The organism is Mesorhizobium shangrilense, assembly GCF_040537815.1.
In the GTDB taxonomy this organism is placed as follows: domain Bacteria; phylum Pseudomonadota; class Alphaproteobacteria; order Rhizobiales; family Rhizobiaceae; genus Mesorhizobium; species Mesorhizobium shangrilense.
On sequence record NZ_JBEWSZ010000002.1, the window covers coordinates 55163 to 111588 of the forward strand.

55 protein-coding genes and 1 pseudogene (2 of these 56 running past the window's edge) are annotated in these 56426 nt (G+C 63.1%); 36 read left to right on the forward strand and 20 right to left on the reverse strand.

Translation table 11 applies throughout. The features are described 5' to 3' along the window. Window positions 1-1103, forward strand: the 3' portion of a protein-coding gene (gene gnd, locus ABVQ20_RS24925; RefSeq protein WP_354462326.1) for an NADP-dependent phosphogluconate dehydrogenase. Its footprint begins 325 nt before the window's first position; only the last 1103 of its 1428 coding nucleotides appear in the window; its start codon lies off the left edge, out of view; the stop codon is at window positions 1101-1103. On the opposite strand, the gene ABVQ20_RS24930 is transcribed toward gnd, so the two are convergent. Then, the gene (locus ABVQ20_RS24930) at window positions 1100-2149 is read right to left on the reverse strand and encodes a LacI family DNA-binding transcriptional regulator (protein WP_354462327.1); all 1050 of its coding nucleotides are present in this window, start codon (window positions 2147-2149) and stop codon (window positions 1100-1102) included. The two genes, gnd and ABVQ20_RS24930, sit on opposite strands and share 4 nt — an antisense overlap. A gap of 421 nt (window positions 2150-2570) precedes the next feature. Here ABVQ20_RS24930 and ABVQ20_RS24935 point away from each other — a divergent pair, with 421 nt between their 5' ends. From ABVQ20_RS24935 to ABVQ20_RS24970, 8 genes are all read left to right on the forward strand, one after another. Next, window positions 2571-3809, forward strand: a complete 1239-nt coding sequence (locus tag ABVQ20_RS24935) for an ABC transporter substrate-binding protein (RefSeq protein ID WP_354462328.1) — start codon at window positions 2571-2573, stop codon at window positions 3807-3809. Between the two features lie 84 nt (window positions 3810-3893). Further along, window positions 3894-4787 carry a carbohydrate ABC transporter permease gene (locus tag ABVQ20_RS24940; protein WP_354462329.1) on the forward strand — a complete coding sequence of 298 codons (894 nt, stop codon included), beginning with the start codon at window positions 3894-3896 and terminating at the stop codon, window positions 4785-4787. Continuing rightward, entirely contained in the window at window positions 4784-5704 is a 921-nt protein-coding gene (locus ABVQ20_RS24945; RefSeq protein WP_354462330.1) for a carbohydrate ABC transporter permease, read from the forward strand. Before ABVQ20_RS24940 ends, ABVQ20_RS24945 begins: the two co-directional genes overlap by 4 nt. Before the next feature lie 4 nt (window positions 5705-5708). Next, a complete protein-coding gene (locus tag ABVQ20_RS24950; protein ID WP_354462331.1) occupies window positions 5709-6800 on the forward strand; it encodes an ABC transporter ATP-binding protein in 1092 nt (363 codons plus the stop codon). Between the two features lie 41 nt (window positions 6801-6841). After that, entirely contained in the window at window positions 6842-7588 is a 747-nt protein-coding gene (locus ABVQ20_RS24955; protein ID WP_354462332.1) for a sugar phosphate isomerase/epimerase family protein, read from the forward strand. Between the two features lie 11 nt (window positions 7589-7599). Then, the gene (locus tag ABVQ20_RS24960; RefSeq protein ID WP_354462333.1) at window positions 7600-8742 is read left to right on the forward strand and encodes a Gfo/Idh/MocA family protein; all 1143 of its coding nucleotides are present in this window, start codon (window positions 7600-7602) and stop codon (window positions 8740-8742) included. Between the two features lie 120 nt (window positions 8743-8862). Next, on the forward strand, window positions 8863-9909 hold the full coding sequence (gene mgrA / locus ABVQ20_RS24965) for an L-glyceraldehyde 3-phosphate reductase (protein WP_354462334.1): 1047 nt from the start codon (window positions 8863-8865) through the stop codon (window positions 9907-9909). Between the two features lie 187 nt (window positions 9910-10096). Next, complete coding sequence (locus ABVQ20_RS24970) at window positions 10097-10501, forward strand: Fur family transcriptional regulator (protein ID WP_354462335.1); 405 nt, start codon at window positions 10097-10099, stop codon at window positions 10499-10501. 137 nt (window positions 10502-10638) lie between these two features. Here the strand turns inward: ABVQ20_RS24970 and ABVQ20_RS24975 are convergent, their stop codons facing one another. Next, on the reverse strand, window positions 10639-11259 hold the full coding sequence (locus ABVQ20_RS24975) for a LysE family translocator (RefSeq protein WP_354463134.1): 621 nt from the start codon (window positions 11257-11259) through the stop codon (window positions 10639-10641). Between the two features lie 5 nt (window positions 11260-11264). Then, complete coding sequence (polA, locus tag ABVQ20_RS24980; RefSeq protein ID WP_354463135.1) at window positions 11265-14225, reverse strand: DNA polymerase I; 2961 nt, start codon at window positions 14223-14225, stop codon at window positions 11265-11267. A gap of 433 nt (window positions 14226-14658) precedes the next feature. Between polA and ABVQ20_RS24985 the strand changes: the two genes are divergently transcribed. The 10 genes from ABVQ20_RS24985 (at window position 14659) to ABVQ20_RS25030 (ending at window position 25062) form a co-directional block, all read left to right on the forward strand. Then, complete coding sequence (locus ABVQ20_RS24985) at window positions 14659-16044, forward strand: M20/M25/M40 family metallo-hydrolase (RefSeq protein WP_354462336.1); 1386 nt, start codon at window positions 14659-14661, stop codon at window positions 16042-16044. 191 nt (window positions 16045-16235) lie between these two features. Further along, complete coding sequence (locus ABVQ20_RS24990) at window positions 16236-16856, forward strand: ribonuclease D (RefSeq protein WP_354462337.1); 621 nt, start codon at window positions 16236-16238, stop codon at window positions 16854-16856. 88 nt (window positions 16857-16944) lie between these two features. Then, entirely contained in the window at window positions 16945-17145 is a 201-nt protein-coding gene (locus ABVQ20_RS24995) for a hypothetical protein (protein WP_354462338.1), read from the forward strand. 110 nt (window positions 17146-17255) lie between these two features. Beyond that, window positions 17256-17510 (forward strand): GlsB/YeaQ/YmgE family stress response membrane protein, encoded by a 255-nt coding sequence (locus tag ABVQ20_RS25000; RefSeq protein WP_354462339.1) that lies wholly within the window; start codon window positions 17256-17258, stop codon window positions 17508-17510. Window positions 17511-17539: 29 nt separating this feature from the next. Next, window positions 17540-17686, forward strand: coding sequence for a hypothetical protein (locus ABVQ20_RS25005; protein ID WP_354462340.1), 147 nt, complete (start codon window positions 17540-17542; stop codon window positions 17684-17686). A 176-nt stretch (window positions 17687-17862) separates the two neighbouring features. After that, a complete protein-coding gene (locus tag ABVQ20_RS25010) occupies window positions 17863-19815 on the forward strand; it encodes an acyltransferase family protein (protein ID WP_354462341.1) in 1953 nt (650 codons plus the stop codon). 184 nt (window positions 19816-19999) lie between these two features. Next, window positions 20000-20971, forward strand: a complete 972-nt coding sequence (locus tag ABVQ20_RS25015; protein ID WP_354462342.1) for a YncE family protein — start codon at window positions 20000-20002, stop codon at window positions 20969-20971. 221 nt (window positions 20972-21192) lie between these two features. Further along, window positions 21193-21621: a hypothetical protein gene (locus ABVQ20_RS25020; protein ID WP_354462343.1), complete on the forward strand. Its 429-nt coding sequence runs from the start codon at window positions 21193-21195 to the stop codon at window positions 21619-21621. Between the two features lie 265 nt (window positions 21622-21886). Beyond that, a complete protein-coding gene (locus ABVQ20_RS25025; protein ID WP_354462344.1) occupies window positions 21887-24160 on the forward strand; it encodes a transglycosylase domain-containing protein in 2274 nt (757 codons plus the stop codon). 149 nt (window positions 24161-24309) lie between these two features. Beyond that, complete coding sequence (locus ABVQ20_RS25030) at window positions 24310-25062, forward strand: SDR family NAD(P)-dependent oxidoreductase (RefSeq protein WP_227345244.1); 753 nt, start codon at window positions 24310-24312, stop codon at window positions 25060-25062. Window positions 25063-25188: 126 nt separating this feature from the next. Here ABVQ20_RS25030 and ABVQ20_RS25035 read toward each other — a convergent pair whose 3' ends face one another. Beyond that, the gene (locus ABVQ20_RS25035; RefSeq protein ID WP_354462345.1) at window positions 25189-26109 is read right to left on the reverse strand and encodes a zinc-binding dehydrogenase; all 921 of its coding nucleotides are present in this window, start codon (window positions 26107-26109) and stop codon (window positions 25189-25191) included. Window positions 26110-26330: 221 nt separating this feature from the next. Here ABVQ20_RS25035 and ABVQ20_RS25040 point away from each other — a divergent pair, with 221 nt between their 5' ends. After that, the gene (locus tag ABVQ20_RS25040) at window positions 26331-27146 is read left to right on the forward strand and encodes an AraC family transcriptional regulator (RefSeq protein WP_354462346.1); all 816 of its coding nucleotides are present in this window, start codon (window positions 26331-26333) and stop codon (window positions 27144-27146) included. A 98-nt stretch (window positions 27147-27244) separates the two neighbouring features. Here the strand turns inward: ABVQ20_RS25040 and ABVQ20_RS25045 are convergent, their stop codons facing one another. Together ABVQ20_RS25045 and ABVQ20_RS25050 are read right to left on the reverse strand one after the other, a co-directional pair. After that, entirely contained in the window at window positions 27245-29023 is a 1779-nt protein-coding gene (locus ABVQ20_RS25045; protein WP_354462347.1) for a cation:proton antiporter domain-containing protein, read from the reverse strand. 239 nt (window positions 29024-29262) lie between these two features. Next, on the reverse strand, window positions 29263-29712 hold the full coding sequence (locus ABVQ20_RS25050) for a baeRF12 domain-containing protein (protein WP_354462348.1): 450 nt from the start codon (window positions 29710-29712) through the stop codon (window positions 29263-29265). A gap of 436 nt (window positions 29713-30148) precedes the next feature. On the opposite strand from ABVQ20_RS25050, the gene cysG reads away from it, so the two are divergent. From cysG to ABVQ20_RS25085, 7 genes and pseudogenes are all read left to right on the forward strand, one after another. Then, window positions 30149-31600, forward strand: coding sequence for a siroheme synthase CysG (cysG, locus tag ABVQ20_RS25055; RefSeq protein ID WP_354462349.1), 1452 nt, complete (start codon window positions 30149-30151; stop codon window positions 31598-31600). Further along, window positions 31597-31893, forward strand: a complete 297-nt coding sequence (locus ABVQ20_RS25060) for a DUF2849 domain-containing protein (protein WP_227345250.1) — start codon at window positions 31597-31599, stop codon at window positions 31891-31893. Before cysG ends, ABVQ20_RS25060 begins: the two co-directional genes overlap by 4 nt. 39 nt (window positions 31894-31932) lie before the next feature. Next, window positions 31933-33603 (forward strand): nitrite/sulfite reductase, encoded by a 1671-nt coding sequence (locus ABVQ20_RS25065; protein WP_354462350.1) that lies wholly within the window; start codon window positions 31933-31935, stop codon window positions 33601-33603. Further along, entirely contained in the window at window positions 33578-34342 is a 765-nt protein-coding gene (locus ABVQ20_RS25070) for a phosphoadenylyl-sulfate reductase (RefSeq protein WP_354462351.1), read from the forward strand. Before ABVQ20_RS25065 ends, ABVQ20_RS25070 begins: the two co-directional genes overlap by 26 nt. 112 nt (window positions 34343-34454) lie before the next feature. Beyond that, on the forward strand, window positions 34455-34988 hold the full coding sequence (locus ABVQ20_RS25075) for a DUF934 domain-containing protein (protein ID WP_354462352.1): 534 nt from the start codon (window positions 34455-34457) through the stop codon (window positions 34986-34988). A 96-nt stretch (window positions 34989-35084) separates the two neighbouring features. Next, window positions 35085-36692 carry a GMC family oxidoreductase gene (locus ABVQ20_RS25080; RefSeq protein WP_354462353.1) on the forward strand — a complete coding sequence of 536 codons (1608 nt, stop codon included), beginning with the start codon at window positions 35085-35087 and terminating at the stop codon, window positions 36690-36692. Between the two features lie 4 nt (window positions 36693-36696). After that, window positions 36697-36993: pseudogene (locus tag ABVQ20_RS25085) on the forward strand (DJ-1/PfpI family protein); the annotation flags it as partial. 48 nt (window positions 36994-37041) lie between these two features. Here ABVQ20_RS25085 and ABVQ20_RS25090 read toward each other — a convergent pair. From ABVQ20_RS25090 to ABVQ20_RS25100, 3 genes are all read right to left on the reverse strand, one after another. Next, window positions 37042-37992, reverse strand: coding sequence for a phosphoribosylaminoimidazolesuccinocarboxamide synthase (locus tag ABVQ20_RS25090; protein WP_354462354.1), 951 nt, complete (start codon window positions 37990-37992; stop codon window positions 37042-37044). Window positions 37993-38169: 177 nt separating this feature from the next. Further along, window positions 38170-39192: a fatty acid desaturase gene (locus tag ABVQ20_RS25095; RefSeq protein ID WP_354462355.1), complete on the reverse strand. Its 1023-nt coding sequence runs from the start codon at window positions 39190-39192 to the stop codon at window positions 38170-38172. Window positions 39193-39366: 174 nt separating this feature from the next. Further along, window positions 39367-39567, reverse strand: coding sequence for a hypothetical protein (locus ABVQ20_RS25100; RefSeq protein WP_354462356.1), 201 nt, complete (start codon window positions 39565-39567; stop codon window positions 39367-39369). Between the two features lie 236 nt (window positions 39568-39803). Here ABVQ20_RS25100 and grpE point away from each other — a divergent pair, with 236 nt between their 5' ends. Further along, the gene (grpE, locus tag ABVQ20_RS25105) at window positions 39804-40439 is read left to right on the forward strand and encodes a nucleotide exchange factor GrpE (protein WP_354462357.1); all 636 of its coding nucleotides are present in this window, start codon (window positions 39804-39806) and stop codon (window positions 40437-40439) included. Between the two features lie 126 nt (window positions 40440-40565). Beyond that, on the forward strand, window positions 40566-41198 hold the full coding sequence (locus tag ABVQ20_RS25110; RefSeq protein WP_354462358.1) for a trimeric intracellular cation channel family protein: 633 nt from the start codon (window positions 40566-40568) through the stop codon (window positions 41196-41198). Window positions 41199-41223: 25 nt separating this feature from the next. Here ABVQ20_RS25110 and ABVQ20_RS25115 read toward each other — a convergent pair whose 3' ends face one another. The 7 genes from ABVQ20_RS25115 to ABVQ20_RS25145 form a co-directional block, all read right to left on the reverse strand. Continuing rightward, entirely contained in the window at window positions 41224-41580 is a 357-nt protein-coding gene (locus tag ABVQ20_RS25115) for an MmcQ/YjbR family DNA-binding protein (protein WP_354462359.1), read from the reverse strand. A gap of 6 nt (window positions 41581-41586) precedes the next feature. Then, complete coding sequence (gene olsB, locus ABVQ20_RS25120; RefSeq protein ID WP_354463136.1) at window positions 41587-42462, reverse strand: l-ornithine N(alpha)-acyltransferase; 876 nt, start codon at window positions 42460-42462, stop codon at window positions 41587-41589. Between the two features lie 193 nt (window positions 42463-42655). Further along, entirely contained in the window at window positions 42656-44944 is a 2289-nt protein-coding gene (locus ABVQ20_RS25125) for a response regulator (protein WP_354462360.1), read from the reverse strand. 136 nt (window positions 44945-45080) lie between these two features. After that, complete coding sequence (gene acuI, locus ABVQ20_RS25130) at window positions 45081-46070, reverse strand: acrylyl-CoA reductase (NADPH) (protein WP_354462361.1); 990 nt, start codon at window positions 46068-46070, stop codon at window positions 45081-45083. A 61-nt stretch (window positions 46071-46131) separates the two neighbouring features. Further along, window positions 46132-46620 (reverse strand): signal peptidase II, encoded by a 489-nt coding sequence (lspA, locus tag ABVQ20_RS25135; protein ID WP_354462362.1) that lies wholly within the window; start codon window positions 46618-46620, stop codon window positions 46132-46134. Window positions 46621-46636: 16 nt separating this feature from the next. Next, entirely contained in the window at window positions 46637-47491 is an 855-nt protein-coding gene (locus ABVQ20_RS25140) for a TrmH family RNA methyltransferase (RefSeq protein WP_354462363.1), read from the reverse strand. After that, on the reverse strand, window positions 47492-48580 hold the full coding sequence (locus ABVQ20_RS25145; protein WP_354462364.1) for an RsmD family RNA methyltransferase: 1089 nt from the start codon (window positions 48578-48580) through the stop codon (window positions 47492-47494). A gap of 149 nt (window positions 48581-48729) precedes the next feature. Here ABVQ20_RS25145 and ABVQ20_RS25150 point away from each other — a divergent pair, with 149 nt between their 5' ends. The 3 genes from ABVQ20_RS25150 (at window position 48730) to ABVQ20_RS25160 (ending at window position 50317) form a co-directional block, all read left to right on the forward strand. Then, window positions 48730-49419 (forward strand): helix-turn-helix transcriptional regulator, encoded by a 690-nt coding sequence (locus ABVQ20_RS25150; protein WP_354462365.1) that lies wholly within the window; start codon window positions 48730-48732, stop codon window positions 49417-49419. A gap of 77 nt (window positions 49420-49496) precedes the next feature. Further along, complete coding sequence (locus ABVQ20_RS25155) at window positions 49497-49880, forward strand: VOC family protein (RefSeq protein ID WP_354462366.1); 384 nt, start codon at window positions 49497-49499, stop codon at window positions 49878-49880. Then, window positions 49877-50317, forward strand: coding sequence for an EVE domain-containing protein (locus ABVQ20_RS25160; protein ID WP_354462367.1), 441 nt, complete (start codon window positions 49877-49879; stop codon window positions 50315-50317). Before ABVQ20_RS25155 ends, ABVQ20_RS25160 begins: the two co-directional genes overlap by 4 nt. On the opposite strand, the gene lhpI is transcribed toward ABVQ20_RS25160, so the two are convergent. From lhpI to sppA, 4 genes are all read right to left on the reverse strand, one after another. Further along, window positions 50307-51272: a bifunctional Delta(1)-pyrroline-2-carboxylate/Delta(1)-piperideine-2-carboxylate reductase gene (lhpI, locus tag ABVQ20_RS25165; protein ID WP_354462368.1), complete on the reverse strand. Its 966-nt coding sequence runs from the start codon at window positions 51270-51272 to the stop codon at window positions 50307-50309. The two genes, ABVQ20_RS25160 and lhpI, sit on opposite strands and share 11 nt — an antisense overlap. Window positions 51273-51306: 34 nt before the next feature. Then, window positions 51307-51639 (reverse strand): DUF1049 domain-containing protein, encoded by a 333-nt coding sequence (locus ABVQ20_RS25170; protein WP_354462369.1) that lies wholly within the window; start codon window positions 51637-51639, stop codon window positions 51307-51309. Window positions 51640-51683: 44 nt separating this feature from the next. Beyond that, window positions 51684-51968 carry an integration host factor subunit beta gene (locus ABVQ20_RS25175; RefSeq protein WP_056111776.1) on the reverse strand — a complete coding sequence of 95 codons (285 nt, stop codon included), beginning with the start codon at window positions 51966-51968 and terminating at the stop codon, window positions 51684-51686. Window positions 51969-52050: 82 nt separating this feature from the next. Continuing rightward, window positions 52051-53007 carry a signal peptide peptidase SppA gene (sppA, locus tag ABVQ20_RS25180; RefSeq protein WP_354462370.1) on the reverse strand — a complete coding sequence of 319 codons (957 nt, stop codon included), beginning with the start codon at window positions 53005-53007 and terminating at the stop codon, window positions 52051-52053. Between the two features lie 302 nt (window positions 53008-53309). Between sppA and lptC the strand changes: the two genes are divergently transcribed. The 4 genes from lptC to rpoN all read left to right on the forward strand — a co-directional run. Further along, window positions 53310-54020 carry an LPS export ABC transporter periplasmic protein LptC gene (lptC, locus tag ABVQ20_RS25185; RefSeq protein WP_354462371.1) on the forward strand — a complete coding sequence of 237 codons (711 nt, stop codon included), beginning with the start codon at window positions 53310-53312 and terminating at the stop codon, window positions 54018-54020. After that, the gene (locus ABVQ20_RS25190; protein ID WP_354462372.1) at window positions 54007-54594 is read left to right on the forward strand and encodes an LptA/OstA family protein; all 588 of its coding nucleotides are present in this window, start codon (window positions 54007-54009) and stop codon (window positions 54592-54594) included. The genes lptC and ABVQ20_RS25190 overlap by 14 nt, the downstream gene beginning before the upstream one ends. Beyond that, window positions 54594-55412: an LPS export ABC transporter ATP-binding protein gene (lptB, locus tag ABVQ20_RS25195; RefSeq protein ID WP_354462373.1), complete on the forward strand. Its 819-nt coding sequence runs from the start codon at window positions 54594-54596 to the stop codon at window positions 55410-55412. The genes ABVQ20_RS25190 and lptB overlap by 1 nt, the downstream gene beginning before the upstream one ends. A 298-nt stretch (window positions 55413-55710) precedes the next feature. Further along, on the forward strand, window positions 55711-56426 hold the beginning of the coding sequence (gene rpoN / locus ABVQ20_RS25200; protein WP_354462374.1) for an RNA polymerase factor sigma-54. Its footprint extends 811 nt past the window's final position; the window shows 716 of its 1527 coding nt (coding positions 1-716); the start codon lies at window positions 55711-55713; its stop codon lies beyond the right edge, outside the window.

The following is a 56426-nucleotide window of genomic DNA, read 5'->3' on the forward strand; positions in this document are numbered from 1 at the left end:
ACACGATGCGGCGCTTCTCCGAGCTCTCCGGCTCCGGCCTGACCTTCATAGGCATGGGCGTGTCCGGCGGCGAGGAGGGCGCGCGCCACGGGCCGTCGATCATGGTTGGTGGCACGGAAGACTCCTGGAAACGCGTCGAGAAGGTGCTGACCGCCATCTCCGCCAAGTTCAAGGACGAGCCCTGCGCGGCCTGGCTCGGCACCGACGGCGCCGGCCATTTCGTCAAGACCATCCACAACGGTATCGAATACGCCGACATGCAGATGATCGCCGAGATCTACGGCATTTTGCGCGACGGGCTTGGCATGGGGCCGAAGGAGATTGGCACGGTGTTCGCCAAATGGAACAAGGGCCGGCTCAATTCCTACCTGATCGAGATCACCGCCAAGGTGCTGGCCGCCGATGATCCGAAAACCGGCAAGCCGGTGGTCGACATCATCCTCGACCGCGCCGGCCAGAAGGGCACCGGCAAATGGTCGGTCATCGAGGCGCAGCAGCTTGGTATTCCCGCCACCGCGATCGAGGCGGCAGTGGCCGCGCGCGTGCTGTCGTCGATCAGGGACGAGCGGCTGGCGGCCGAGAAAGCCTACGGCAATATCGGCGTGACGAAGATTTCCGGTGACAAGGATACGTTGCTGCACGATCTCGAACTGGCACTGTTTGCCGGCAAGATCGCCGCCTATGCGCAAGGTTTCGCTGTGATGAGCGGCGCGTCGAAGGAGTTCAACTGGAACCTGCCGATGCCGACCATCGCCAAGATCTGGCGCGCCGGCTGCATCATCCGCTCGCAGATGCTCGATACGATGGCCGAAGCCTTCGGCAAGGGCGGTGCTTCCACCAATCTGCTGATGGCGCCGGCTTTCATCACCATGATGCAGGAAGCGCATCCGTCGCTGCGGCGCGTGGTGGCCAAGGCATCGGAGGCCGGTGCGCCGGTGCCGGCGCTGTCGTCGGCACTCGCCTATTTCGACAGCTATCGCCAGGGTCGCGGCACCTCGAACCTGATCCAGGCGCAGCGCGATTTCTTCGGCGCGCATGGCTTCGAGCGCATTGGCGAACAGGGCGCGTTCCATGGTCCGTGGGGGAGCGGCGCGGCTGGTTAATCCGAGCGGCGAGAGGCGAGGACTTCGCTCGGCACGCTCAGGCTTTGCAGCGTGCCGGGCTCGGCGCCGCCGATCCAGCCCAGCACCGAGCGGGCAAGTTCGGCGCCAGCCAGCCGAAAATCCTCGTTGACGACCAGCAATTCCCTGCGGAACAGGTGCAGCAGGTCCGACGACTGCTTGGATACGACATCAATGTCACGGCCAAGTTTCAGGCCCGCATCCTCGATGCCGGCGACGATGGCGAGCGTCGCGGCGGCGCCGCTGCTGATAAAACCGTCGGGCCGGTTCTCACGGCGCATGACCTGCGCGGTCCGCATCCTGATCTGATCGATGGAATGGTCGATCGAAACCGTGTTGAACGGGATTTCGCTGGCGCCGACCTCGTTCAATGCGTCGGCAAAGCCGTTCACCGTGTGGCCGTGATAGGTCAGCCCGACCGGTGGCGCCAGCAGAGCGAGCCTGCGGCGGCCCATGCCGGCCAGGCAGCGCACCGCCTCGGTCGCGAAGGCGTAGTTGTCGAAATCATGATAGGGGTGGATGAGCCCCATATCGGTGCGGCCATGCGTGGCAAAGGGAATGCCCCGCTCCAGCAAATAGCGCGCCCTGGGGTCATTTGGCTGCGTGCGTGAGATGATGATGCCGTCGGCGGATCCGGTCTCCACCAGATAGCGTATGGGGTCCAGCGGATCCTGCGAGCGCGAATAGGGCGTGACGATCAGGTGATAGGGCGTGTCGGCAATGACTTCCGAGACGCCATAGATGATGTCCGAAACGAAGCTCATGATCTCATGCTCGGTGTTGAGCACAAGACTGATGACGTTGGTCTTGCCGGTGCGCAGGCGCACGCCGGCGCGGTTGGGCCTATAGCCGATCTGCCTGGCGACGAGCTGGACGCGCCGTTTGGTCTCGGCGCCGATCTCAGGCGCGTCCTTCAAGGCGCGCGACACGGTGGTGACGGCGAGCCCTGTCATGAAGGCGAGCGTCTTCAGCGTCGGCCGGTTCTGCGCCGCCGCTTCGTCATCCTTGTCCGCCTGGTGCCTGTCCATCCATCCCGCCTCGTCACGCGCATTAGCAGCCGGCGCGCGGACCGGCAATCGCCGGCATCGCCGCAGGGACGCGACTCCCCGCCTGACAAGGCGCTAATATACTGAAACGTTACAGGTTGTCACCGCCGTCCAGTAAAGGATCGCGGCGGGAGACAAAATCGGCCACGAAAGCCGCAACGGAAAAACCGTTGGGAATCAGCGGGGAACCGCACCTCCTTATCGCTTTTTGCCGGATTTCGTGCATCGCAGCATCATTTTGCAGTACAGTCTGGCATATTGCTGCGTGTCGGGTGGAAGCCAGTCGAATGGATTTGTTCGTGCCTCGAAAAAATATCGAGCCGGTTTCAGGCCGAGGGTTGCACAGCCAAAACAATTACCGTATCAAAAATCTGTAACGTTTCAGATTCTGGGAGGAACCGAAATGCGATACAAACTCACGACTGCCGTGCTGGCAGCGACGGCCGCGCTGCAGTTCGTCGGTCCGGCGGCGGCGACGGATCTGGAAGTCACCCATTGGTGGACCTCCGGTGGCGAAGCGGCGGCGGTCGCGGAATTTGCCAAGGCGTTCGACGCCACCGGCAATCATTGGGTGGATGGGGCCATCGCAGGCTCGGGCGATACGGCGCGGCCGATCATGATCAGCCGCATCACCGGCGGCGACCCGATGGGTGCCACGCAATTCAACCATGGCCGTCAGGCAGAGGAACTGGTGAAGGCCGGCCTGATGCGCGACCTGACCGATCTCGCCAACAAGGAACATTGGAAGGACGTCATCCGTCCGGCCAGCCTGCTCACCGAATGCACGGTCGACGGCAAGGTCTACTGCATTCCGGTCAACATCCATTCCTGGCAATGGCTGTGGCTCTCCAGCAAGGCCTTCGCCGATGCCGGCGTGCCGGTGCCGAAGAACTGGAATGAATTCGTCGCGGCCGCACCCGCGCTCGAGAAGGCCGGCAAGGTGCCGCTCGCCGTCGGCCAGCAGGCCTGGCAAACGTCAGGCGCCTTCCAGGTGCTGATGGTGGCGATCGGCGGACCCGACATCTACAAGAAGGTCTATGGCGACAAGGACGCCAAGGTTGCCGGCGGGCCGGAGGTCGCCAAGGTGTTCAAGGCGGCCGACGACGCGCGCAAGATGTCGGCCAAGTCCAAGGTGCAGGACTGGAACCAGGCGACCAATCTGGTCATCACCGGCCAGGCCGGCGGCCAGATCATGGGTGACTGGGCGCAAGGCGAATTCCAACTGGCCGGCCAGGTCGCTGGCAAGGACTACAACTGCTTGCCGGGTCTCGGCGTCAATGCCGTCATCCAGACCGGTGGCGATTCCTTCTACTTCCCGGTGCTGAAGGATCCGGAAAAGTCCAAGGCGCAGGAAGTGCTGGCCTCGACCATGCTGTCGCCAAAGACCCAGGTTGCCTTCAACCTGAAGAAAGGCTCGCTGCCGGTGCGCGGCGACGTCGATCTCAATGCCGCCAATGACTGCATGAAGAAGGGACTCGATATCCTGGCCAAGGGCAACACCATTCCCGACACCAACCAGTTGATGACCGAGGACTCGCTGACCCAGGTCAACGATCTGTTCGCCGAGTTCTTCGCGACGCCGACGATGACGCCCGAAGATGCGCAGAAGCGCTTTGCCGACATCGTCGCCAAGGCTGACTGACGGGCAACCCGCATCGACACTCCGGTCCTCTCAGGGGGGCCGGAGGGAAGCCGCAACGCGATCCGATCCGGTGAGGCGCATCCCATGACCGAACAGACTGCCAGGCGGCCCAGCCGTTTGTTTCGCAATCTCAACGCCAAGATCGCGTCGATCCCGATGATCCTCAACGCGCTGGTCATCTTCCTCGGCGGCACGATCTGGACGATCGTCTATTCCTTCACCGATTCCAGGTTGCTGCCACGGCTGAACTTCGTTGGTTTCGACCAGTACACAAGGCTGTGGGTGACGCCGCGCTGGCTGGTCGCGGTCGAGAACCTCGCCATCTACGGCGCCTGCATGCTGGTCTTCTCGCTCATCATCGGTTTCCTGCTGGCGGCGCTGCTCGACCAGAAGATCCGCTTCGAGGACACGTTCCGCACCATCTTCCTCTATCCGTTCGCATTGTCCTTCATCGTCACCGGGCTGGTCTGGCAATGGATGCTCAATCCGAATTTCGGCGTCCAGCATGTGGTGCGCGAGCTCGGCTGGACGAATTTCGCTTTCGACCCGCTCTATGATTCCAGCATCGTCATCTACGGCATCCTGATCGCCGCGCTCTGGCAGGGAACGGGGCTAGTCATGTGCCTGATGCTGGCCGGCCTGCGCGGCATCGATGAGGACATCTGGAAGGCGGCGCGGGTGGACGGGATACCCACCTGGAAGACCTATCTGTTCATCATCATCCCGATGATGCGGCCGGTGCTGATCACCACGCTGGTCATCATCGCCGCCAGTATCGTCAAGGTCTACGACCTCGTCGTCGCCCAGACCAGCGGCGGTCCCGGCATCTCGTCGGAAGTGCCGGCGAAATATGTCTATGAATACATGTTCCACGCCCAGAACCTTGGCCAGGGTTTTGCCGCCTCGACCATGATGCTCTTGTCGGTGATCATCGTCATCGTGCCATGGGCCTATCTCGAATTCGGGCGGCGCAAATGAGCGTGGCAAACACCACTGCCGGCCTGCCCCGGGATATCGCCGGCCCCTACGGACCGAAGCCGCGGCGTATATTCTCGCGCCGCAACATCTTTCTCTACGGCACGCTTTTCGTCGTTGCGGCCTACTATCTTCTGCCGCTCTATGTGATGGTCGTCACCTCGCTCAAGGGCATGCCGGAGATCCGGCTCGGCAACATCTTCTCGCCGCCGCTCGAGATCACCTTCGAGCCGTGGGTCAAGGCCTGGTCGACCGCTTGCACCGGCCTCAACTGCGACGGACTTTCACGCGGCTTCTGGAATTCGGTGCGCATCACTGTGCCGTCGGTGTTCCTGTCGATCGCCATCGCCTCGGTCAATGGCTATGCGCTCGCCAACTGGCGCTTCAAGGGCGCGGATTTCTTCTTCACCATCCTGATCGTCGGCGCCTTCATCCCCTATCAGGTGATGATCTATCCCATCGTTATCGTGCTGCGCGAGATCGGGCTCTACGGCTCCATCTGGGGCCTGGTGCTGGTGCACTCGATCTTCGGCATGCCGATCCTGACGCTGTTGTTCCGCAACTATTTTTCGTCGATGCCGGAGGAACTGTTCCGGGCCGCGCGCGTCGATGGCGCCGGCTTCTGGGGCATCTATTTCCGCATCATGCTGCCGATGTCGCTGCCGATCTTCGTCGTCGCCGTCATCCTGCAGGTGACCGGCATCTGGAACGATTTCCTGTTCGGCGTCATCTACACCAAGCCCGACACCTACCCAATGACGGTGCAGCTCAACAACATCGTCAATTCGGTGCAGGGCGTGAAGGAATACAATGTCAACATGGCCGCGACCCTGATCACCGGCCTGGTGCCGCTGATCGTCTATTTCGTGTCCGGGAAATTGTTCGTGCGCGGCATCGCCGCCGGTGCGGTGAAGGGGTAGCGCGATGGGCACCAGCGTTTCGATCCAGGACCTGTCGCTGAGCTTCGGCGCGGTGACGGTGCTGCAGACACTCAATCTCGATGTCGCCGACGGCGAGTTCATCGTGCTGCTCGGTCCGTCCGGCTGCGGCAAGTCGACCTTGCTCAACTGCATTGCCGGCCTGCTTGATGTCTCGCAAGGACGGATCTTCATCAAGGGCAAGAACGTCACCTGGGAGGAGCCGAAGGACCGCGGCATCGGCATGGTGTTCCAGTCCTATGCGCTCTACCCGCAGATGACGGTGGAGAAGAACCTGTCCTTCGGCCTGCGCGTCGCCGGAACGCCCAGGGAGGAGATCGCCAAACGCATCGCGCGCGCGGCCGAAATCCTGCAGATCGAGCCGCTCTTGCAGCGCAAGCCGGCCGCACTTTCCGGCGGCCAGCGCCAGCGCGTGGCGATCGGGCGGGCGCTGGTGCGCGACGTCGACGTCTTCCTGTTCGACGAGCCGCTCTCCAATCTCGACGCCAAGCTGCGGGCGGAGCTGCGTGTCGAGATCAAGCTGCTGCACCGCAAACTGCAGAACACCATGATCTACGTCACCCATGACCAGATCGAGGCGATGACGTTGGCCGATCGCATCGCGGTGATGAAGGGCGGCGTCATCCAGCAGCTCGACGCGCCACAGACGATCTACAACCGCCCGGTCAACCGCTTCGTCGCCGGTTTCCTCGGCTCGCCCGCGATGAATTTCCTCGACGGTCAACTGAACGGGGTCAGCAGTCCAGTCTTCAAGACCGGCAATGTCTCGGTGCCGCTCGACCGCTATGCCTTCGAAGGCAATGGCGGCAGCCGCGTCGGCCCTTGCGTGTTCGGCATAAGGCCAGAGCACATCGCCTTCGGTGACGCGGCAAATACCATGCCCTTCGCCACCGACGCCGAGGTCGAGATCGTCGAGCCGATGGGCTCCGACACGCTGGTCTGGACGAAGCTCGGCGGCCACAACTTCTCCTTCCGCGTCGAGGCGGAAAAGACGCTGCGCAACGGCGATCCGATCAGGATCGGCTTCGATCCCGCGCGCGCTTCGCTGTTCGAGACCCAATCCGGCAACCGCATGTAGCTCCCAAACATCATTCATCCCCAGCAGAACGGACAGACACGATGAACTGGTCATTCCAACTCTACAGCGCCCGTAACTTCCAGCCCTGGGAAGGCGTGCTCAAGACACTCGGCAAGCTCGGCTATACCCAGGTCGAAGGGTTCGGCGGCGTCTATGATGATCCCAAGGCCTTCCGCGCCGAACTCGACAAGAACGGCCTGACCATGCCGACCGGGCATTTCTCGATCGACGCTCTGGAGAACGATTTCGACGGTGTGCGCAGAACCGCCGATGCGCTCGGCATCACGCTGCTGATCTGCCCCTATCTGGTTGCCGAGGCAAGGCCATCTGACGCTGCCGGCTGGCGCGGTTTCGGTGAACGCCTGGCCAAAGTCGGCGAGGTCGCAAGCAAGGCCGGCTACGGCTTTGCCTGGCACAACCATGATTTCGAGTTCAGGAAACTCGCCGACGGGTCGGTGCCGCAGGATCTCATCCTCGCCGCCGCGCCCGACATTGGCTGGGAGATGGACGTCGCCTGGGTGGTGCGCGGCGGCGATGATCCGCTGCCGTGGATCGGGAAGTACGGCAAGCGCATCAGCGCCGTGCATGTGAAGGACATCGCCAAGCCGGGCGAGAGGGCGGACGAGGATGGCTGGTCGGATGTCGGCCACGGCACGATCGACTGGGCCGGCCTGATCAAGGCGCTGCGGGCCAAGAGCGCCACAAGATATTACGTCATGGAACAGGACAACCCCAACGACATCGAGCGCTTCGCCCGCCGTTCGATCGCAGCCGTAAAAAACTACTAGGAACAATCACCATGGCAAAGAAACTTGGCATTGGCGTGATCGGCTGCGGCAACATCTCGAAAGCCTATTTTTCCCTCGCGCCGCTGTTTCGCGGTATCGAGATGCGGGCGTGCGCGGATATCAATATGGACGCGGCGAAGGCGCGGGCGAAGGAGTTCAAGCTGCGCGCCGAGACGGTCGAGGACTTGCTCAAGGCTGATGACATCGACATCGTCGTCAACCTGACCATTCCGGCCGTGCATTACGAGGTGTCGAAACAGATCCTCGACGCCGGCAAGCATGTCTACTCGGAAAAGCCTTTCGTGTTGTCGGTCAAGGAAGGGCTCGACCTGAAGAAACGCGCTGAGGCCAGGGGATTGCGCATCGGTTCGGCGCCCGACACATTCCTTGGCGGCGCGCATCAGCTGGTGCGCGAACTCATCGACACCGGCAAGCTCGGCAAGATCACCAGCGGTACCTGCTATGTGATGAGCCACGGCATGGAGCACTGGCACCCCAACCCCGACTTCTTCTTCCAGCCGGGGGCCGGTCCCGTGCTCGATGTCGGCCCCTACTACATTACCAACCTGATCCAGCTGATCGGGCCGGTGAAGCAGGTGGCGGCCTTCGCCTCGATCCCGGCGAAGGAACGAACGATTTCGTCCAAGCCGCGCGCGGGCGAAAAAGTTCCGGTCAACACGCCAACGACGATCCACGGCGTGATGGAATTCGAGAATGGCGCTGTCGTCACGCTCAACGCCAGCTGGGACGTCTGGGCGCACGGTCACGCGCCGATGGAACTCTACGGCGAAGAGGGCACGGTGTTCGTCCCCGATCCGAATTTCTTCGGCGGCGATGTGCGCTTCACCGAAGCGGACAAGCCGGTCAAGAAACTGCCGAAATGGAAACATCCCCTCGGCGTGCCCAACGAGATGCATGGGCATGGCATGATGGCCAATTACCGCACAGCCGGCCTCGCCGACATGGCGCTGGCGATCGTCGAGGGCCGCCCGCACCGCTGCTCGATGGAACTGGCGCTGCACGCCGTCGATGTCATGACCGGTATCTTGCGCTCAGGCGAGACCGGCAAGTTCGTCGCCATGCAGACCACTTGCGAGCGGCCTGCCGCACTTGGCGTGAAGGCAGCCAAGGAACTGCTGGCGAAGAAGAAGTAGGCCACGTGCTTCAACCCTCTCCCCGTTCTCGCGGGGAGAGGGTAAGGGAGAGGTGCAGAGCCGACTCGCCGCGATGTTGTGGCGGCAGCCGACCGGCTCGTTTCCATTTGAGGATTTCCGATGCCATACGCCCCCGCCGAAAACCGCTACGAGAACATGATCTACAACCGCTGTGGCCGCTCCGGCCTGAAGCTGCCGGCGATCTCGCTGGGGTTGTGGCACAATTTCGGCGACGACACGCCGCACAAGACCAAGCAGGCGATCGCGCGCAAGGCCTTCGACCTCGGCATCACGCATTTCGACCTCGCCAACAATTACGGTCCGCCGCCCGGCTCGGCGGAGACGGCTTTCGGCGAGATCCTGCGTACCGATTTCGCCGGTTATCGCGACGAGCTGATCATCTCGACGAAGGCCGGCTACGAGATGTGGGCCGGTCCCTACGGCGAATGGGGCGGGCGCAAATACATGCTGGCCAGCCTCGACCAGAGCTTGAAGCGGATGGGGCTCGACTATGTCGACATCTTCTATTCGCACCGCTTCGATCCCGATACGCCGCTGGAAGAGACGATGGGCGCGCTCGACCATGCCGTGCGCTCGGGCAGGGCACTCTATGCCGGCATCTCCTCCTACAATTCGCAGCGCACACGCGAGGCCGCCGATATCCTGAAGCAGCTCGGCACGCCCTGCATCATCCACCAGCCGAGCTATTCCATGCTCAATCGCTGGGTCGAGGATGACGGCCTGCTCGACACGCTGGAAGGGCTCGGCGTCGGTTCCATCGTGTTCTCGCCGCTGGCGCAAGGCATGCTGACCGACAAGTATCTCGGCGGCATCCCGCAGGGCAGCCGCGCCACGCAAGGCAAGTCGCTGAAGACGGCCTTCATCAACGACAAGACCATCGCCAACATCAAGGCGCTGAACGCAATCGCGGGCAAGCGTGGCCAGACGCTGGCGCAGATGGCGCTGGCCTGGGTGCTGCGCAAGGGCCGGGTGACGTCGGCGCTGATCGGCGCCAGCCGGCCGGAGCAGGTCGAGGATTGTGTCGGTGCGCTGAAGGCGCTCGACTTCAGTGATGCCGAACTCGCTGACATCGACACCTATGCGCGCGAATCCGACATCAATCTGTGGGCGGCTTCCGCGGAGCGCGACGGACCGCCGAGGAAGTAAGCGAGACCGGCCGGTTAGCATTCAATAGGCTCGTCATGAAGCAAACGGCGCGCCGTGGGGACGACGATGTGGTCGTCCCAGCAGAAACAGTGGCAAAAAAGCCTGTTCGTCGCTATCTGATGTGAAAGGGATTTGCTTGCCTGCCGAAATGGCGCGCAAGCGGCTGACAACGGGCTGGAACAGAATCATGGCGGCAAGGAATGTGCTGACGAAGAACCAGGTGTGCGTGCTCGAGAAACTCGAGGCCGCCAGCGGGCCGCTCAGCGCCTACACCTTGCTCGACCAGCTTCGGGAGCAAGGGTTCCGCGCGCCGCTGCAGGTCTACCGCGCGCTCGACACGCTGGTGAAGTCGGGCTTCGTGCACAGGCTCGAGAGCCTGAATTCCTTCGTTGCCTGCGCCGAGCCGCACGACCACAGCCATTCGATGACGGCCTTTGCCATCTGCGACACGTGCGGCCAAGTGAGCGAATTCTCCGACCATGATGTCGGCCATAGGCTCGACGAATGGGTGCGGTCCACCGGATTCGCCGCCAAGAAGGCGGTTATCGAGTTCCGCGGCACCTGCGCCAAGTGCCTCGCCAAGGCTGCTTAGAGCAGTTCATCGTTTCATCGAAACGCTGAACTGTTCTGCTCTCTGTGTCGACTCTATTCCGGACGGAAAACCGTTTCACACTTAATGGAATTACTCTAGCAGGCCGGTGAGGCGCAATCACACCGTAAGGCTTCAAATCAACGCGCTGTCGACCAGGCGAACCACAGCGCAACCAGCGCCAGCAGGCCCGAAAGCGACCGCCGGGCGATGCGTTCGCGATGTGGATCGTTCAGAAACGGTTCCAGTGTTCCCGCCAGCACGACGATAATTCCATGCACGAGGGTCGCTACAACCACGTAGGCTCCGGTCAGCAGGAAGGTCTGCGCAAGTATCGGCCGTTCAAACTCGATGAATGTCGGCAGGACGGCCACGTAGAAGATCGCAGCCTTCGGGTTGAGGAGGTTGGTGACAAGACCTCGCGTAAAATATTTGCTGCCCGAATCTTCATGAGCTGAAAGCGTGCCTGTCTCGGTGGTCCATCCGTCCCAAGCCAGATAGAGCATGAACAGCACCCCCGCCCAGCGAAGACCCTCATAGAGCAAGGAGGACGCTTGGATGAGTTCGGCGACGCCCAGAGCGGCGATGCCGCCGATGACGGCGAGGCCGGTTGCGATGCCGGCCACCGTGGCGAAGCCGGCGCGGCGACCGTCGCTGGCCGAAACCAGCGCCAGATAGGTCATGTTTGGCCCCGGCGTCAGTTCGATCAGGAAGGACGCGAATACGAACGAGAGAAATGTCGAAGTCGACAGTGGCAGCATTTCGCTCAATGCGCCTCGTCCCAGTTGTTGGCGGCGCGGGCGTCGACATGCAGCGGCACCGACATCGACACCGCCGGCATTGCCGCGTTCTCCATGACATGGCGCACGACCGGGATCGTTGCTTCGACCTCCGCTTCGACGGTCTCGAAGATCAGTTCGTCGTGCACCTGCAGCAGCATGCGCGCTGAAAGGCCAGCCTTGTCCAGCGCTTCCTCCATGCGGATCATGGCGCGGCGGATGATGTCGGCGGCGGTGCCTTGCAGCCGGGCGTTGATCGAGGCGCGCTCGTTGAACGCGCGGAGCGAGGGATTGGACGATCTTATATCGGGGTAGTGGATGCGGCGGCCGAAGATGGTTTCGACGAAGCCATGCTCGCGGGCATAGGCCTTGGTTTCCTCGATATAGTCGCGGATGCCCGGAAAACGCTCGAAATACTTCTTGATGTAGTTGCTCGCCTCCTCGCGCGGGATCGACAGCTGGTTGGCGAGGCCAAAGGCCGAGATGCCGTAGATGATGCCGAAATTGATCGCCTTGGCGCGGCGGCGGATTTCCGAGGGCATGGCTTCGACCGGTACGTTGAACATTTCCGACGCGGTGATGGCGTGGATGTCGGCTCCATCCGCGAAGGCCTGCCGCAATTGCGGGATTTCGGCGACATGGGCGAGCACCCGCAATTCGATCTGGCTGTAATCGGCCGAGACCAGCCGGTGGCTCCTGTCGGTGATGAAGGCGGTCCTGATCTTGCGGCCTTCAGTCGTACGCACCGGAATGTTCTGCAGGTTCGGGTCGGAGGACGACAGCCGGCCTGTCGTCGTGGCCGCAAGCGCATAGGAGGTATGGACGCGCTTGGTATCCGGATGGATGAAACCGGGCAGGGCGTCGGTGTAGGTGGATTTCAGCTTGGTCAGCTGGCGCCAGTCGACGATCTTTCTCGGCAGCTCGTGGCCTTCGGCGGCGAGGTCTTCCAGAAGCTGCGCGGAGGTCGACCACTGGCCGGTCTTGGTCTTGGAACCGCCGGGCAGACCCATGCGCCCGAACAAGATGTCACCGAGCTGTTTCGGCGAGCCGATGTTGATGCGTTCGCCGATGAGCTGGTAGATTTCCTCTTCCAGCCGGGCAGCACCTTGCGCCAGTTCGCCGGAGAGCCGCGACAGGATCTGCCGGTCGACCGAGATGCCGCGCTGCTCCATGCGCGCCAGCACCGGCACCAGCGGCCGCTCCAGCCGCTCGTAGACGGATACCAGGCCCTTAGCGGCAAGCCGCGGCTTCAGCACCAGCCAGAGCCGCAGCGTCACATCGGCGTCCTCGGCCGCATGCGCGGTCGCCTTGTCGATATCGACCTGGTCGAAGCCGACGGAACTTTTGCCGGAGCCGGTCACGTCCTTGAGCTGGAGAGGGGTGTGTCCGAGCCACTTCTCGGCAAGCGCGTCCATGCCGTGACCATGATGCGTGCCGGCATCGAGCACGTAGGAGATCAGCATCGTGTCATCGAAGGGCGCGACATCGATGCCATAGCGGCTCATGATGACCAGATCGTATTTCAGGTTCTGCGCGATCTTGAGAACCGACTTGTCTTCGAGCAGCGGCTTCAGGAGCGCCAGCGCGTCGCGGAGCGGGATCTGGTTTTCAAGGACGCCGCCGCCGAGCAAGTCGCCATTGCCGCTCTTGTGGGCAAAGGGAATGTAGGCGGCGCGGCCTGGTGTCGTGGCGATTGCCAGGCCGATCAACTCGGCCTGCATCGGATCGGATGATGTCGCCCTGACGTCGAAGGCGGCAAGGCCGGCTTCCCTCGCCTCGGCGACCCAGGCCTTCAAGGCCGCGACGTCCCGGATGCAGTGATAGGCTGTCGTATCGATCTTGGCGGCGGTCGCGCGCTCAAGGCGAAACGCCGAGAGAAGCGAAGGTGTGTCGCCTACCTTTGTCGTGGCTGTACCGGACGCCGCCGTTTCGCCCGCCTCCGACGTCTGCGACCTGGAGACCGGTTGGACGATAGCCGCGCCTGAGCCGACATCCGGTCCATGCGCGGCATCGGCGCGCTCGACTGTCACCGCGACGGCCTGCACGTCGCCTACCTCGGTTCCGGTCGCTTCCGCCACGCGGCGGGTCAGCGAGGTGAATTCCATGGTCTTGAGGAAGCCGATGAGCTTGGGGCCATCCGGCGCGTGCAGCACGAAATCGTCCAGCCCCTCGCTGACCGGCACATCGTCCTTCAGCGTCACCAGTTGGCGCGAGATGCGTGCCTTTTCAGCGTTGGCGATGATCGATTCCCGGCGCTTGTCCTGCTTGATCTCTCCGGCGCGGGCCAGCAGCGTGTCGAGGTCGCCGAACTGTTCGAGCAACTGCGCCGCCGTCTTCGGGCCGATGCCGGGCACGCCTGGCACGTTGTCGACGGAGTCACCGGTCAGCGCCTGCAGGTCGACCATCTTTTCCGGCGGCACGCCCCATTTCTCGATGACTTCGGGGATGCCGATCTGGCGGTCTTTCATAGGGTCGTACATGCCGACCGTGGCGCCCACCAATTGCATAAGGTCCTTGTCGGACGAGATCACGGTGGTGTCGCCGCCCGCTTCACGGGCGAGCCTTGCATAGGTGGCAATCAGGTCATCGGCCTCGAACCCTTCCATCTCGACGCAGGGCAGGTTGAACGCCCTCGTCGCCTGGCGGATCAGGCCGAACTGCGGGATCAGGTCTTCCGGCGGCGCCGAACGGTTGGCCTTGTATTCGGGATAAAGTTCGTTGCGGAAGGTTTTCGACGAATAGTCGAAGATGACGGCGAAATGCGTGGGAACAATGCCAACATCGGTGTTGCGGGCGTCGAGCATCAGCTTCCACAGCATGTTGCAGAAGCCGGAGACCGCGCCCACCGGCAATCCGTCGGATTTGCGGGTCAGCGGGGGTAGCGCGTGATAGGCGCGGAAGATGTAGCCGGAGCCGTCGACAAGGAAGAGATGATCGCCTTTTTTCATGCCGGCAGGGATAGCGCGGCGCGGCGTCGCGGTCCATGCCAAAGGCGGCTTCAAATCGCGGTTCCGGCAACACCCTGACAGATCGATCCCAGCGCGCAGGCGGCCGTGATCCGCTCACGCCCATGTTACAAAAGTGTAATTTTCGTGCCCTTGAATCGCCACGTTCAAATACACAAATACACATCATCGGCAGTTTTCGCCGAAGTCCGGAGCAAGGCCCGTCCCCCGCCTATCCCGGACATTGCGGCAGCCTATCCCCCCTCTCCGGGCTGCCGCATCGTTTAGAGTAAAAAGCCGCCGTGGTTCCCCCTCCACCACGGCGGCACTTTTTTACTCTCCGATAGCTTTCCGGGGCGTGGTCCAATGATCACGGGCTTTTCGTTTTCCCGCTCTGCCTTTACGGTTCGGCCTCTGAATCGAAAGGCTATCAACAATGTCCGCAGTTTCCCCCGTCCTCGACCGTCTCGACAAGAATCTCGACCAGAGCCTGGAGCGCCTGTTCGGCCTGCTGAGAATCAAGTCGATCTCCACCGATCCGGCCTATGCCGCCGACTGCCGCAAGGCGGCGGAATGGCTGGTCACGGAACTCAAGCTGATCGGCTTCGATGCCAGCGTTCGCGACACGCCCGGCCACCCGATGGTGGTCGCGCATCATGAGGGCCCGGTGGGCGCGCCGCATGTGCTGTTTTATGGTCACTACGACGTCCAGCCGGTCGACCCGATCGAACTGTGGGAAAGCGACCCCTTCGCGCCCGCGGTCAAGGAAATCGAGCCCGGCCACACGGTGATCACCGGACGCGGCTCGGCCGATGACAAGGGCCAACTGATGACCTTCGTCGAGGCTTGCCGTGCCTGGAAACAGGTGCATGGCAACCTGCCTTGCCGTGTCACCATCCTGTTCGAGGGCGAAGAAGAATCCGGCTCGCCGTCGCTGAAGCCGTTCCTCGAAGCCAATGCGGAGGAACTCAAGGCCGACTTCGCCCTGGTCTGCGACACCGGCATGTGGGATCGCGATACGCCGTCGATCTGCGTGGGATTGCGCGGGCTGGTGGGCGAGGAGATCACGGTGAAGGCCGCCGATCGCGACCTGCATTCCGGGCTCTATGGCGGTGCGGCCGCCAACCCGATCCGCATCCTGGCCAAGATCCTGGCCGACATCCACGATGAGAATGGCCACATCACTATCCCCGGCTTCTATGATGGTGTCGAGGAAACGCCCACGCAGATCCTGAAGTCGTGGGAGACGCTCGGCGAAACGGCCGAGACCTTCCTGGGGCCGGTCGGCCTGTCGATCCCGTCGGGCGAGAAGGGCCGCTCGGTGCTGGAGCTGACCTGGGCGCGGCCGACGGCCGAGTTCAATGGCATCATCGGCGGCTACACCGGCAAGGGCTTCAAGACGGTGATCGCGGCGGAAGCCTCGGCAAAGGTGTCCTTCCGCCTCGTCCACAAGCAGGATCCGAAGAAGATCCGCGCCGCGTTCCAGAAATTCGTTAGGGAGCGCATTCCCGCCGACTGTTCGGTTGAGTTCCATCCTCATGGCGGCTCGCCGGCGATCCAGCTTTCCTATGACTCGCCGTTCCTGGCCAAGGCCAAGAACGCGCTGTCCGACGAATGGCCGAGGCCGGCGGTGACGACCGGCAGCGGCGGCTCCATTCCAGTGGTCGGCGATTTCCAGACCTATCTCGGTATGGAATCCCTGCTGGTCGGCTTCGGCCTGGACGATGACCGCATCCACTCGCCCAACGAGAAGTACGAGATGAGCTCCTTCCACAAGGGGCAGCGCTCGTGGGCGCGCATTCTGGAGGCTTTGACCCGCTAGCTCTCTGTTTGGCGCAATTCCGGACGGAAAACCGTTTCACACGTTTCCTGGAATTGCTCTAAGCGGCGGGAAGCCCACGTTTTCCTGTTGATTTTTCAGCGGATCGCGGCGAGGACGGACACGAATTCCAGTTCTGCAGCGCGCTCGCATGTTGATTGGCGGGCCGCTGCAGGCCGCGACCGGAGAAGATAATGGCCGACATCCGTTTCCACAAAAATGACCTGCCCGACCTCGAGCACTACAATGTCGGGGCGGTTGCCATCGACACCGAGACGCTGGGGCTCAACCCGCATCGCGATAGGCTCTGCGTGGTGCAGATTTCGCCGGGCGACGGCACCGCCGACGTCATCCAGATCGCGCCCGGCCAGAAGAAGGCGCCGAACCTCGTCAGCCTGCTTAGAAACCGCAATGTGACAAAGCTCTTCCATTACGGCCGTTTCGATATCGCCGTGCTCTATAACGCCTTCGGGGTGATGGCCGAACCGGTGTTCTGTACCAAGATCGCCTCCCGCTTGACCCGCACCTATACCGACCGGCACGGGCTGAAGGATATCTGCAACGAACTTCTGGGCGTCGGCCTGTCAAAGGCGCAGCAATCATCGGACTGGGCGGCGGAGACGCTGTCGCCCGAACAGCTCGAATATGCGGCTTCGGACGTGCTCTATCTGCATCGGCTGCGCGACGTTCTGGCCGGGCGGCTGGCGCGCGAAAACCGCACCAGGGAAGCCGAAGCCTGCTTCCGCTTCCTGCCAACGCGTGCCAAACTCGACCTGATGGGCTGGGCGGAAGAGGACATTTTCGCGCACAGCTGATGGCAGCGTAGCGAGCTCTCAAAAAGGCTTTTGTGTCAGGAACCAGGACACAGTCCGCTGCGTTGTCTCGGCTCATGGAGGGGATGAAATGGCGGACCGCAAGCCCATATCGACCGCGCCGAAGGACGGTTCGAAAGTCACTGTCCAGTGGAAGGACAGTGACGGCGTGATCAACGAATCCCTCGCGCAATATCGCGACGACGGCTGGTGGGTCTATACCGACAGCCATACGCAGAGGAAGGTCGAGCCGACGAGTTGGCGGCCGGCATCGAGCGATGACGCCGAATGAGCGCCTCGCTGGCGGGACTGGCTGCTTTCGAATAGCCTGAAGTCGTTGATATCGAGGCCGATTCGGGGCCTTCCGCCCCGCTGTCGCGCTTTTGCTCGGAGGAACGCTCTATGGGTATTGAAAGCCTTCTCGTCTTCATCATCATTGGTGCCATTGCCGGCTGGCTCGCCGGTCTCATCGTCTCGGGTTTCGGCTTCGGCCTGATTGGTAATATCATCATCGGTATCGTCGGCGCGTTTATTGCCGGCTGGCTTTTCCCGCGGATCGGCTTCTCGATCGGCGGCGGCGTTATCGCTTCCATCATCCACGCCACGATCGGCGCCGTCATCCTGCTGGTGCTGGTCAAGGTGCTGAAGCGAGCTTGACGCTCGGCAAGCGACAACAGGGGCGCGCCATGAAGCAGAACACACTCTATCTCGTCATTGGCGCGCTCATCGTCGCGGTCATCGCGCTTGGCGTCTATGTCTATCGCGAGGAAAGCAAGCCGAAGGGCGTCGAGCTCAAGATCGACGACAAGGGCATATCGATCCAGCAGAATTGAGCTTTGTCCCGGTTGGTGCTCCGGTCCCGGCGATATTGGGGGCTAATTAGAGGCCCGATTTCTTCAATATCTCTTGAAGATACACCCAGCGGTTGCTGTAACGTCTTCCTGGTTTTCTTGGATGCCGGCAGCCCAAAGCGTGGCGTTTGCCGCGCATCTCCAAATGGCGGGTAGACTTGGCCGAACAGAGGGTGGAGCGGGCATTGCGGCCCGAGATTCAGGGGCTGCGCGGTATTGCCGTCGCTTCTGTCGTTGTTTTCCATATCTGGCCCCAGGCTCTTCCAGGGGGCTATATCGGCGTCGACGTGTTCTTCGTCATCTCCGGCTATCTCATCACCGGCTTGCTCGCCCGAATGGCTGGGGACGGCCACATATCGTTGATTGCCTTCTACTCGAGACGGGTGCGACGGCTGCTGCCGGCAGCGCTGCTGGCCCTTGTCGCCACACTGGCCGGAACGCTGCTCTTTCTGTCCAAGGCCCGGTGGGAAGAGACGGCCATACAGGTCGCGGCCAGTGCGCTCTATGTCCAGAACTGGCGGCTTGCCATGCAGGCGGTCGACTATCTTGGCGCCGAAGCAGCGGCAAGCCCGGTGCAGCACTACTGGTCGCTATCGATCGAGGAACAGTTCTACATTGTCTGGCCATTGCTGATGGCGGCTACGATCTGGATGGCGCGTCGTTTCGGGCAGCCGGCGAGGACGGGATTGTTTGTAGCACTGGGGTTGATCTTTGCCGGCTCATTGGTTGCCTCGGTGCTGATCACCCGGACCGATCCGGCCGCGGCCTATTTCGTGACACATACCCGCTTGTGGGAACTGGCGCTTGGCGGCCTGCTGGCATTGGCGACCCGTCAGGGCGTGCCGGGGTTGCCGTTGCGCCCGGTGATGGCTGTGGCCGGCCTTGGCGCCATAGCGATCTCCGCATTCCTCTTTTCGGCTTCGACACCATTTCCGGGCGCTTACGCGTTGCTGCCGACATTCGGAACGGTGCTGGTGATCGCGGCCGGCGACGTTCGGATTGGCTGGTTTGGCGGGCTCAACGTCCCGGTGCTTCGCTACATCGGTGACCGGTCCTATTCGATCTACCTGTGGCATTGGCCATTGATCACATTTTATGCCGTGCATCACCCAGTGATCGGGTTGACCGAAGGAGCAGGGCTGATCGCGGTGACGCTGCTGGTCTCGCATCTGTCCTACCGGTATGTCGAACAGCGATACCGCCAGCCGCGGGCGAGGCTGGAATGGAAACCCCTGACCCACGGCACGGCAGCGGTTTGCCTGTGCGTGGCGGCATCCGGCGGGTTCGGCTATTTCCTGAGCCGGCAAGCGGTCGATACCGCATTGATCGGAACGCCAAACTATCCAGGGCCGGCCGCGCTGCTTTCCAACGCCTTCGTTCCAGATGGCGTCGAGCCGTTGCCGCCGCTCGGCCAATTGGGGCGCGACGTGCCGATCGTGTATCGCCTGAAATGCCATCAGGACCAAGACAGCACGGAGCCGGTGGGCTGCAAGCTCGGCGATCCGAATGGAGCCACCACCATCGTCGTAGCCGGCGATTCCCACGCGGCACAATGGATTCCGGCGGTGGACAAGATCGCCAGGGATCGCAAGTGGAAGCTCGTCACCTTCACCAAGGCCGCTTGCCCGATGAGCCGCGTGACCGTGACCGATGGCGGCAAGCCATATCCCGAATGTGCCCAATGGCGGGAGAATGTAATCGTCGAGATCAGGAAGCTCAAGCCCGACGTCGTCATCACCAGCCAGTCCAGCTATGGCAGCATCCCACAAGAGGCAATGATAGAGGGGTTGCGCAGCGTCTGGAACGAATTGGGCGCGCGGATCGTCACCATACGCAACACGCCGTACAGCAAGTTTGATCCCGGTGATTGCCTGGCTGCCGATCCGAAAAAATGCGTCAATCCGCGAGAGGATGTCGAGCGAGCCGACATCTTCGTCCTCGCTGCGGCGCCAATGAGAGTCACCGTGGTCGACATGAACGATGGACTGTGCAGCAAGGACAGTTGCCCGGCGATGGTCGGCAACATCATCGTCTGGCGCGACAGTCACCACATCACGGCCAGCTACGCACTGGCGCTGGCGCCTTATCTCGCCAAGGCCGCGGGCTTCTAGTGCTGTTCTGGCTTGGATCGCTCAGCGGGACGGAGTTGGAGCCAGGTCCTCGCGGTTGCTCATTCGCCCCCTTGACCGCAAAGCCGTTTGATTGGTTTATTCGACCCCAAGCGTTCAACGCGAGGCGGGCATCAGGGTTAGGGCAGGGGTTGCAGCTTCAAGTCGTTCCGGATTGGACCCTCTGATGATTGATCAGATAGGGTTCGAAGCCAGCGATGCCGTGCGGGCAGCGCTGTCGGCGGTCGGGCGCACGGAGGACCTGCGCTTCTCGCCGGACAATCGCCTGCTGGCGCTTGCCGGATACGGGCGCAGGCGCTGCCTGATCCTGCGCATCGACATCCAGCCGACGCCCGATGGTCCAAGCATCACCATCCATGACTTCATGGAACTGACATCGGAAAGCATGGGCGAGATTCACGGTCTCGATTTCATCGACGACCGGACGTTTGCGGTTGCCAATCGCGACGGGCTGGTTGCGATATTTGCCCTGCCTCCTGGAGAGCCAACGGGCCAAAGCAACGGCATCGCACCCCTTCGCGAAATCAAGGGCGGGCTGTTCTGCAAGCTGAAAACGCCGGGCTCGGTTGTCGTCCGGCAGGAGTCGCATGGGCGCTACAGCCTGCTGGTCTGCAACAACTACACGCACCGCGTTACGCGCCACGTGGTCAATCGCTGGCTGGGCCACCGCGCCACAGGGAACCACCTGCTTCTAGAGCAGGGCCTGGACATACCGGACGGCATCGCGGTCAGCCACGACGGCCAGTGGATCGCCGTCAGCAGCCATGGCACCAGGGATGTGAAGATGTACAGGATGTCGGCTTCTCTGGGGCCGGACACCGAACCGGCCGGCATCCTGCAGGACGCCAATTACCCGCATGGCGTGCGCTTCACGGCCGATGATCGGCACATGCTGGTCGCCGATGCGGGCAGCCCGATGCTGCATGTGTATGAACGCGGCACCGGTTGGGACGGACGCCGACTGCCGGCGCGCTCCATTGCCGTTCTCGACGAGGAAATCTTCCTGCGCGGCAGGACCAACGACGAGGAGGGCGGGCCGAAAGGCCTCGATATAGATCGATCGAACAGCGTCGTGGCGGTGACCTGCGAAGAGCAGACGCTGGCTTTCTTCTCGCTGGCATCGATAACCGGCCGGTAGGCGCTGAATATTGATCGAGCTCCACGGCAACTATTTGATTTTATTCAAAGTATCTTATCGATGACGTGGAAAATAGACGACAGGGCAAGGTCACTCCGCTTTCAATATGTCGAGAGGCAAGCCAATCCGAGCATGGAATAAAGGTGACGCAACGGCACTTCCGCAGTATGATGACGGAATAGGGCGTTTGGGGTCTGACCACCTACTCTTAGGAGGTTGCCATGAGGCACCAAACACTGGATCAACTGCACACGGTGGCCGAGGTCCGCAGAGACCCGACACATCCTGTAATGGACCGAACCCAGCGTCTCGAACGCTGGGCAGAGCTTCTTGAACAGCAGCCCAACCGGCTCCTTGCCGCACTTGCCGGAACTGAATACCGTTCGCCGCCCGAACGCGATGTCATGCGGGGTGAAGGCACGCCCATATCGGTTGCCTTCGAGGATCCGCTTCTTCGTGATGAGGGGTTGAAGGACGACAGTTATGGCCAAGCAAAGAGCTTCTTTGAATTGACCGACAATCAACTCCACGAAATTGTCTGCTACTGCCATGTCGGCGCGACGATGCAAGCATCCAGGGCAGCACAATCCGTTCGCTACGCGATTGGAGGGCGTGGGTTCTTCGCCGGATTGCGAGACTCCCTTCGCTGACGGATGATGCACCACGTTGGATGACCTGATGACAGGTCATCCGTAGATACAAGGACTTGAAGCGCGGTCGAAAGAGCGGCAACTGCCGGATCGCGCTCCAATTGTTCGCGCATGGAACGGCAGCGGTGCGTGTCCTGAGCACGATTGGCACCGAAGCCTCGCGTGATCATGCGCGCAACCCCGAGGGATGCTTAACCCGCCCTTAAATCGCCGCATCTACTCTGCAACCCGAGCGCCATAGGCATCGGGACACACAGCGCAGCGCATGGCGAACCGCAAAGACCGCATCGAACCCAGCTTCGAGGGACCATCCAGGGCGAAACCCTCGGCCGGTCTTTCGGTGAACGAGGAGGACCGCGTCGTGCCAAGCAACCGCAAGGCCTCCACAAAGCGCAAGCCCGCCAAGGGGAAATCCTCGCGTGGCGGCCGCGGCAGGAGCCGGCGCGGCCTGTTCGGCGTGCTCGGCCGGCTGTTCTACTGGTGCTTCGTGCTGGCCATCTGGGGCGGCATCGCGGTTGCCGGTCTCGTCATCTACTACGGCGCGAAAATGCCGGCGGCCACGACATGGTCCATTCCGGACCGCGCGCCCAACATCAAGATCGTCTCGGTTGACGGCAAGCTGCTTGCCAATCGTGGCATGAGCGGCGGCGAGGCCGTCGGCCTGCATGAAATGTCGCCCTATATTCCTGAGGCGGTCATCGCCATAGAAGACCGCCGCTTCTACTCGCATTTCGGCGTCGATCCGATCGGCCTGTCGCGCGCCATGGTGACCAACCTGCTGGGCGGCCATTTCTCGCAGGGCGGTTCGACGCTGACCCAGCAGCTGGCGAAGAACCTGTTCCTGACGCCCGACCGCACGCTGGAACGCAAGGTGCAGGAAGTGCTGCTGGCGCTGTGGCTGGAGCACAAGCACACCAAGGACCAGATCCTCGAGATGTACCTCAACCGGGTCTATTTCGGCTCGGGCGCCTTTGGTGTCGAAGCGGCTTCGCGCCGGTATTTCGGCAAGAGCGCGCGTGATGTAACGCTGTCGGAAGCCGCATTGCTTGCCGGCTTGTTGAAGGCGCCGTCGCGCCTGTCGCCGGCGCGCGACCCGAAGGCGGCCGAGGAGCGCTCGCAGCTCGTGCTCGCCGCCATGCGCGACGAAGGCAAGATCAGCGCCAAGGAGATGGCGTCGGCGATGAGCGCGCCGGCGACGCGCGCGCCGTCCTACTGGACCGGCTCGGAGAACTACGTCGCCGACACTGTGATGGAAGAGCTGCCGGACCTGATCGGCGACGTGCGCGGTGACATCATCGTCGACACCACGGTCGATCTCACGCTGCAGAAACTCGCCGAACAATCGATCCGCCGTCTCATCGACGAGAGCGGCAAGAAGCTCAATGTCAGCCAGGGCGCGCTGGTGTCGATCGACAATTCCGGTGCGGTGCGTGCCATGGTCGGCGGCTACGACTACGCCAGCAGCCAGTTCGACCGCGCTTCGGGCGCGCGCCGTCAGCCGGGTTCGGCGTTCAAGCCATTCGTCTATATGGCGGCAATGGAGGCCGGCCGTACCCCCGACAGCATTCGCAACGACGCGCCGATCAAGATCGGCAACTGGACGCCGGACAATTACGGCGGCAAATATTTCGGCAAGGTGACGTTGGCGACGGCGCTGGCAAAATCGCTGAATTCGGTTGCGGCCCAGCTGACCATGGAAGTCGGTCCGAACACGGTCGTCGAGGTGGCGCATCGCATGGGCATCCAGTCCGACCTGCAGGCCAATACTTCGATCGCGCTTGGCACCTCCGAGGTCACGCCGCTGGAGCTGACATCGGCCTATGTTCCCTTCGCCAATGGCGGCTACAAGCCGGACATCCATTTCATCCGCCGCGTGACGACGACCGACGGCAAGGTGCTCTACGAAAACAATGACGGCAGCGCGCCACGCGTCGTCAGCCCGCAGATCGTCGGCATGATGAACTCGATGATGATGGGCACGGTTGAGTTCGGCTCGGCAAAGAAGGCGGCTTTCGCCTGGCCGGCTGCGGGCAAGACCGGCACCAGCCAGAATTCGCGCGACGCATGGTTCGTCGGCTACACCGCCAATCTCACCACGGGTGTGTGGTTTGGCAATGACGATGGCAGCGCGATGAAGAAGGTCACCGGCGGCGCGCTGCCGGCGCAGGCCTGGCACGAGTTCATGGTCGCCGCGCATGAGGGCGTGCCGGTGCGGCCGCTGCCCGGAACATGGAAGTCAACGCCCGCCGACACTGTCGTGCCCGACGATATACCCTCGGTCGACAACAATCAGGTGGCGCCGGTTCCGTCCGCATCCGTCGGCCAGCAGCCCGCGCCGCAGCCCCCCGCACCGGTTACCCAGACGGCTGCGCCGGTCCGCGCCGCGCGTCCTGCCCAGACGGTCGATGCCGATGGCCTGAACATGCCGGAGGACAATGGCGCCACCGCGTCGATCAAGCACCCTGTGCCGCCCGGCGATGTCGGTGGACCGACGAAGAAGCGCAAGACCTCCATCCTCGACATTCTTGGTGGCGGCTAATGCATGTCGCCCAAAAGTGCGGAGCGGTTTTGGGACAACGACATGCATAAAACAAAGGTTTGAAGCGCAGGGCCCTTCCCCAAGAGGCGTCAATCCGCCACTCGCCACCGCTGTCGTGTTCCGCTACATCTCCGCCCGGAGATTTCGACATGGCTGAACCCGACACCAGAAAAACCATCGTGCTGACCGGCGCCAGCCGGGGCATCGGCCATGCCACGGTCAAGCGCTTTTCGCGCGAGGGCTGGCGCGTCATCACCTGCTCGCGCCAGGCCTTCGCCGAGGATTGCCCGTGGCCCGCGGGCCCGGAAGATCACATCAAGGTCGATCTCGCCGACCAGGAAGATGTCGGCATCGCCGTCTCGGAAATCCGGCATCGCCTGGAAGCGCATGGTGGCCAGTTGCACGCGCTGGTCAACAATGCCGGCATCTCGCCGAAGCTGAAGGACGGCAACAGCCGGATGAATTCGATCGACACGCCGATGCATGTCTGGCGCGATGTGTTCCAGGTCAATTTCTTCGCGCCGATCATGCTCGCGCGGGGGCTGTTCAAGGAGTTGGCTGCTGCCAAAGGCTCGATCGTCAACGTCACGTCGATCGCAGGCACGCGCGTGCATCCATTTGCCGGCACGGCCTATGCGACGTCGAAGGCGGCACTCGGTTCGCTGACGCGCGAAATGGCGCATGATTTCGGGCCGCACGGCATCCGCGTCAATGCGATCGCGCCAGGCGAGATCGACACCGCGATCCTGTCGCCGGGCACCGACAAGATCGTCGAGACGATCCCGCTGCGACGCCTTGGCACAACGGCTGAGGTCGCCGATATCATCTACTTCCTATGCTCGCAGCAGGCGTCCTATGTGACCGGCTCGGAAATCCACATCAATGGCGGCCAACACGTGTGAGCCGGTCGACTTCGGGGAAAACGGTTCACCGTTCACGGAAACGGCGAAGCGTTCTCACTCTTTGATTGACGCAATCTCGGATGGAAAATCGCTTCACACTTTTCCTGAAATTGCTTTAGGGACTGCTCACCCGGTTATGGTGAGAACGGCCTTGCCGCTGAAGCTGCGCTGTCGCAGTGCCTCCAGGGCCTGGGCGATGTCTGTCCACGGCATGGTCAAGGCCACGCGGGTTTCCAGCCGGCCAGCCGCGACCAGGGCGAGCAGCGAGGCGATGTCCGCGCCAATGTCCGAGCCAGACGTGTAGTAGGCGAAAGTCTGAAGCCTCGCCCCCTCGTGACCCGGCACGAACTGGCGGAATCCGACGGGCGTGAGTTCGCCGCTGCTAGAACCGAACATGACGATGGTCCCGCCAGGTGCGACCCGTTCGATCGCGTGTGCGAGGCTTTGCCCGCCGACCGACTCGGTGATCAGCGAAAACGGCCCCTCGGCCAGTTCGATCGCTTCGAAAACCTGCTCGGCTCCAAGGCGGCGGAGATCCTCGGCATGCCGGGCGGCGGCGATCGCGGTCACCGAGGCGCCCTGCTCGCGGGCGAGCTGGATCTGGAAACGGCCGACCGCACCGCTTGCGCCGGTGATCAGGACCCGCTGGCCGGCCAAGTCACCGCCATGGCGCAAAGTCCTCAGTGCCGTCGTGCCCGCGACCGGAAGCGTGGCTGCCGAGACGAAGCCGACCTCATCCGGCAGGACGGCGAGACGGTCGGTCGGAACGGCGACACGTTCGGCCCAGCCGGCCTCGTCGACCAAAGCCACAACCCGGGTGCCCACGGCTGGCCCGGAGCCATCGGCTGCCGCGCGTTCGACAACTCCAACGACGTCCTGGCCGGGTATCCAGCCCTCCGGGCGTATGGTGAGCAGGCGCAGTTCGCCGCGGTTCAACGAGGTTGCGTGGACCGAGACAAGCGCCTCATTCGCCAAGGGCTGAGGGTCCTCGACCTCGGCGAGCCTCAGTCCTGTGGTGCTGTCGGGAGACATGACTAGGGCGAACATGGGGGCGTACCTTCTGCTGGTTCGTGGACGCCAGCTTCTTCTGGAAGCACGGCAAGCCGGCCCACTCGAAGTACCCATCGTGGTCGCGGGTCATTCCGGCGATGGGGTGCGCAGCGTCGACCCGATCAATTGGTGTCCGCCATGTACAAAACGGACCCTATCGGTTTCCCCGGTAAAAGAATTTAGCTATCATGGCATTTAATCTCTAAAAGCCGCCAATCATGAGACAGCCGCTACGCTACCCCTGGCCCGATTTCGATGTGGATGAGCTTTCCGCGCCGGTGATTGCGGTGCGCGTTGACGTCCCCGACACCAGGGCGGAGGTCGCCTACCATCGGCACCGCAAAGGCCAACTCGTCTTCGCGCTCGGTGGCGGCGTCACATGCCACGTCCCAAGCGGCTTGTGGATGGTGCCGCCTCATTGCGGGGTGTGGATTCCCGGCGACATGGAGCACAGCAATGTCGCGACGGCCAACGCTCGGATCTTCTTCGTGTACATTGAGCCGGGCGCCGCCGATCTGCCGGACCGGTGTTGCACCCTTTCGATCTCGCCGCTGTTGCGCGAACTGATCATCGAGCTGTCCGATCGTGTGGAGGATGATGAGGCGAGGGGCGAACTCTTGACCAGGATGCTGCTCACCGAACTCCCGCGTATGCCCGTCCAGCAGCTGCATCTGCCGATATCGTCCGAGCTGCGCTTGAGGCGGATCGCCGAAGCGTTGGCGCAAGACCCTGCCGACCGCAGCACACTGGCGGAGTGGGCCGACCGCGTCGCGCTCAGCGAGAGCAGTCTCGCCCGTCTCGTCGTGAAAGAGACAGGGCTGAGTTTCGGCCGCTGGCGCCAGCAATTGCACTTGATCGTTGCGATAAGGGAGCTGGCTTCGGGCGCAAGCGTTCAGCAGGTTTCGGGCGATCTCGGCTATGGGTCCGTCACAGCCTTCATCACCATGTTCAAAAAGGCGCTCGGCAAGCCTCCCGCACGGTATCTCAGCAGTATCGCACAGAACGGCGGTGTTGCATTCGCGCGATCAGGTTAGTCATGTCGGCCAAAAGTGGCCCCGGTCTGGGGAGAACGACATGCATAAAACAAAGATCTGAAGCGCGGCGCATGAATCCGTTCAGACGCGACGCGCTTTTAGGCCGTGGAGGGCTCGGCGGCCCGCCCCAGCACTTCCTCGACAATGCCGCGCGCGATCTCGCGCTCGCCCATGATCACCGTGTCGGCGCCAAGCCCTTTCAGATGTTCGACCTCGGCGTCGGAGTGAGCGCGGGCGACAACGTTGATGTTCGGGTTGGCGGTGCGTGCCCGCAGCACGATCTGGCCGGCCTCGAATGCGTTGGGAATGGCCAGGATCAGCCGGCTGGCACCCTCCGGGTTGGCGGCGGCGAACACTTCGGCATTCGCCGCATTGCCGGCCACGGTTTCGATGTCGTCGGCCTTGAGCCGCGCCAGTGTCTTGTCGGCATCCTCGACGACGAGAAAGGGCAGGGCAGCGTCTTTCAGCGCCGCGCCGACCAGGCTGCCGACCCGGCCGTAGCCGATCAGGATGGCGTGGTTGCTGAGCGTGGTCTTGGGCGGCGGGCCGTCTTCCTTGGCGACAACGGCGGCTGCGACCGACGCCACCTGGCCGGGCTCCGTCGCTGGACCGACCGGCTTCGCCTCGGCGGGCGGCGCGGTCCTTGCGGCGCGCTTGTCGAGCCACGGCTTCATGCGGTCCAGCGCCATGAACATCAGCGGGTTGAGGACGATCGACAGGATGGCGCCGGCGAGGATGAGATCGCGTCCCTGTTCGGGCAGCAGATTCAAGCCTACCCCGAGTTCAGCCAGGATGAAGGAAAACTCGCCGATCTGGGCAAGGCTGGCCGATATCATCAACGCCGTGGCGATCGGATAGCCGAAGGCAAGGACGATGACGAAGGCCGCCAGCGACTTGCCGATGACGATGATGACCAGCGTCGCCAGGATCGGCCAGCCATTGCTGATCAGGCTGAACGGATCGAACAGCATGCCGACCGAGACGAAGAACAGCACGGAGAAGGCATCGCGCAGCGGCAGCGACTCCTCGGCGGCCCGATGAGATAGTTCGGATTCGCTCATGATCATGCCGGCGAAGAAGGCGCCCAGCGCCAGCGACACGCCGAACAGTTTTGCCGCGCCGAAGGCGACGCCAAGCGCAATCGCCAGCACGGCCAGCCGGAACAGTTCGCGCGAGCCGGTGTGGGCGACGTAATGCAGGATCCAGGGAATGACCCGGCGGCCGACCACCAGCATGACCACCACGAAGGCGGCGACCTTGGCCAGGGTGATGCCAACGACGCCCCATATGCCGTAGCTGGCCGGCAGCGACAGCAGGCCGTTCGAGTGAACGGCCGCCTGTTCCTGGCCGCCCAGCACGCCGGCAAGTGCTGGCAACAGCACCAGCGCCAGCACCATGGCAAGGTCCTCGACGATCAGCCAGCCGACCGCGATGCGGCCGCGTTCCGTCTCGATCAGGCGGCGCTCCTGCAGAGCGCGCAGCAGCACCACGGTCGAGGCGACCGACAGCGCCAGGCCGAAAACCAGCCCCGCGCCCATCGTCCAGCCGAGCATCCAGGACAGGCCGGCGCCCAGCGCGGTGGCGAAGCCGATCTGCACGATGGCGCCGGGCACGGCGATGGCGCGAACCGACAAAAGGTCCTTGAGCGAGAAATGCAGGCCGACGCCGAACATCAGCAGGATGACGCCGATCTCGGCGAGTTCATTGGCGAGGCCTGCATCGGCGACGAAGCCGGGCGTGTTCGGCCCGACCAGCACGCCGGCGATCAGGTATCCTACGAGAGGCGGTATTCGGAAACGATTGGCGAGGGCGCCGAAGACGAAAGCCAGCCCCAGACCGGCGACGATGGTGGCGATAAGGGGCGTGTCATGCGGCATTGTCTATGGAGCGCCTTTCGAAACAACGATGTCGGATGTGCGCCGCCCGAGGCCGCCGCTTTTCCAATATGGTGGATGGGGTGGCGATGATGCAACCCGCAAGGCGACGAAATCGACCGCCCAGGTGCAAATAGCTTTTCGTCCGACGAAGTGGTCGCGAGCGGAGTGGAACGTGTCATGAAAAAGCTGCCCCGGATGGGGCAACTTTGGATGCGAGTGCACGTTACTTCGGCGAGCGGTCAGGCTGCCTGCAGCAAGGTCTCGATATCGAAAATGGCGTGGTTGGTCAGTGTCTTGGGAATTTCGGCGGTCACCTTGTCCATGACTTCCTTGTGGAGTTTCTTGCGCATCGCACCGAGCACAAGAGGTGGCGCGACCAGCACGATCTGGTCGAAGACACCCTTATGCGCGAGCTTGTAGAGGCGACCGGCTATCTCGTCGGCGAAGCGTTCCTTCCCGATGCGGTGCCAGTCGGTCTCCTCAACGGCGCTGCGGTGGACGGACGGTCCGTCATTGTAGCGGCCGGGACCGTCCGTGCCCTGTTCTCGCGTGGCGGGATTGTCCTGCTTCATCTCATGAACGACCTGAAGATGGGGGTAGGTGTTGTCGCCCATATTCTTGAGGAAGAGCGCTTTCTCGCCGTCGGCGACCATCACCCGGACGCCATGTTTCAGATTGATGGTGTTCATCACGCTCTCCTTTTCGGCTTTGTGGCCTGCGGACGCGCTTGGCGGATCAACAGGCCGGGAGCGAGGAACGTCCGGTCGAACTGGAATGTTCCGCTTTCCGTCCGCGATGAAATTGGGCAGAGCATGCCGACTGCGGAGCGTGAAATCCGCCAGGTCTGGCCGGGTTCGAATGGGTGCGGCTTTAATCTACTAACTTGGTAGAATTTAGAAAAAACTATTTTGCCTGGCGGTCGTCCAGTCGCTAAAAAGACGATGGATCAAGGCCTGCCGCAGCGACTTGATTCCGCTTTGCATTTGAATGTGGAATAATTTTCTCTTCGCTCTTTAGCTTTAAGAAAAGCGATTGCCTCTTATAGGGCGGTGCGCGAGTGGGTTCCTTCTGGTTTTTTGCGCTCGCGCGTAAAACTGCCGGATTGTTCAGGTTCCCTTCTCCGCCATGTCGCATGCACCCTCCAAGCTCAATGCCTTTCCCGTCTTCGTGCGGGTCGAGGGTGCAGTCGCGGCCATCGTCGGCAATGGCGAGGAGGCACTGGCCAAGGCAAGGCTGATCGGCCAGTCGAGCGCGGTGCTGCGCATCATCGCCGACGATGCCGAACCCGGCCTTCTGACATTCATCGCTCAGAGCGGCGCTGTTCACATCGAGGCCGCCTATGATGGCGTTCATCTCGAAGGCGCCGTCATGGTGTTTGCCGCCACCGGCACCGAGGCGCTCGATCGTCGTGTCGTCGCCGATGCGCGGCTGCTGCGCATTCCCGTCAACGCCGTCGACCGGCCGGAACTCTGCGATTTCTTCACGCCGGCGCTGGTCAACCGTGCGCCGGTGGCGATTGCCATCGGCACGGAGGGTGCCGGCCCGGTCCTGGCGCAGATGCTGCGCGGCCGTATCGACCGCATGCTGTCGCCATCGCTCGGCGCGCTTGCAGCGCTTGCCGCTTCGTTTCGCGGTGCCGCGGAGAAGCTGCTGCCGAAAGGCAATGCCCGCCGCCGCTTCTGGAACGACTTTTTCGCCGGTGCGCCGGCCCGCGCGGTGGAGGCAGGCCAGCTTTCGCAGGCGCATGATGCCGCCGTCGACCTGCTGCTGTCGAATGCGCCTGCTTTGGGTCACATCGCCCTGGTGGGCGCCGGCCCCGGTGCGGAAGACCTGCTGACACTGCGCGCCCATCGCTTGCTGATGGAAGCCGACGTGATCGTTTATGACGCGCTGGTGCCGGAGGCGGTCGTCGCCATGGGCCGCCGCGATGCCGAGCGGTTGGCCGTCGGCAAGCGCAAGGGCTGCCACTCCAAGAGCCAGGCCGAGATCAATGCGCTGCTGGTCGAGCTTGGCCGTGAAGGCAAGCGCGTCGTGCGGCTGAAGTCGGGCGACCCCCTGGTGTTCGGCCGGGCCGGCGAGGAAATGGCTGTTCTCCGCGATGCCGGCATCGCCTATGAGGTGGTTCCGGGTGTTACCGCCGCCTTCGCCGCCGCCGCCGATTTCGAGCTGCCGCTGACCTTGCGCGGCGTGTCCTCGTCGATGGTGTTCACCACCGGCCACGACCTCAAGGGAAATTCGCTGCCGGACTGGGCGAAGCTTGCCATTTCCGGCGCCACTGTCGCCGTCTATATGGGCCGCTCGGTGGCAGCCGAGGTTGCCGGCCGGCTGATCGAGGCCGGGCTTTCGCCGGACACGGCGGTCGCCGTGGTCGAGAATGCCAGCCTGCGAAACCGCCGCCGGTTCCACGGCACACTTGCCGATTTGCCGTCGCTGGAAGCGCGCGTTGATCTGACCGGCCCGGTCATGACGATCATCGGCGACGCTGTCGCCGGCGCCAATTTCGAACGGTCAGAGCCGCTCGCGGCACACAAGCATGAAGGCGCGTCCATCGCTGCCACCGAAGGAGTTCAGCCATGAAGATACTGACCGCCAATCGCCTCGGCGATGGCATTGCCGTCTGGTATGCAGACGGCGGCTGGGCCGAGACGGTGGACCAGGCCGACCTTGCGCATGACAAGGCGGCCGAGGACCGGCTGGAGGCGATTGGCGCCAAGGCCTATGCCGACAATGAAGTGGTCGACGTCAACCTGATCGATGCGGATGTCGTCAACGGCATCGTCGAACCGGTGCGGTTGCGCGAGAAGATCCGCGCCGCCGGCCCCACTATCCGCGGCGATCTCGGCAAGCAGGCTGCCCGGGCAGCGCAGTAAGACACCAGGCACGGGCGGACGCGCCCTGAAAGACGAAGCATGTACCGTTACGATGAGTTCGACCACGATTTTGTCCAGGCCCGCGTCGCCGAGTTCAGCGACCAGGTCCAGCGCCGGCTTTCCGGCGAGATCTCCGAGGAGCAGTTCCGGCCGCTCAGGCTGATGAACGGCGTGTACCTTCAGCTGCACGCCTACATGCTGCGCATCGCGGTGCCCTATGGCACGCTGAACAGCAAGCAGTTGCGCATGCTCGGCCACATCGCCCGCAAATACGACAAGGGCTACGGCCATTTCACCACGCGCCAGAACATCCAGTTCAACTGGCCGGCGCTGTCGGATATTCCGGCGATCCTGGAGGATCTGGCCAGCGTCGAGATGCATGCCATGCAGACCAGCGGCAACTGCATCCGCAACGTTACCGCCGATCATTTCGCCGGCGCCGCCGCCGACGAGGTCGCCGATCCGCGTCCCTATGCGGAAATCCTGCGCCAGTGGTCGTCCGTGCATCCGGAATTCTCGTTCCTGCCGCGCAAGTTCAAGATCGCCGTGACCGGTGCCGAGCGCGACCGCGCCGCCATCCAGACGCATGATATCGGCCTGCACCTGAAGAAGAACGCGGCCGGCGAACTCGGCCTTGCCGTCTATGTCGGCGGCGGTCAGGGCCGCACGCCGATGGTTGCCAGGAAGATTCGCGACTTCCTGCCCGAGGCGGATTTGTTGTCCTACTGCACGGCGATCCTGCGCGTTTACAACCTGCATGGCCGCCGCGACAACAAATACAAGGCGCGCATCAAGATCCTCGTCCACGAGACAGGCGTCGACGAGATCACGCGTCAGGTCGAGGCCGAGTGGCAGGAGTTGAAGGACGCCGAGCTGAAACTGCCGGACGCCGATATCCGCGCCATCGAAGCCTATTTCGCGCCGCCAGCGCTTGCCGACCGGCCGGAAGGCGACGCGGCGGTCAAGCTCGCCCGCCTCGATTCCAAGAGTTTTTCGGGTTGGCTCGACCAGAATGTGGTGACGCATCGCCATCCGGACTATGCGGCGGTGACCATCTCGCTGAAGGGCATTGGCGAGGTGCCTGGCGATGCCTCTGACAGTCAGATGGAAGCGGTCGCCGATATCGCCGAGAAATACGCCTTCGACGAGCTTCGCGTCAGCCATGAGCAGAACCTGATCCTGCCGCATGTGGCGCGCGCCGACCTCAAGGCTGTCCATGATGCACTGGTCGAGATTGGACTGGCGACAGCCAATTCCAACCTGATATCGGACATCATCGCGTGCCCGGGCCTCGACTATTGCGCGCTGGCAACGGCGCGTTCGATACCGATAGCGCAGGAGATTTCGCTGCGCTTCGCCTCGCTGGAACGGCAGCGCGAGATTGGCGAATTGAAGCTGAAGATCTCGGGCTGCATCAATGCCTGCGGCCATCACCATGTCGGCCATATCGGCATCCTCGGCGTCGAGAAGAAGGGCACCGAGCTCTACCAGGTCACGCTTGGCGGTTCGGCCGACGAGAACACATCGGTCGGCGAGATTATCGGCCGCGGTTTCTCGTCGGAAGAAATCACCGATGCCATCGAGACGATCGTCGACACCTATCTCGGCCTTCGGCTCGACCCCCAGGAAAAATTCATCGACGCCTACCGCCGTGTCGGTCCCGCGCCGTTCAAGGAGGCGCTCTATGCTGGCGAAGCCAAGGCCGCTTGACCTCATCGGCGACGCCGATGACGGCGTCGCCGCCAAGGCGGCGGGGTTCGATGCGCTCTATGGTCATCTGAACCCGCTCGAGATCATCGAACGCGCGGCCAACGATCTGTTTCACGACGAGATCGCCGCCGTTTCGTCCTTCGGCGCGGATTCGGCGGTGCTGCTGCACATGATCTCCGAGATCGACCGTACGTTGCCGGTCATCTTCCTCGACACGGGCAAGCATTTCGAGGAGACGCTCGGCTATCGCGACGCGCTTGCCGCCGATTTCGGGCTGACCAATGTCCGGGTGATAAAGCCGGAAGAGGCAGCGCTCGAACGGATCGACCCGACGGGCAATCTTCACCAGAACAATACCGACGCTTGCTGCGATGTGCGCAAGGTCGAGCCGCTGGCGCGGGGTGTGGCGCCCTTCCGCGCCTGGCTCACCGGCCGCAAGCGCTTCCAGGCGACGACGCGGGCCGCCCTGCCGGTATTCGAGGCGGTTGGTCCACGCATTCGCATCAATCCGCTGGCGCATTGGACGACATCGGACCAGGCCGACTATATGCGCGCGCATGCGCTGCGCGAAAACCCGCTGGTCGCCTATGGTTATCTGTCGATCGGCTGTTTCCCCTGCACACAACCGGTGCAGCCGGGCGAGGACGCGCGCAGCGGCCGCTGGGCCGGCCATGCCAAGACCGAGTGCGGCATTCATCTGTCGGGGTTGGAGAAGTCGCTGACCGACGCATCACTATAGGATATGTTGATATCAGCCGGCCCGAGAACGGCGACCTTCACCCGGAGGCCGCCGGCTTTGCGTGGACTGACCTTCAGCGGACTTTCGATTCTTTGGGCTTTAGGAATTTTTGATGACTGAATCGACGACACCGGAAACCCGCCTCTGGACCCCGACGGGTTTTCGCGAGGACGACTGGGCTCATGCCGAAAGCGCCGAGGCGCTGTCCGGCAACGGCCGTTTCATCCTGCCGCTGCAGGTTTTCCTCGACCTTGATCCGGAGGTGCGCCGCTCGGCGAAGGAACGCCTGGGCGTCCTGCTGCAGCCCGGCGACCAGCTCGACAAGATTGTGGATCTCCTCGATCAGCTATCGCTGGTGGCGCTGGCCTTTCCTGCTTTCAGTGACGGCCGCTCCTTCTCCAAGGGCGAATTGCTGCGCAGCCGCCATCATTTCGAGGGCGCGATCCGCGCCACCGGCCAGGTGCTGGTCGACCCGTTGCCGCATATGCTGCGGCTGGGCTTCGACGAGTTCGAGATTTCGAATCCGGTGCTGTTGAAGCGCCTGGAAGAGGGCCGCGTTGGCGGATTGGGGCTTTATTACCAGCCAGCCGCCGTACCGGAACCGAAAGGGCCAAAATATTCCTGGCGGCGCGTTCGCGCCGGCTGACGCAGCGGTAATTCCACCCGTCTTTACATCAGCTGTGATCGGGCCTTCTCTTGGTCGTCCGGACGGAAACATCCGCCGGGTGCCAGGGAGGAAGCCATGGATTTCGACTACGTCATCGCTGGCGGCGGGTCCGCCGGCTGCACGCTTGCCGCGCGGCTTTCCGAAGATCCGTCAAAGACGGTCTGCCTGATCGAAGCCGGTGGCGAAGGCAAGAACCTGCTTGTCCGTGCGCCGGCAGGCATCATCGCGCTGCTGCCCGGCCGGCCCAAGATCAGCAACTGGGCTTTTGAGACCGTGCCGCAGGAAGGGCTTGGCGGCCGCAAGGGCTATCAGCCGCGCGGCAAGGCGCTGGGTGGCTCCAGCGCCATCAATGCCATGCTCTACACGCGCGGGCACCGTGGCGATTATGACGAATGGGCCGATCTCGGCTGCGACGGCTGGTCATGGGACGAGGTGCTGCCCTATTTCCAGCGCGCCGAAGGCAACCAGCGTGGCACCGACGCGCTGCATGGCGGCGACGGTCCGCTGCGGGTCGCCGAGCAGCAGGAGCCGCGTCCGCTCTCCCGCGCCTTTGTCGAGGCCTGCGGCGAGAACCAGATCCGGCGCAACGACGATTTCAACGGACCCGAGCAGGAAGGGGCGGGGCTCTATCAGGTAACGCAATTCTGGGGCGAACGCCGCAATGGCGAGCGTTGCTCAGCGGCCGCCGCCTATCTGCATCCAGCCATGGACCGGCCGAACCTCACTGTCATCACCGGCGCGCACGCCACCGGCATCGTTCTTGATGGCAAGCGGGCCATCGGGGTGCGCTATCGCATGGGTAAAAATGAGGCGGTCGCCAAGGCGAAGCGCGAGGTCATCATCTGCGGCGGCGCTTTCGGATCGCCGCAGCTCCTGCTGCTTTCCGGGATCGGCCCGGCCGTCGAACTTGCAGCGCACGGCATTCTTGTCGTCCATGAACTGCCCGGCGTCGGCAAGAACCTGCAGGACCACCTCGATTTCATCCTGGCCTGGACATCCAGGGATGCCGACATGATGGGCATCGGCCTGCGCGGCCTGCCCAGCCTGGTCAGGCATATGCTACGCTGGCGCAGGGACGGCACAGGGATGATCGCCACGCCCTATGCGGAAGGCGGCGCCTTCCTCAAATCCGGACCGACGGTCGAGCGACCCGATCTGCAGCTACACTTCTGCATTGCCATCGTCGACGATCACGGCCGCAAGCTGCATATGGGGTATGGCTTTTCCTGCCATGTCTGCGTGCTCAGGCCGCACTCGCGCGGCGAGGTCGGGCTGTCGACGCCGGATCCGCTGGCACCGCCACGCATCGACCCGCGCTTCCTGTCCGACGAACGCGATGGCGACCTGCTGCTCAAGGGCATCAAGATGATGCGCGGCATTCTGGAGGCACCGGCGCTGGCGAAGTATCGCAACAAGGAAATCTATACTGCCGGCGTCACCAGCGACGCCGACCTGATGACGCATATCCGGGCTCGTGCCGATACGATCTATCACCCGGCAGGCACCTGCAAGATGGGCATCGACGAGATGGCGGTGGTCGATCCGGAACTGCGTGTGCGCGGGATGCAGGCCTTGCGTGTCGTCGACGCCTCGGTGATGCCGACGCTGATCGGCGGCAACACCAACGCGCCGACCATCATGATCGCCGAGAAAGCGGCGGATATGATCAAGGCAACTGCCTGATCGCAACGAGGCCGGCAAGCCGATCTTCACCATCTGCCATGGCGTGCAGATCCTGATCGCGGTCGATGGGGTGGTGCGGGGCAGGGAAGTGGCGGCGCTGCACTATTGCGAGCCGGAGGTGACGTTCGCCGGTGGCATCTATATCGATGTCGCGCCGACCGGCGCCCATGTCGACGGCAATCTGGTGTCGGCCAAGGGTTGGCCGGGCCTGTCGAATTTCATCCGCGAATGCCTGAAAGTGCTGGGCACCGAGATCCGCCACGGCGAAATCCTGATGCGCGAAGAGCGTCAGGCGGCCTGATCCCGACTTTGGCGTGGTCGCTGCGCCGCATGGCGCGGCGGCGACCGTCTAGAAGTAACGCTTGAGATTGGCGCGGACGCGATCCAGCACCGTGTCTCCGGAAAGGTCGGGCGAAAACACCTTGCCCGTGATCGCTTCATAGGCCTGTGCGTAAACCCGCGAGGCCTGATTGACGATCTCCTGGGGGATCGTCGGGATCGGATCCTTGTAGGGGTCGCATCGCGCGGTGACCCAGGATCGGATGAAATCCTTGTCAAAACTCTCCGGCCGCTCGCTCTTCTGGAACGCCTGTTCGTATGTCGCGGCGATCCAGTAGCGGCTGCTGTCGGGCGTATGGATCTCGTCGGCAAGAACGATCGCGCCATCCTTGTCGACGCCGAACTCGTATTTCGTGTCGGCGAGGATCAGGCCATTTTCGGCGGCCCGCGCCTGGCCTCGGGCGAACAGCTGCAAGGCGTAGCCCGAGACGGTCTGCCACTGTGCCGGTGTGAGCAGACCCTGCTCCAGTATCTGGGCTTCTGACAGCGGCTCATCGTGGCCACCATCAAAAGCCTTGCTCGTGGGCGTGATGATCGCTTCGCGAAGCCTTTCATTGGCGCGCAACCCGTCCGGCAGGACGGTTCCATACATCTCCCGCTCGCCATTCCTGTATTTGGTCAGGATCGATGTGCTGGTGGTGCCCGCCAGATAGCCGCGAACGACAATTTCGACCGGCAGAATTTCGAGCCGGGTGCCCACGACGACGTTCGGGTCGGGATATTCAAGAACATGGTTCGGGCAGATGTCGGCGGTTTCCTCGAACCAGTGGCGGGCAATCTGGGTGAGGATCTCGCCCTTGAACGGGATCGAGGTCAGAATGGCGTCGAAGGCGCTGATGCGGTCGGTGGCGATGATGATGCGCCGGCCGTCCGGCAGGTCGTAATTCTCCCGCACCTTGCCGCTGTAGCGGTTCGGAAGTTCGGGAATGAAAGCATCTGAAAGGACGCGGAGGTCGCTCATTGGTGGATATCTTTTGCCAGTGGTTGGTGCGCGTTGCTTAAAGCTCCGCGCCCGATCCATCAATGTCGATTGGTGCAAATCGCGTCGCGTTGAAACGGATTCAATCGACGCGCTTCAGCTTTTGTTTTTATGCATGTCGTTGCCCCAAAACCGCTGCGCACTTTTGGGCGACAGGCATCAAACCACCATCCGCGCTTCGCGGAACGATACCAGCTTCCGGCGGCTTTCATCCCACAGGGCCAGCTTGACGCAGCGCAGGCTGTCGAGAAGCGTCACGCGGCCGATGCCGCGCAGTTCCGGATAATCCCTCAGCACTTCCTGAAGCCGGTAACCCGGCACCTTGGCGGAGAGGTGGTGGACGTGATGCACGCCGATATTGCCGGTGAACCAGTTCAGCACCGGCGGCAGGTCGTAGTAGGACGAGCCGTGCAGCGCTGCATGCTGGAATTCCCAGTCGTCGTCCTTTGCCCACTCCGTCTCCTCGAACTGGTGCTGCACATAGAACAGCCAGATACCGGCCGAACCAGCAAGGATGACGATGGGCAGGTGGACGACCAGGAACGCGCCCGGGCCGACCGCCCAGATCAGCAAGGCAGCCGCAACCGCGATGGCGAGATTGGTGGACATGGAGGACACCCACGGCGTCAGGCCGCCACGCATCATGCCGACCGGCAGCCTGTGCTCGAAGATGAAAAGCCATGTCGGACCGAGGCCGAACATGACCAGCGGATGGCGATAGAGACGATAGGCTAGGCGGCCCCGCCAGGACAGTCGCCGATATTCGGCGACGGTCAGCGTCCGGATATCGCCCATGCCGCGCTCATCGAGATTGCCAGCGGTGGCATGATGGGTCGCGTGGGCGCGCCGCCAGCAATCATAGGGCGTCAGCGTCAGGATGCCCAAGGCGCGGCCGATCCAGTCGTCGGCATAGCGATTGGCGAAGAAGGAGCCATGGCCGCAATCGTGCTGGATCATGAAAATCCGCACCAGGAAGCCGGCCGCCGGCAGGATGAGGATCAAGCCCCACCAGTGGCCATAGGCGTAGGCGGCTGAAGACAGCGCCCAGAGCGTTGCGAAGGGAATGAGGGTGATGGCGAGCTCAAAGGCGCTGCGTCGTCTGTCCGGCTTCTTGTAGCGAGCCAGAATCTTCAACCAGGCCCGCTTGCTGTTGGCGGCCGCGTCAGGGGAAATCATGTTCATCAGGAACCATAGGCGGCGCATATGGCCGCCGCAAGGCAAGGATCACGTGAAATTACTGCGAGTAATTGACGCGCGATAGGCAAACAAGCAGGCCGGAGGCGGCAGGGAAAGGCCGTTCCTGGGGCGATCCTCGATCATGCAACAACAGGCAAGCGCCTGACGAGCCGCGCTCCATTAACGGGATCTGTCGCTGGCCACCATGTTCTCAATGCTGTCGAGGCGGTTGAGCAACTCCCTGAAATGCTCGGGGATATCATTATCCGCGCGGAAGGCCGGCAAGTTACGCAGAAAGCGCTTCGTCGCCTCGGCGCTCATCTGGCGCCTGATGTCGGCGGCGAGGCCCTCGGGTCTTTCGCCATTCTTGCGGGTCATCATCTCAAAATCCTTTGTCGGTCCCGAAACTCCTCCAGCAAGCGAATGGTTCCCGCATCACATCATCGTGGCAAGCAAAGCCGGCGGTTACGGTAAAGTTTGAATTAAAATCGAAGCATCGGCCGTGGGCGACCGGAGGTCGGCTGATGGCCTCCCGTATCGCTTACCCCTTGATTTTTGGCCGCCAAACCTCGATATCGGGCACAAATCCGAAACATTCGAAATGACGGGAAACGGCGATGAGCGACCAGGCAAAAGACGAACGCGCGCCCGATGAAATCGAGGCGATCGACGCCGCTGCCGAGCGTGCGCAGGGCAGTGTCGACGGCGACTATGAAGCACTTGTGCGGCTTCTGAAGGAAAATGAAGAGCTGAAGGACCGCGCGCTGCGCACCGCGGCCGAGATGGAAAACCTGCGCCGTCGCACCGCGCGCGACGTGCACGACGCGCGTGCCTACGCGGTTGCCAATTTCGCGCGCGATATGCTGTCGGTGTCCGACAATCTGCGCCGGGCGCTGGATGCCATCCCGGCCGAGGCCAAGGCGTCGGGCGATGCCGGCTTCACGGCACTGATCGACGGTGTCGAACTGACCGAGCGCGCCATGCTGTCGGCGATGGAACGGCACGGCGTGAAGAAACTTGCGCCCGAAGGCGAGAAGTTCGACCCGAATTTCCACCAGGCGATGTTCGAGGTCCCCAATCCCGACGTGCCGGCCAACACGGTCGTCCAGGTCGTGCAACCCGGCTATTCGATCGGCGAGCGGGTGCTGCGTCCGGCCATGGTCGGCGTCGCCAAGGGCGGCCCGAAATATGTGGCAAGCGAAACGCCGGTCGAGCCGGGCCCGGTCAATGAGCAGGCTGAGAAGGACGCGTAGTTAGGGCAATAGGGGAATAGGGGAATAGGGCAGTACGGGAGTAGGGGACAAAGAGCCGTATCAATCTAACGGCTTCGTGTTATTCCTTATTCACCTACTCCCGTACTGCCCTACTCCCCTATTGCCATGAATCCTATCGCGCTTCTCGACTATGCCGGCGTCGCCGTCTTCGCGGCGACGGGCGCGCTTGCCGCCTCGCGCAAGCAACTCGACATCATCGGCTTCCTGTTCCTGGCCAGCGTGACTGGCATCGGTGGCGGCACGTTTCGCGATCTCATCCTCAACGTGCCGGTGTTCTGGGTGGTGAACCGCGACTATGTGCTGATCTGCGCGGTGGTGGCGGTCATGGTCTTCTTCACTGCGCATCGGTTCGAGTCCCGCTACAAGCTGTTGCTGTGGCTGGATGCCATCGGGCTGTCCGCGTTCTCCGTGATGGGCGCAGCCAAGGGGCTGGCAATCACCGGTTCGCCGGTGGTTTCGATCATCACCGGCATGCTGACCGCCACCTTCGGCGGGATCCTGCGCGACCTTCTGGCCGGCGAACCATCGGTGCTGCTGAAACCGGAAATCTACGTCACCGCGGCCCTTGCCGGCGCGTCCCTTTACACACTGGGAGATATTTCCGGCCTGCCGCCGCTCCTGTCGAGCCTCGCCGGCTTCTTGGCGGCGTTCGTCGTGCGTGGCGGCGCGCTCAAATTCGGCTGGTCGTTTCCATCCTACAAGAGCCGGCCTGGCCGGCGGCCGGAAGACATTCCGTGAATTATCCTCGCTGAGAATATCTGGATCAGCTTCGCGAGGATTCCCAGGCTTTGACCTGTTTCTTCGACGCCTGGCGTCTCCAGCAGCGCTCAAGCCGGTGACGCAATTCGCCGGGTGATATTTCGCTCAGCCTGACGAGGATCGCCGGCCAGCCCTTGTAGTGATCCGTCTCGAAATAGATGGCAGGCGCCGCTTCCAGCAGCATCTCCTTCTCGTCGAGCGGGCACATCAGGACGATCGTGTCGGCATCCTTGACGCGGGCAAGCAATTTCTTGCCGACTTTCAGGGCAGGCGTGCCGTAGGATGTGCCTTCAATGATCTCGGGCAGCCCGCTTGCCGCGAGCCGTAAGATGTCGAATGCGTCCACGATATCGTTGACCATGCGGTCTCAGGCCGCGAAGCGTTGCGCTTCCCCGCCATAGTAGTTGACGTAGCGGGCGCCGATTTCCTTGACGGGCATCACCACGAACACGTCGACGGTCGAGAATTCGCGGTCGATGACGCAGCCGTCGCCGATGCGCGCGCCAACGCGCAGATAGCCCTTGACCAGTGGCGGCATGGCCGCGATCGCCGCCTTGGCGTTGACCGCCTCGATCGGCATCAGGTCCATCGAGCAGTAGCGCCCGGCGACCGCGCGCACGTCCCAGGCCGAGTTCGTCCGGCAGTGATGGGCAAGATAGGTGAGCGCTTCGGCGTGCGCCGCCGGCACCGTGCCGGGGAACGACGCGCAGCCTGTCATCACGCCGATGCCGTAGTGATTGATATAGGCCCAGATTCCCTGCCAGAGCGCTTCGATGGTGCGCTTCGAGCGGTATTCCGGCAAAACGCAGGAGCGGCCGAGCTCAAGGAAGCGCTGGCCCGGATGGCGGGCGATCAGCTTGGTCAGCTCGAACTCGCCCTCGGAATAGAAGCCGCCGGCGGTCGCCGCGATTTCCTGTCGCAGAAGCCGGTAGGTGCCGACGATGCGGCGATGCTCGGGGCCGGGAAGCGTGGTGTCGAAGACCAGCAGGTGATCGCAGTGCGGGTCGAAACGATCGGAATCGCGGCGGTCCTGCGCCTGGAACAGGTCTTTCCTGGCGCCAAGCTCGTCATAGAATACCCGGTAGCGCACTTCCTGCGCGGCAGCGATCTCCGCCTCGTTGCGGGCAAGCCGCACTTCGAGGTTGCCGATACGACCAAGCGAAGCGCCCTTTATGACCGAGTCGACGTTCCGACCGGCGAGCAGGGCGCCGCCAGCATTCGGCCGACTGTCACATTCCGGCATAACTGTATGCACGAGTGATTCTCCTTCGAGCCATCCCTCTTGGCACGGGGATACGGTGTAGGTGCAACAGGATTGTGACAGTACCGTGATACGGCGTCGCGGGCAATACTTCGTCGGCTGGGGAATGCCTTCAACCGGCTACCTTACGCCAGCAAAGCCGCCTTGCGCGTGGCACGGTGGCCCACAAGAAAACTCAGGCAGCGACCTGTGCCTCGACGGCATTGACCAGGGCTTCGGGGTCGAGCGGCTTTGTCACGAAACCACTGGCGCCATGGGCAAGCACGGCGTGGCGGGTCTTTTCCTGGCTGTCCGCCGACAGCACCATGATCGGAACCGGCGGCGTTGCCGTTTCCTCCTCGTGGCGGCGGATCGCCGCGATGGCGTCGAGACCATCCATCACCGGCATATGCAGGTCCATCAGCACGACGTCGAAGCGGTTCCTGTGGGCCGCCTCGGTGACGGCTTCGACCGCGGCCTTGCCGTTGCCAACGACCTTTACGCGATGCCCTGCCTTCAGCAGCGTGGCGCGGGCCAGCATGGCGTTGATGTCGTTGTCCTCGGCGATCAGCACGGAGAGGCCACTCCGGCGACCACCGGCGGCCCGGACAGAGGGCGTGCCGCGCTTCTCCAGCGGCGGCTGGGCGACAATGCCGACATGGTTGGTCAAAAGCACGCGCAACAGCGTGCTGTCACGCACCGGCCGCGCCAGGAACGTGGCGTAGCCGTTTGCACGAAACTCGCCGAGCATGCCGCGATCGGTCGGCGCGATCAGGGTGATGGCCTCGCAGTCCGTGAAGCCGCTCTGGCGCAGCCGCTTGAGCAGCCTGCCTTCGTTCTCTTCCATGGCCGCATCGATCAGCAGCACATCGCAGCCCACCGCGTGGAGTATCGCCTGGGCGGCGGTGGTGGCGAGATCGACAGTACCGCCATTGGCGCGGATGGTACGCGCGATGGCGTCGGCCTCGATCGCGTTCCTGGAGAGGATCACCGCGCGGCGGCCCAACAGCGCGTGGCGGCGGTTCTGTGGGGCTTCGACGGCCGATGTCGCCGGGATTTCGACCACGAATTCGGATCCCTGGCCGAGCCGGCTCGACACCGAGATGGTGCCGCCCATGGCCGCTATCAGGCGCTTGGAGATGGCGAGGCCGAGACCGGCGCCGCCATGGGCGCGCGTCGAGGTGCCGTCGGCCTGCTCGAACTCCTCGAAGATGCGCTCCATGTCCTCATCCCGCAGGCCAGGACCGGTGTCGGCGACGGTGAAGCATATGCGGTCGGTGGTTTCGGTGCGGGCGCGCGCTATGCTCACCAGGACGCCGCCGCTGTCGGTGAATTTGATGGCGTTGCCGATCAGGTTGAGCAACACCTGCCTCATCCGACCCGGGTCGGCGGTGATCATCTGCGGCACGTCGGGTTCGACGTGACAGCCAAGGCCGATGTTCTTGGCGAAGGCTCGTGCCGACAGCAGTTCGACGACGTTGTCGGCGATCTCGCGCACCGACATCGGCTGAGGCTCGGGGTCGAAACGGCCGGCCTCGATCTTCGAATAGTCGAGCAGGTCCTCGATCAACGCGAGCAGGGCGCTGGCAGAGGTGGAGACCGCGTTGACATATGTCTGCTGCTCGGGCGACAGGCTGGTGTCGGCCAACAGCCTCGCCATGCCCATGATGCCGTTCATCGGCGTGCGGATTTCGTGGCTGACGGTCGCCAGGAAGCGCGACTTGGCCTGGCTCGCATACTCGGCCCGCTCGCGGGCGGTGATCAGTGACGATTCGGCGCGTTTGCGAGCGGTGATGTCGCGGGCGATCGCGCGATGCGAAACGGCGCCGCTGTCCTTTTCGCGCACCGACAGTTCGATCCATGAAAACCAGCGCGGACCGTTCGGCGTGCGGATGGCGACATCGGTGGAACTCAGGCATTCATGGTCGGAGAATGCAGCGTCGGGAACGATGCCGACGTCGATACCGAGTTCCACCAGCGTCTTGCCCGCAAGGTCGCGTGGGTCGCTTTCGACAAGATCGCCGAAGACCTTGTTGGCATAGACGATGTGGCCGTCGCGGTCACGGTGGACGACGAGGTCGCCGAGCGCATCGATCAGTCCGCGAAAGCGCTCCTCGCTCTCCTGCATCTCCCACATGCGGTCGGCCAGCGTCTCGATCTCGGCGCGGCTGCGGGCAGTGGTCGCATCGAGCAAGGCCGCGGTGCGGCGGTGCGCGCGCTTGGCGCGCAGATGTACGGCAAGGCCGGCCATGCAGGCGGCCAGCAGGCCGGCCGTGATGAAGATCGGCGCCCCGGTCAGATGCGCGAGGCAAGCCAGGATGGCGATGGCCACGAGCGTTACGAACGCCAGGCTTTCGCGGTTGCTTGCAGTCAATTCCGGCGCCAGCGGCGGCGTGGCGGCAAGCTGCCGCCTCGGCGTCTGCGGGGTCATCCCGTCGACGCCTTCGGCACTTTCCGTTTCTGCAATGACGGATTCCGCAGTCATGCGGAAATCCTTGCCAGAGAGACCTTATGGAAGATTGGGACGGATCGTTCGAATTTTAGCGGATGTGCGGTTTTTGGTTGTAATCCGGCCTGCCCTGACGTCAGACGACGTGCGGTGGCGTAACGGCGGTCGTGATCTACATGTCGACCACGACGCGGCCGCGAACCTTGCCTTCGACGATGTCGCGGGCGGTGGCGATGATGTCGTCGAAGCCGATGGTGGTCGAAAGGCTGGCGAGCTTTTCCAGATCGAGATCGGTGGCGATGCGACGCCAGGCCTCCATGCGCACAGCCCTCGGCGCCATCACCGAATCGATGCCGAGCAGAGAGACGCCGCGCAGGATGAAGGGGGCCACGCTCGACGGCAGATCCATGCCGCCTGCCAGGCCGCAGGCGGCGACCGCGCCGCCATAGGAGGTCATCGAAAGAACGTTGGCCAGCGTATGGCTGCCGACCGCGTCGATGCCACCGGCCCAGCGTTCCTTGGCCAGCGGCTTGGCCGGCTGGGCAAGCTCCTCGCGCGAGATCACTTCCGCCGCGCCCAGGTCGATCAGATACGGGCTTTCGGCATTGCGGCCGGTCGAGGCGATGACATGGTAGCCGAGGCTGGACAGGAGCGAGACGGCGACCGAGCCGACGCCGCCGGCGGCACCCGTCACCACCACCGGGCCGCGATCGGGCACGATGCCATGGCGTTGCAGCGCGATGACGCAAAGCATGGCGGTATAGCCGGCGGTGCCGACCGCCATCGCATCATGCGCGCTCATCCCTTCAGGCAGAGGCACCAGCCAGTCACCCTTGACGCGGGCGCGCCCGGCATAGGCGCCGTAATGGGTCTCGCCCACCCCCCAACCATTCAGGATGACCTTGTCGCCCTTGTGCCAGTCGGCATGGGAAGAGGAGATGACGGTGCCGGCGAAATCGACGCCGGGTACCAATGGCCAGCGGCGGATCACCGGTGCCTTGCCGGTGATGGCAAGGCCGTCCTTGTAATTCACCGTCGTCGCCTCGACGGCGACGGTGACATCGCCTTCCATCAGGTCGGCTTCGGTGAGATCGGTCACCGCCACGGACTGTTTTTTCTCGGCGTCACGCGAGACGAGGATGGCTTTGAAGGTTTCGGTCATTTTCTCTCCTCGATCTGATGTTGCGCGAACTGTGCGGCGAGGGCGCTATCAGGTCAATCGTTCAGGCATCCGGGCCTTGCGGCTTCGCTTCACGCCGCCAGCCGATGAGTTCGTCGAAGACAACCAGCACCGCGCCCACCGATATGAAGGCATCGGCAAGGTTGAAGACGGCGAAGGACCATACCGGCGTGTGGAACAATATGTAGTCGATGACGTGGCCATAGGTGGCGCGGTCGATCAGGTTGCCAAGCGCACCGCCGACGATCAGGGCAAAGCCGATGCGCGCAAGCACATGTCCGGACGGCGTGCGGGTCGCGAGATAGAGGACGAAGGCGACGACGGCGAGCGAGATGACGATCAGGCCGGTGTCGCCGAAGGACGAGAACATCGAGAAGGCGATGCCAGTGTTGTAGGTGCGGTACAACGCCAGGAACGGCACGAGGTCGAGCTTTTCCTGAAAGGCGAGGCCGGTCTCCACCATGTATTTTATCCACTGGTCGAGCGCGATTGCGGCGACCACCAGCAGGGCGTAGGGGGACCATGACTTCACGGCTTGGCAGCCTCCATTACAAATCGGCGACAGGCTCGAGCTTCAGCGCGGTGCGCCGGATCTCGAACAGCATGATCCCGGTCGCGACGGCGAGGTTGAGCGAATCGGCCCGGCCCGCCTGCGGTATCCGCAGCAGCCTGTCGCAGCTCGCGGCCAGATTGTCTGGCAGTCCCTGCTGCTCGTTGCCCATCATCAGCAGCACCGGCCCCCGGGAATAATCGATCGAACGATAGTCGACCGCTCCCTTCAGATGTGTTCCGCCGACAAGGCCCGGAAACCCGCCCCGCCAGGCGAGAAAGGCTTCCTGGCTGGCCTTGACCACGGGCACCGCGAAGATCGAGCCCATCGTCGCTCGTACCGTCTCGACGGAGAATGGGTCCGTTGTTTCGCCGATGAGGATGACACCCTTGGCGCCGACGGCGTCGATGGTGCGGATGACGGTACCGAGGTTGCCGGGGTCGCGCACGCGGTCCAGCGCCACCCAGACGTCGCCATTGTCGGCGCGAATATCCTTGAGCGGCAGGAATCTCTGCGAAAAGACGCCGACCACCATCTGCGGATTGTCGCGGCGGGTGATCGCGACAAGCACCTTTTCCGACACTTCGAGCACCGTGCCGCCGGCGGCAACCGTGCGCGCGGCAACCTTTTCCACCGCCGCATTGCCGCGTCCGGCCTTGGCGAACACAAGCGTCTTGATCGACCAGCCAAGATCGAGCGCGTCGATGACCAGTTTCAGTCCCTCGGCCATGAAGGCATTCTGCTGGTCGCGGAATTTCTTCTGGGCGAGCGCCTTGATGTCCTTCACCAGCGGATTGGCGAGACTGGTGACTTCCTTCACCAGTCCCGGCGAGCCTGCATGCCGCTCACTCATTCAGGCCACCCAACGCGAGAACAATGAGGTCGACAGCGCCCGGCCAGCGGATTTTTCACGGATGATCAACTCTCCCGATTCAACCTTGCCGCCCATGCCGGCAAATGTGTCGCGCATCAGGGCATGGATGGCGAAGAAGGAGGCGCGGATCGAATAGGCGGTCAGCACCACGGCAAGCGGTTTTGGGGTCAGGATGGAGCGGCAGAGGTCGGTCAGCGCCGGCAGGTCCTCGAACAATTGCCAGACCTCGCCCTTGGGACCACGGCCATAGGCCGGAGGGTCGAACAGGACGATGTCGTAGCGGCTGCCCCGGCGCTCCTCGCGCTCGGCGAATTTCACCGCGTCGTCGACGATCCAGCGGATCGGCTTGCTGCCGAGACCGGCCATCTCCTGGTTCTCGCGGGCCCAGCCGATCGCCTTCTTGGAAGCATCGACATGGGTGACCTCGGCGCCCGCGCGGGCTGCCACGAGAGATGCGAGCCCAGTATAGCCAAACAGGTTCAGCACTTTCACCGGCCGCTTCGCGGCGGCGATGAGGCCGGCCATATGGTCCCAGTGCGAGGCTTGTTCGGGAAAGACACCGACATGGCGAAACGAGGTGAAGCGGCCGAGATAGTCGATCCCGTCATGCTTCATCGGCCAGGTTTCGCCGAGCGGGGTCTTGGGGAAGCGCCAGCGGCCGATGCCCTCCTCGTCGGTATCGCCGGTGAAGATGGCGTCGGCGCGCTCCCAATCTTTTGTCGGCAATGCCTTTTGCCAGATCGCCTGGCCCTCGGGTCGCACGATGCGATAGGGTCCGTACTGCTCGAGCTTCTGGCCGGCACCACTGTCGAGCAGCGCATAGTCGGCATTGGGCGCCACTTCGAGGATCACCGGCAGATTCTCCGCCGGCAGGGCGCCATCGCGGCGGGCCAGGATGCGCGGCGCGGATTTCGGTTGCTCGTCAGCCTTCGCCTCGTGTTGCTCGCGCGGCTTGGGATCAGGCCTGGCCGCGACCGCATGCCTGGCGCGCGGACGCGGTTGCTCCGTCGCGCCCTTCGCGGATTGATGCGGGCGGCTGTCGCGGCGTTTGTCGCGAAAAGACTTCAAGAAGCGGCATCTCCGAACGGCGTGGCCGCTTTTGGCACAGCCTCAGGCGCTCCGCAACCGGGAGAGGTTGTCGCGCCAGTGCGGCGACGAGGCTTCCGAGCAGTACGGCATGGCTCTATCATGCGTCGGCAAGACGGTCCGGAAAACTCATGTCCCGTTCAGAACGCCTGCTCGACCTCATCCAGGCTTTGCGCCGGCACCGCCGCCCGGTGAGCGGGCGGTTGCTCGCCGATGAACTCGGCATCTCGATCCGCACGCTCTACCGCGATATCGCCACGCTGCAGGGGCAGTGCGCGCCGATCGAGGGCGAAGCAGGGCTGGGCTATGTGCTGAAGCCCGGCTTCATGTTGCCGCCGCTGATGTTCACCGACGAGGAGATCGAGGCGATCGTGCTGGGCTCGCGCTGGGTCGCCAAGCAGCCGGACACACGCCTTTCCGCTGCTGCCACCAACGCGCTGGTCAAGATCGCCGCGGTCCTGCCGGACGATATGCGCGAGGACCTCGACGCCACCGCGCTGCTGGTCGGCCCGCCTGCAAAGGCCATCGAGGGCATCGACCTCGGACTGGTCCGGCAGGCCATTCGCGATGAGCGCAAGCTTGGCTTTCTCTATCGCGATGCCGGCGGCGCGGCCTCCGAACGCACTGTGTGGCCGTTTGCGCTCGGCTTCTTCGACAAGGTGCGGGTGGTGGTGGCCTGGTGCGAGATGCGGCAGGATTTCCGGCATTTTCGCGCCGATCGTATCGCCGAACTCAAGGCAACCGACATACGCTATCCACGCCGGCGCCAGGTGCTGCTGAAGGAATGGCGGGCGACACTCGACATGACCAGCCGTTCATGACGGCTGCTGCCAGAATCTGACAGTAGCTCCTTCTATGGTCTTCAAATCGAAACAGTGAACGCCTTGGAGAGCAGACCATGCCTACGCCGAATTTCGTCATCCTCTATGTCGACCAGCCGCTTGAGAGCGGCGCTTTCTACACTGCGCTGCTTGGCCGGGAGCCGGTCGAGAGCGCGCCGACCTTCGTGCTGTTCGTGCTCGATGGCGGTTTCAAGCTTGGCCTCTGGTCGCGCCATACGGTGGAGCCGGCCGCAGCGGCCTCTGGCGGTGGTGGGGAGATCGTGTTTGCGCTGGAAACGCCGGCCGCCGTCGATGCCACCCATGCCGACTGGGCAAAACGCGGCCTGAAGATCATCCAGACGCCTACGGATCTGGATTTCGGCCGTACCTTCGTTGCAGTAGATCCCGACAATCACCGCTTGCGCGTCTATTGGCTGTCCGATGCGGGGCAACAGTCATGAGCGCCCATTGGATCGCGGTCGCGTCGGCCGCGCATGTCCGGCGCGGCAGGACAGAAGGCTTCATGCAGGTCAACCACGGCAAGGCCGCGCCGCTGCGCAGGGTCAAGCCTGGCGATGGCATCGTCTATTATTCTCCGAGCACTGTTTTAGGCGAAAAGGACGGTCTGCAGGCGTTTACCGCTGTTGGCACCGTCCGGGAAGGCGAACCCTACCAGGGCGAGATGGGCGGCGGCTTCACGCCATTCCGGCGCGATGTCGAATGGGTAAAGGCAAGAGAAACGCCGATCAAGCCGCTGCTCGACCGGCTGGAATTCACCGCCGGCAAGTCGAACTGGGGCTACCAGCTTCGCTTCGGCCTGTTCCCCATCAGCGCCGGGGACTTCGCGTTGATCGCCGACGCGATGGGCGCCGAAACAAGCACTGATGCTACCGCTTGAGTGCCTGGTAGACAGCGATGCCGGCGGCGAGGTCCTCAAGTGCCGCGCCGACCGACTTGAACAGCGTGATCTCGTGCGCACTCTGCCGGCCGTCTTTCTGACCGCGCGCCAATTCGTGGAGGTCGGCGACGATGGCCTCGGCCTTCAGCACACCGGAGGCCAGCGGCTGGACGATGTCGCCGGCTTCCTTGGTGGCGCCGGCACGCGTGTCGACGAAGACGCGAGCCCTGGCGATCGCATCGTCGTCTGCTTCGCGCATTGTGGGCGTGAAGCCGCCGACGAGATCGACATGGACCCCGGGCTTCAGCGACGCGCCCTTGATGAGCGGCGTTGCCGTTATGGTCGCCGAGGAGACGATATCGGCCAAGCCAAGTTCGGCGTCGAGATCCCCAGCGGCTTCCGCGGCAAAACCTTCGGCGCGCAGGCCATCAGCGACTTTTTCGGCATTGGCCCGCGTGCGGTTCCAGATGCGAATCGTCTTGATCGGCCGCACGGCCGAATGCGCCTTGGCAAGGAATGGCGACAGCGCACCGGCGCCGACCACCAGCAGCCGGGAGGCGTCTTCACGGGCCAGATAGGAGGCGGCGAGCGCCGATGCGCAGGCCGTGCGCCACTGCGTCAGCCGCTGACCGTCGATAAGGGCTTCCGGCTCACCGGTAGTGCCGTCGAGCAGCAGATAAAGCCCCATCACCGCGGGCTTTCCGATTGCGTTGTTGTCGGGCGATACGGTGACGATCTTGACGCCGATATGGCCGCCGGACGACGTGCCGGCCGCGTTGAAATCGGTCCAGGCCGGCATCAGCAGCAGCGTCGAGGCCGCACCGTCCGGGCGTTCGACGCCATGATGATGACGCACGGGTTGAACCGCGCCGTCGCGAAAGGCAGTGCGCAACGTCTCGACCAGCCCGGGAAACGTCAGCGCATGATCGACCTCGGCGGCCGAAATGGTCAGCATGGGAAGCTCCGTGGAGAGAAAAATGCCAACCAGCTCAGTTGGTTGGCTTTGGCAAGGTGGGGCCTTGCGGCGCGGCGGGCGCACGGCTGATCGACTGGCGCAGGTTCTCGGCTTCCGCGCCACGCTGGCGCGCCAGCTTGCGATAGTGGCCCTGTCTGACCCAGGTTGCCATGCTGCCGACGATCATGCCGATGGCAAGGGCCAGGAACAGGAAGATGAAGAGCGGCAATGTCAGCGTCAGGGCTGGATTGCCGGGATTGAACGGGTCGAGGGTGAAGGACACCAATTCGCGGTTGGCGACGGCCAGCGCGATCAGGATGATGGCCAGCGGCACGAAGACCACGATGAGCATGAAGCGATTGAGCATGATGTTTTCCGCTGGAAGACTGGTCTCGTCGAACGAGCCCGGCCCTACTTTCCTCCGTTCAGCCTTTCACGAAGCTCCTTGCCGGTCTTGAAGAACGGCACCCATTTCTCCTCGACCTCGACGGATTCGCCGGTGCGCGGATTGCGGCCGGTGCGGGCCGGGCGGTTCTTGACCGAGAAAGCCCCGAAGCCACGCAATTCGACCCGGTTGCCGTCGGCAAGCGCGTCGGTGATCTCGTCGAAAATGGCGCCGACAATGTTTTCGACGTCGCGCAGGAAAAGATGCGGGTTGCGCGTGGCAATGATCTGCACAAGTTCGGATTTGATCATGAGAGAAGTCCCCGTGAAAGCTGTGCGGTCAAAATTATGAGGATGATTTTATTTGCTTTTTTCACTCGCCCCAAACGGCCCCTCAAGGGTGCCAGACGGAAACGAGACCGTCAAGAAACAAGCGGTCGGCGCCAAGTTCATGCATGACATCGCCGCTGTAGTCGGGCAGGCCAAGCGCGCTGGTGATCGTGCGCAGCATCGTCCTGGAGAACAGGTAGCCGCCGCGTTTTTCGGTGTTCTTCCATTCCACCACCTTGAGCTTGGCGTCGACGCCCTTGGTCGCCAGCCAGTCAATCGCCTCGGTCTCGCCGCCGACGCCGTCGATCAGCCCGTTGGCGACGCCCTGGCGGCCGGTGAAGATCGAGCCGTCGGCCAGCGCCAGCGCCTGCTCATGGGTCATCTTGCGGCGCTCCGCGACAATGCCGACGAACCAGTCGTAGCTGTCGAGGATGAGCTTGCGAACCATGGCGCGCTCATCGTCATTCGTCGGCTTGAACGGGGAGGGCGCGGCCTTGAGCGGCGACGACTTCACTTCCTCGAGCTTGATGCCGAGCTTGTCCATCATGCCGCTGACATCCGGATACTGGATGAGCACGCCGATGGAGCCAACGATCGAGGATTTGTGGGCGACTATATGGTCGGCCGCGCTTGCGATCATGTAGCCCGCCGATGCGGCAAGGGTGCCGACCTCGGCGACCACCGGCTTGTCGGCGGCCAGCTTGCGCACTTCCTCATAGATGGTTTCGCCGCCGACCGTAGTGCCACCCGGTGAATCGATCGCCAGGATCACGCCTTTCACCTTGTCGGACTTGCGGATGCTCTCCAGGCGCTTGATCAGCTCATCATCCTCGGTGATCGTGCCTTCGATCCTGACCTTGGCAATGTGGTCGACCGTGGCTCCGCTGAACTCGTCGCCGTAGAACCAGGAGGCGATGGCAACCAGACCGAGCGCCAGGATCGCGATCGCCGCAACGCGCCAGAATGTCAGTTTCCGCCGCAAGCGGCGGCGGTCGATCAGGTCGTCGGCTCTCAATGCCATGGTCTGCCTCATAGTCGCGGAAGCAGACGCTTTTAAAGCAAGCTCCGGTCCCCGGCTACCGGTTTCCTGAGAGGCTTGCAGCGAGGCGCAATGGCTCTCAGGGATTTGACAACCGGTGGTGGACGAAAAATTAACGCATCACGTCTGTATCTGATATGACACACCGTAGCATGGATGTGATTTGGTCCACGCGAGGAAAGCTGTCATATTTTCGCAGTTTTCCTCCGCTTGTGCTTGCTTGAGGGCGTCGGCTTCCCACCTATAGGCGGTGTCCGGCGGGCAGGGTTGTAAAGAAAGCTGTGATGTTAGCGCGAACGATCGAACCAACCAACACCGCGACGGAGTTGGCTCCCCCCACGGCTGGCTTGGCGAGGGGCGATGCCTTCGGCCGTGCGCAGCGCCATTCGCGCCGCGTGCGTATCCTGAAGTTTGCGATACCGCTGCTCGCCATCGCGATCGCTATCGGCTTTCCCCTTTATTCCTATCTCGCCGCGCCCATCTCGATCGCGGTCCAGGCCGAAGGCACGGCTTTTTCCAATGGCAAGCTTGTCATGGCCAACCCGAAGCTGAATGGCTTCACCAAGGAGAAGCAGCCCTATTCGATGACGGCGTTGCGCGCCATACAGGACGTGACCAAGCAGGGCATCATCGAACTGGAGGGCATCGACGCCAAACTGCCGATCGCCATCGACAACATCGCCACCGTGAGCGCCTCGCGCGGCATATATGATCGCGACGGCAATACGATGAACCTGACCAGCGACGTCACGGTGAGCACCACCGACGGAATGGAAGCCAAATTCAAATCGGTCTTCCTCGATATGGGCAAAGGCACTATGAAGACGGGAGATCCCGTCGATGTCGGCAAAGGCGCGTCGCGGATCACCGCGGATTCAATGTCGGTTCAGGACAATGGCAAGGTTCTGGTTTTCGAGAACAGGGTGCGCGTCAACATCGATTCCGCCAGCTTGGCGACAGAGGGAAAGAGCGGAGAATCCAATGCGGCTCAGTAGTTCGGCGCGGCTCATGGCTGCGACTTCGGCATTGCTGTTCCTGGGGCTGGCGTCGTCTTGGGCGCAAACGAACGCCACCAGCCAGATGTCAGGCCTCAAACTGTCCGGCGACAAGCCGATCCAGATTGAGAGCGACAAGCTCGAGGTTCGGCAGGCGGAGAGCGTTGCGGTATTCACCGGCAATGTAAGCGTCGTCCAGGGGCCGACCCTGCTCAAGGCCGGCAAGATGACGGTCTATTACGTCAAGGACCCCAGCGCCGCCGCCAAGGGCACGGAAGCCGCGGGCGCGGCGATGACCGGTTCGGCCAATATCGATCATCTGGAAGTAGAGGACAAAGTCTACATCAAGTCGGATCAACAGGTCGCGACCGGTGACAGCGGCAGCTTCGACATGAAGAGCCAGGTGTTGGTGCTTTCGGGCAAGAAGGTCGTTCTGTCGCAGAACGACAACGTCCTGGTGGGCTGCAAGCTGACCGTGCAGATGAAGAGCGGCCTGGCTCAGGTCGATCCCTGTGGTGGTCAGCGCGTCATGATGTCGATCACGCCGCCGAAGTCGGACGCGGCAAAGCCCTAATGGCCGGTGCATCCTCGCTGATGGCGCGTCTGTCCGGGCGTGCCGCGAGCCCGCTCGCGGCACCGGCCACGGTGACTGTCGATGCGACCAAGTTCAAGGGAACCTTGATCGCCAAGGGCCTGACCAAGAGCTACAAGGGCCGCAAGGTCGTCAGCGGCGTGACGCTCGGCGTGCGCGCGGGCGAGGCTGTCGGGCTGCTCGGCCCCAACGGCGCCGGCAAGACGACCTGTTTCTACATGGTTACCGGCCTGGTGCCGGTGGACGAGGGCACGATCGAGATCGACGGCTTCGACGTCACCGCGATGCCGATGTACCGCCGCGCGCGTCTTGGCATTGGCTATCTTCCGCAGGAAGCCTCGATCTTCCGCGGTCTCAGCGTCGAACAGAACATCCGCGCCGTGCTCGAAGTGGTCGAGAAGGACCGCAAGGTGCGCGAGCGCAGCCTCGACGAACTGCTCGAGGAATTTCACATCAGCCATTTGCGCAAGGCTCCCTCCATGTCGCTTTCGGGCGGCGAGCGGCGGCGTCTCGAAATCGCCCGCGCTCTGGCGACGCGCCCCGCCTACATGCTGCTCGACGAACCCTTCGCCGGCATCGATCCGATCGCCGTTGCCGATATCCAGCAATTGGTGCGCCATCTGACGGCGCGGGGCATCGGCGTGCTCATCACCGATCACAATGTCCGCGAGACGCTCGGCCTGATCGACCGAGCTTATATCATCCATGCGGGCCAGGTTCTGACCCATGGCAGGGCCGATGAAGTGGTCGCAAACCCCGATGTGCGGCGGCTTTACCTCGGCGAGGGCTTCACCCTGTAGAGCGGTTCCGTGTTTCACGGAAACGCAGAAACCGCCCCATCTTTTTGTTCGCGCTATTCCGGACGGAAAACCGTTTCACACTTTTCCTGGAGTTGCTCTGAGCGCAAAATAGCGTCGCCAGCGCGGTTTTCGCCACGCTTTGGCGCGATTTCTTCGATTTTTGTCGCCTGATAACGTCTTCGTAAACGGCTTTTGCTAGTCATTGCTTGACAAGCAAAAGCCGGGCCAGTTTCTATGTCCGGCTGAAAAAAATCTGTCCGCCATGCGGATGCGTAGACGAGGCGTTTGAAACCGAACCATGGCCCTGGCGGCAAAGCTACAGCTACGACAGTCACAGTCGCTGGTGATGACGCCGCAGCTGATGCAGTCGATTCGGCTGTTGCAGTTCACCCATGTCGAGCTGGAGCGCTTCATCGACGATGAGATCGAGCGCAACCCGCTTCTGGAGCGCGCCGAACCACAGGACGACGCGGCCAGCGACCAGGCACAGAAGAACGATGTCGAGCCCGAAGCAGCCGCCGATGGCGACTGGTTCGAGAGCGAGACAGCGTGGAGCGCCGAGGCGATCTCGGAGAAACTCGACAGTTCGCTGGAAAACCTGTTTCCCGACGATCCGGGCACGAGCGAGCGGCTTGGTCCCGACCTGACGGCTCAGTGGAAGTCGGCGTCCGGCCACGGGTCCACAACCTCGTCCGAAGGCCTCGACGCGGGCGACATGGCGGCTACCGCCATCACGCTGCGCGATCATGTCGGTGAACAGGTCGCACTTGCCTTCGCCGATCCGGCGGCCCGGCTGATTGCCGGCGAACTCGCCGACGGTCTCGACGAGGCCGGCTATATGCGCGCCGACATGGCCGAGATCGCGGCTCGTCTGGGCACGGACGCCGCCGCCATGGCCAAGGTCCTGGCTGTCTGCCAGACTTTCGAGCCCGCCGGCCTCTTCGCCCGCGACCTCGCCGAGTGCCTGTCGCTGCAGCTTGCCGTGCGCGACCGCCTCGATCCGGCGATGAAGGC

Coding starts and splice junctions, on each gene's coding strand:
- ABVQ20_RS24930 (WP_354462327.1), bottom strand. CDS start 2,149: ATGGACAGGCACCAGGCGGACAAGGATGACGAAGCGGCGGCGCAGAAC.
- ABVQ20_RS24935 (WP_354462328.1), top strand. CDS start 2,571: ATGCGATACAAACTCACGACTGCCGTGCTGGCAGCGACGGCCGCGCTG.
- ABVQ20_RS24940 (WP_354462329.1), top strand. CDS start 3,894: ATGACCGAACAGACTGCCAGGCGGCCCAGCCGTTTGTTTCGCAATCTC.
- ABVQ20_RS24945 (WP_354462330.1), top strand. CDS start 4,784: ATGAGCGTGGCAAACACCACTGCCGGCCTGCCCCGGGATATCGCCGGC.
- ABVQ20_RS24950 (WP_354462331.1), top strand. CDS start 5,709: ATGGGCACCAGCGTTTCGATCCAGGACCTGTCGCTGAGCTTCGGCGCG.
- ABVQ20_RS24955 (WP_354462332.1), top strand. CDS start 6,842: ATGAACTGGTCATTCCAACTCTACAGCGCCCGTAACTTCCAGCCCTGG.
- ABVQ20_RS24960 (WP_354462333.1), top strand. CDS start 7,600: ATGGCAAAGAAACTTGGCATTGGCGTGATCGGCTGCGGCAACATCTCG.
- mgrA (WP_354462334.1), top strand. CDS start 8,863: ATGCCATACGCCCCCGCCGAAAACCGCTACGAGAACATGATCTACAAC.
- ABVQ20_RS24970 (WP_354462335.1), top strand. CDS start 10,097: ATGGCGGCAAGGAATGTGCTGACGAAGAACCAGGTGTGCGTGCTCGAG.
- ABVQ20_RS24975 (WP_354463134.1), bottom strand. CDS start 11,259: ATGCTGCCACTGTCGACTTCGACATTTCTCTCGTTCGTATTCGCGTCC.
- polA (WP_354463135.1), bottom strand. CDS start 14,225: ATGAAAAAAGGCGATCATCTCTTCCTTGTCGACGGCTCCGGCTACATC.
- ABVQ20_RS24985 (WP_354462336.1), top strand. CDS start 14,659: ATGTCCGCAGTTTCCCCCGTCCTCGACCGTCTCGACAAGAATCTCGAC.
- ABVQ20_RS24990 (WP_354462337.1), top strand. CDS start 16,236: ATGGCCGACATCCGTTTCCACAAAAATGACCTGCCCGACCTCGAGCAC.
- ABVQ20_RS24995 (WP_354462338.1), top strand. CDS start 16,945: ATGGCGGACCGCAAGCCCATATCGACCGCGCCGAAGGACGGTTCGAAA.
- ABVQ20_RS25000 (WP_354462339.1), top strand. CDS start 17,256: ATGGGTATTGAAAGCCTTCTCGTCTTCATCATCATTGGTGCCATTGCC.
- ABVQ20_RS25005 (WP_354462340.1), top strand. CDS start 17,540: ATGAAGCAGAACACACTCTATCTCGTCATTGGCGCGCTCATCGTCGCG.
- ABVQ20_RS25015 (WP_354462342.1), top strand. CDS start 20,000: ATGATTGATCAGATAGGGTTCGAAGCCAGCGATGCCGTGCGGGCAGCG.
- ABVQ20_RS25020 (WP_354462343.1), top strand. CDS start 21,193: ATGAGGCACCAAACACTGGATCAACTGCACACGGTGGCCGAGGTCCGC.
- ABVQ20_RS25025 (WP_354462344.1), top strand. CDS start 21,887: ATGGCGAACCGCAAAGACCGCATCGAACCCAGCTTCGAGGGACCATCC.
- ABVQ20_RS25030 (WP_227345244.1), top strand. CDS start 24,310: ATGGCTGAACCCGACACCAGAAAAACCATCGTGCTGACCGGCGCCAGC.
- ABVQ20_RS25035 (WP_354462345.1), bottom strand. CDS start 26,109: ATGTTCGCCCTAGTCATGTCTCCCGACAGCACCACAGGACTGAGGCTC.
- ABVQ20_RS25040 (WP_354462346.1), top strand. CDS start 26,331: ATGAGACAGCCGCTACGCTACCCCTGGCCCGATTTCGATGTGGATGAG.
- ABVQ20_RS25045 (WP_354462347.1), bottom strand. CDS start 29,023: ATGCCGCATGACACGCCCCTTATCGCCACCATCGTCGCCGGTCTGGGG.
- ABVQ20_RS25050 (WP_354462348.1), bottom strand. CDS start 29,712: ATGAACACCATCAATCTGAAACATGGCGTCCGGGTGATGGTCGCCGAC.
- cysG (WP_354462349.1), top strand. CDS start 30,149: ATGTCGCATGCACCCTCCAAGCTCAATGCCTTTCCCGTCTTCGTGCGG.
- ABVQ20_RS25060 (WP_227345250.1), top strand. CDS start 31,597: ATGAAGATACTGACCGCCAATCGCCTCGGCGATGGCATTGCCGTCTGG.
- ABVQ20_RS25065 (WP_354462350.1), top strand. CDS start 31,933: ATGTACCGTTACGATGAGTTCGACCACGATTTTGTCCAGGCCCGCGTC.
- ABVQ20_RS25070 (WP_354462351.1), top strand. CDS start 33,578: ATGCTGGCGAAGCCAAGGCCGCTTGACCTCATCGGCGACGCCGATGAC.
- ABVQ20_RS25075 (WP_354462352.1), top strand. CDS start 34,455: ATGACTGAATCGACGACACCGGAAACCCGCCTCTGGACCCCGACGGGT.
- ABVQ20_RS25080 (WP_354462353.1), top strand. CDS start 35,085: ATGGATTTCGACTACGTCATCGCTGGCGGCGGGTCCGCCGGCTGCACG.
- ABVQ20_RS25090 (WP_354462354.1), bottom strand. CDS start 37,992: ATGAGCGACCTCCGCGTCCTTTCAGATGCTTTCATTCCCGAACTTCCG.
- ABVQ20_RS25095 (WP_354462355.1), bottom strand. CDS start 39,192: ATGAACATGATTTCCCCTGACGCGGCCGCCAACAGCAAGCGGGCCTGG.
- ABVQ20_RS25100 (WP_354462356.1), bottom strand. CDS start 39,567: ATGATGACCCGCAAGAATGGCGAAAGACCCGAGGGCCTCGCCGCCGAC.
- grpE (WP_354462357.1), top strand. CDS start 39,804: ATGAGCGACCAGGCAAAAGACGAACGCGCGCCCGATGAAATCGAGGCG.
- ABVQ20_RS25110 (WP_354462358.1), top strand. CDS start 40,566: ATGAATCCTATCGCGCTTCTCGACTATGCCGGCGTCGCCGTCTTCGCG.
- ABVQ20_RS25115 (WP_354462359.1), bottom strand. CDS start 41,580: ATGGTCAACGATATCGTGGACGCATTCGACATCTTACGGCTCGCGGCA.
- olsB (WP_354463136.1), bottom strand. CDS start 42,462: ATGCCGGAATGTGACAGTCGGCCGAATGCTGGCGGCGCCCTGCTCGCC.
- ABVQ20_RS25125 (WP_354462360.1), bottom strand. CDS start 44,944: ATGACTGCGGAATCCGTCATTGCAGAAACGGAAAGTGCCGAAGGCGTC.
- acuI (WP_354462361.1), bottom strand. CDS start 46,070: ATGACCGAAACCTTCAAAGCCATCCTCGTCTCGCGTGACGCCGAGAAA.
- ABVQ20_RS25140 (WP_354462363.1), bottom strand. CDS start 47,491: ATGAGTGAGCGGCATGCAGGCTCGCCGGGACTGGTGAAGGAAGTCACC.
- ABVQ20_RS25150 (WP_354462365.1), top strand. CDS start 48,730: ATGTCCCGTTCAGAACGCCTGCTCGACCTCATCCAGGCTTTGCGCCGG.
- ABVQ20_RS25155 (WP_354462366.1), top strand. CDS start 49,497: ATGCCTACGCCGAATTTCGTCATCCTCTATGTCGACCAGCCGCTTGAG.
- ABVQ20_RS25160 (WP_354462367.1), top strand. CDS start 49,877: ATGAGCGCCCATTGGATCGCGGTCGCGTCGGCCGCGCATGTCCGGCGC.
- lhpI (WP_354462368.1), bottom strand. CDS start 51,272: ATGCTGACCATTTCGGCCGCCGAGGTCGATCATGCGCTGACGTTTCCC.
- ABVQ20_RS25170 (WP_354462369.1), bottom strand. CDS start 51,639: ATGCTCAATCGCTTCATGCTCATCGTGGTCTTCGTGCCGCTGGCCATC.
- ABVQ20_RS25175 (WP_056111776.1), bottom strand. CDS start 51,968: ATGATCAAATCCGAACTTGTGCAGATCATTGCCACGCGCAACCCGCAT.
- sppA (WP_354462370.1), bottom strand. CDS start 53,007: ATGGCATTGAGAGCCGACGACCTGATCGACCGCCGCCGCTTGCGGCGG.
- lptC (WP_354462371.1), top strand. CDS start 53,310: ATGTTAGCGCGAACGATCGAACCAACCAACACCGCGACGGAGTTGGCT.
- ABVQ20_RS25190 (WP_354462372.1), top strand. CDS start 54,007: ATGCGGCTCAGTAGTTCGGCGCGGCTCATGGCTGCGACTTCGGCATTG.
- lptB (WP_354462373.1), top strand. CDS start 54,594: ATGGCCGGTGCATCCTCGCTGATGGCGCGTCTGTCCGGGCGTGCCGCG.